Here is a 57,671-nt window from a genome sequence, read left to right on the forward strand (position 1 = left end):
GCAGCGGGAATGGACTTACCCAAGGCCGGCCTGCGCACCCCAGGCACAGTACCGAGAATACTGCGCCCCAGCGCCAGCAGCGCCCCCGTATTGCCCGAAGTCACCATAGCCTGGCACTCACCATCGGACACCGACTGCAGAGCGCGCGCCATGGAGGATTCGCGCATGCGACGCAAGGCGTGAACGGGATTACATTGCTGAGTAACAACCTGCTCGCAGTGGACCACGCTCATGCGCTCGCGGATTGCGGGAGGCTCTTTGACCAGAAGGGATTGTAGCTGGGAGCGCGGGCCGAAAATTTTCAGCTCGACTTGAGGGTATCGGACAAGAAATCTGGAGCAGGCCGGAACGACAGAGCGGGGACCTAAGTCCCCGCCCATCGCATCCACGGCCAATCGTAATTGGCTGGACAAAGCTTACTCTTCTTCGGAAGAGTCGCCGCCAACTTCCACGACCTTGCGACCACGGTAGAAACCGTCTTTGGTCACATGGTGACGGTGGTGCTTCTCACCGGTGGTCGGATCTACGGACAGAGTCGGTCCGCTCAGGGCATCGTGAGAACGACGCATGCCACGACGAGAACGGGTTTTCTTGTTCTGCTGAACAGCCATTTGGTGCTCCTAAACATAACTAACAGTTAACACCGGAACCGGGGCGCCTACCGGCGAGCCCAAACCCTTCAAACAGCCTCAAGACTTGTTTGACGAACCCTTCAACTGTTCCAGTACTTTAAAGGGGTTTTCCTGTTGCTCATCCGCTTCGGCTTCCGCTTCCCCGTGGTGGAACTTGTCCCGCGAGACGCATTCTTCCTGGTGAAACGCTACCATCGGCAGATTGAGCAAAATCTCATCCTCCAACACCTGATACAGATCCAGCTCATCGCCATCCTGTATCACCGGGTCCAGAGATTTGGGCAGATTCTTGCCCTGCTCTTCAGACCACACAAAGCCCCAGCTGAACTCCGCTTCGATGTGCTCGGTCACCGGCTTGAGGCAACGCTGGCATAGCAGCTCGACCTCCAGCTGCAGCTGGCCATCGGCCATCTGGTTGCGCTGAAGGTCGCGACCAAACGCGAGTTCGGCCTGAACCTCACCGACTACCGATTCAACTGATGATGCCAGCCGCGGCAGAGAATCCAACGGCACGGTACCGCTCAGTTGCTGCTCGCGCTGCACCAGCTTTCTTGCATCTATGCGGCGCGGGAGCGCAGTTTTCACGGGGGGTGTCGACATAAGCGCGCAATTCTATGGACTCACCTGAGCCTTGTCAAAACAATTCCACCGGCGCAACATCGTCCCGGAAAACCGGGGTGCCACACCCCCTCCCCGAAACCGGAAGCGAGCCCGATCTACCCGATGCGCAACCTGATTCTAGCCTCCAGCTCCAGCTACCGCCGCGCCCTCCTGGAGCGCCTGACAGTCCCCTTCGAATGCGCCGCACCTCATATAAATGAAGAAGCATTGCCCGGAGAGGATGCGGAAGCCCTGGCCCGGCGGCTGGCGACAGAGAAAGCCGCGGCACTGCGCAAGCAGTTTCCCGACAGCCTGATCATTGGCTCCGACCAGGTCGCGGAGTGCGACGGCAGGCTGCTGGGCAAACCCGGCAGCGCCGCAAAGGCGAGGGAACAACTGCAATTCTGCGCCGGCAAAGCTGTGCACTTCCACACCGGGCTCAGCATTTATGACACCAAAACCGGCTTCCAGGTCACTGAATGCGAGCGATACTCGGTCTACTTTCGCGCGCTCTCGAACCGGGAAATCGCCCGCTATATCGAGCTCGACAATCCGCTGGACTGTGCAGGTTCGTTTAAAGCGGAGGGCCTTGGGATTGCTCTATTCGAAAAAATGGAAGGATCCGACCCAAATATCCTGATTGGGCTCCCACTAATTCGACTTATTTCCATGCTGGCCCAATTCGACATCAGCCCACTCGACCCGTCGCAATCCTGAACCAGCAGGCAGAACACCACACCACTGACGCCTTTCACACCCTCGCATCCGTCATGCAACGAGAGGCGGCCACTCCAGCAACTCGGAGAAGTGATCGATAATCTTGTGTGGGCGACAGGCGTGCAGTCGCTCTCGACTGTGCACACCGTAACTGACGCCGATACTCGCCATCTGCGCTGCGGCCGCCATATTGAGATCGTACTCCGTATCCCCCACCATCACAGACTCCGCCAGCGGACAACCGGTCTCCGCCAGGATTTCGGTCAACATGCGCGGATCGGGTTTGGATGCGGTCTCGTCTGCGCAGCGACTGACCGCGAACAGATGGCGAAGGCCGTGCTCCTCAAACTCGCGCTCGAGCCCGCGGCGACTCTTGCCCGTCGCTACCGCAAGCTGATGCCCCGCCCCGAGCAGCTTGTCCAGCGTACCCAGCACACCATCAAACAGCGGCAACGGCTCCGCGCGGGCGGCGAGCCACTCCTCGGAGTAGAAATCCCGCAGGTGTTGGCGCTGCTCGCTGTTTGCCTCGGGAAACAGGGTCGCCACGGCTTCCGGCAGTCCGAGCCCAATGATGTTGCCAATCGCCTCGGGGGCAAGCACCGGCAACCCCACCCGCTCGGATGCGCGCTGCATGCACGCGATGATGCGCGACTCCGAATTACAAACCGTGCCGTCCCAGTCCAGTATCACCAGCATCTATATCACTCCCGACTATAAACAGACCCAGGGACCAACTCGCGCGCGGACTAAAGCGCACGCAGGCGCTGCAGCACCGACTCAAGCTCCCCCGGCAGCGGTGCCTTGACCGCTACGGCGCGGCCATCCGGCAGCGTACAGCGCACCTCTGCCGAATGCAGAAACAGGCGCTTCAACCCCTTCTCCTTAAAACTGGCATTCACGTCATCCGGGGTGTACTTGCTGTCGCCGGCCAGGGGGCAGCCCACAAATTGCGCGTGCACCCGAATCTGGTGCGTGCGCCCGGTGATCGGCTCCGCCGCTACCAGGGTCGCCCCGGGGAAGCGCTCCACTACCTGGAAGCGCGTACGCGAAGGCTTGCCCTCACCATCCACGGTGACAATGCGTTCTCCGCTTTTCAGGGTATTCTTGCGCAGCGGGGCCTCCACCAGCTTCTGCGCCCGCGGCCACTTGCCACTGGCCAGCGCGAGGTAGGACTTGCCCATACGCCCCGCCCGCAACTCTGACTGCACATGCAGCAGCACCGAGCGCTTGCGCGCCACCAATATCGCGCCACTGGTATCGCGGTCAAGGCGATGCACCAGCTCGATAAAGGGACTCTTGGGATACATCTGTCGCAGCGCCTCGATCAGCCCAAGGCGCACACCGCTGCCGCCGTGCACCGCCAATCCGGCGGGCTTGTTGACCACCATCAGGCCGCCTTCATCAAACAGTATGGCATCCTCGAGCACACGGCGGAGCTGCTCGCCGGCGACCGGCAAGTCCGGAGCCTCGGAGACCCGAATCGGCGGCACGCGCACCTGATCGCCGCCGCGCAGGCGGTATTCGGCCTTCACCCGCCCCTTGTTGACCCGCACCTCACCCTTGCGCAGGATCCGGTAAATACGCGAACGGGGCACGCCTTTGAGCCGGGCCTGCAGAAAATTGTCGATTCTCTGACCAGCCAGTTCTTCAGGCACGGTAAGGAACTGCACCCCGGAGCTGGTCCCACCGCCGGATTCAGCAGCGGGAGCGACCTGGGGAGAGCGCGACTTGGACGATTTATTGGGGGGGTTACTTCGCATGGGGCGCATGATAGCGACACCGACAGAGCAATTGAAGCGCATTTCGTTGCTGCGGACTATTCGCACGTGATATATTCGGCCGGCCTGTATTGGGGCTGGTTTTCGGCGGTGCACGGTTTTTCTGCTATATAAAAAACCTCAGGTGCCGTTCTCGAGAAAATACCGCCAATCGGCAGGTGCGCGGAATGGCCGCGTCATCCACAAAACTCTGTCGGCGAGACCAGATCAGAGGCATTGCACGCTGAGGGCAAATCCCCGCGGCAGCCCAAAAGATCCCTCTCGCCGACCTAACCCCGCAAGGCGGGAATTTTGCGAAGGTAAGACGGGCTGAAGCCCGCAGCGCTTGAAACAGACTCGAATAGTTACACCCCACTCTGCGAATTTGCCGCCAGCGACCGCACTGGCCCCGGGAAACAAGCGCCAAAGGCGCCCCGGTAACAAGACACACACTGGCCCAGCCACGAGCCGGCCCCAGAGTGATGAGAGGTGTAACCCATGCCACCCAGAAATCCCGGTGGCAGTCAGGTCCACAGCCGGCAAGCCGGCAATGTAAAGACCCGACAGGAAAAGAATGCCGCAACCAGAATTCGGCATTTGGAGTTACAGCAGCGGTACATGCCGGCAGTGCCAGCCATCCAGTGGCTGAATATTCTGCGGCAAGACCCCTGCGCCACCGATGACTACCAAGTCTCGGTCGCAATTACGACAAGCCTGCGAGCTTCAGCGACGCCCTACCCTTCGCGCAACGCAAGGAAAAGACGATCGCATGAAGAGAATGCTCATCAATGCAACCCAGCCGGAAGAGCTGCGTGTTGCGCTGGTCGATGGCCAATGGCTGTACGACCTCGATATCGAAAATCGCACACGCGAGCAGAAAAAAGCCAATATCTACAAGGGCAAGATCACCCGCGTAGAACCCTCCCTCGAAGCCGCATTCGTTGACTATGGTGCCGAGCGCCACGGCTTCCTGCCCCTGAAAGAAATTTCCCGGGAATACTTCCTCAAGCAGCCCAAAGAGCTCGAAGGTCGCATCAAGATCAAGGATGTGGTCAAGGAAGGTATGGAAGTCATCGTGCAGGTCGATAAAGAAGAGCGCGGCAACAAAGGCGCCGCTCTCACCACCTTTATCAGCCTCGCCGGTCGCTACCTGGTGCTGATGCCAAACAACCCCCGCGCCGGCGGCATCTCCCGTCGCATCGAAGGCGACGAGCGCAGCCAGCTGCGCGATGCGCTGTCTGGGGTAGAAGTGCCCTCCGGCATGGGCATCATCGTGCGCACCGCCGGCGTTGGCCGCAGCGGTGAAGAACTGCAGTGGGACCTCAACTACCTGCTGCAGCTGTGGACCGCGATCAAGAAAGAAGCCGACGACTCAAAAGCGCCCCACTTCCTGTTCCAGGAAAGCAACGTCATCATCCGCGCTATCCGCGACTACATGCGCGACGACATTGGTGAAGTCATCGTCGACGACCAGGGCGCCTACCAGCTGGCGGCAGAGTTTGCCCGCCAGGTGATGCCGAACTACGCCAACAAGGTGAAGTACTACGAAGACGCCATCCCGCTCTTCAACCGTTACCAGATCGAAAGCCAGATCGAAACCGCATTCGAGCGCGAAGTGAAGCTGCCTTCCGGCGGCTCCATCGTCATCGACGTAACCGAGGCCCTGATTTCCATCGATATCAACTCCTCCCGCGCCACCAAGGGTGGTGACATCGAGGAGACTGCCCGCAACATCAACCTGGAAGCGGCCGACGAGATCGCCCGCCAGCTGCGCCTGCGCGACATGGGCGGCCTGGTGGTCATCGACTTTATCGACATGCAGAACAAGTCCAACCAGCGCGAAGTGGAAAAGCGCATGGAAAAGGCACTTGGCATGGACCGCGCCCGGGTACAGGTCGGCCGCATTTCCCGCTTCGGCCTGCTGGAAATGTCCCGTCAGCGCCTGCGTCCGTCACTCGGCGAAACCACATTCCGCGTATGCCCGCGCTGTAGCGGCCAGGGCACCATTCGCGGCACCAAATCCCTGGCGCTGTCCATCCTGCGCTTGGTGGAAGAGGAAGCCAAGAAAGAGCGCAGCGCCGAAATCCGGGCAATCACCCCGGTCAACGTGGCCACATACCTGCTGAATGAAAAGCGCAAGGCAATTTCCAATATCGAGTCCCGCAACAACACCCGTGTGGTGATTGTGCCCAACGCCGACCTGGAAACGCCGCACTTTGAAGTTCAGCGCCTGCGTGACGACGATTCCGCCACCCTGGAAACTTCCTACAAGATTTCCGGCAGCATTATCGATGAGACCGCAGCAGACAAAGAAGAAGAGCCATTGCGCGCGCCTTCCCAGCCTGCGGTCCAGCAAATCGCACACACCGCACCGGCCCCGACCCCGGTGGCCAAGCCCAAACAGGCCAGCAAGACTGCGGAAAAACCCAAACCGGGCCTGTTCAGCAAACTGATCAGCGCCATCGCCGCCCTGTTCGGCGGTGAAGACGAGAAGTCCGGCAAGAAACACAAGAAAACCAAGGGCCGCGGCAAGGACTACCAGCAGCGCAATCGCAGCCAGCGTGGCGGCCGTGGTCGCGGTCGCAACAACCGCAACCGCCGCGATGACCAGCGTCAGGAGCGCAAGGAAGGCAAACGTTCCGAGAAGCGCCAGGAAGAAACTGCAGCCGCAGACACCTCCGAGCGCCGCCAGGACAGCCAGCGCGACCAGCAGCGCGAAGGCCAGCGTCGCAGCCGTCGCCGTCGCGGCGGTGACCGCCGCGAGCGCCAGCAGGCGACCGCGCAGGAAGTCGAGACCAATAACACCGCGGTAGCGGAAACCCGGGAAGAATCCGAGAGCGAACAGCAGCGTCCCGCTCGCCGCCCCAGCAATGTGCGTGGCCGCCCGCAGCCTCGTCGTCGCGGCCGCCGCGGCGGTAGCGAAGCCGAGAGCGAATCCGGTGCCGATCGCGAACAGACCCGCGAAATGAACCGCGAGGTCTCGGAAGCGATTGACGAGCAGGAACGGGAATCCAAGCGCCGCGCGGAAAAACCTGCCGCAGCGCCTCAGCGCAAGCAGGAAACCGCCGAGGAAGCCAAACCGGCTCAGCCGTCAACTGAAAAGGCCGCCGCTGAAAAAGCCCCGGCCAAGCCGGTTGCCGCTGAACAGGCAGAGGCTCCAACGGAGGATCCCTGGGCGAAAGCAAGCGTAGCTTCCGACACCGCGCAAGCGGCGGAAAAGCCGGCAGCCGATAAGGCCTCGGCCGAAGAAGCCGAGAAGCCCGAGGAAGCGGTGCAAAAAGCTGCAGCGCCCGCCCAGCAACCGGCACAAGCGCAAGCGGAACCCGCGCCCGCTGCGGAAGCCAAAGTGGCTGCCGCAAGCGAGGAGCCCAAGCCACAGGCAGAAGCAGAGGCAGCAGCGGAACAGCCTGCGGAAGAGGCACCTCAGAAAGCTGCTCAAGAGGAAAGCGCTGAGGTCGAAGTGGCTGCGGAAGCGGAGCCGCAAGCTCCGGCTGCCGAAGCCCAGGCTGCTCCGGTAGCGGAAAAAGCGGAAGTAGCCACGGCCGAAGAGGCCGCAGCAGAAACCGCCGAGCCCGCAGCGAAGGCAGTGGTAGCCAGCGAACCTGGCCAACCGACCCGCGCCAGTAACGACCCGCGTATCAACCCGCGCCCGCTGGAAAGCCTGGAGATCGTCACCGAGCGGCGCTCGCTTGGTGAATTGCGCCCGCTGGACACCGCCCAGCCCGCAGCCATCGAGCACTCTCCGCGCGCCCTGCAGCGCCCGGCCAACGACCCGCGCGTAGCCCGCGGCGACAAGGCCGAAGCCGCGGAAAACGACGCCGACTCAGCCGCCGCCGGCTGATAACGCGCGGGCTATGTTCACTGGGTTAGCTGTTTAAAAATGCAGCTAACCCATTGAACTAGCTAAAAAATTTTTCCGTGCCCTTGTACCGGGCAAACAGCCCGGTATAATGCGCCGGACAAATTGGTGGGGTGGCTGAGTGGTCGAAAGCGGCGGTCTTGAAAACCGTTGACTGTAACAGGTCCCAGGGTTCGAATCCCTGCCCCACCGCCATTATTTGAAAGCTAGAGTTCATGCGGCCTGCAGAGGACTCGGAATCAAAAATGTTACCCAGCTTGTTACCCTGTTAGCAAGCAAAAAAAGGGGCGACTCGAAGTCTGACAAAACGTCATTCTCCGGGCCGCCCCTTTTTCATTTGTGCTTACCGCAACCGGAAGCCGTAGTCCTTCGCGTAGCGCTGGATCATCTGCGCAAACGCCCGGCCATTGCCTCGAGCCAGACCCACAGCCGCACGGCGTACCTCTGCCGCTCCTGTGGCGTTACTGGTCGCCGCCTCCAGAACCTTGTCGATGTCGTAGCCTGGTAAGTGGTGAGACATAAGTCCTTCCAGTTCATCCATTCCACGGTCTACGGCATCGTTCAGCATCTCCACTGTATCGCGGGTGCTGCAGCCCGCCTTCAGGGAGAGCGCCTCGATTGCTTCCGGGTCATCTTCCCAGCAGCGCTCGAGAGCCTCGGCCCCGACCAGAGTCTCAGCCAGTTGTAACTGCCCGTGCAACTGCTGGCTTTCCTGACGCTCCTCTGCGTCGTCTTCTGTCTCCTCTCCATCATTGGAGTAGAAGCCCTCTCCATCGACCAGACCCGCTGTCTTAGCGTCTCCAAGCCTCATGGTGGTGCCTGCAATCTCGATGATGGTGTCGTCATCCATACTGGATTGGAGACGTCCATAGGAGTCATACAGCGCGCCTGTGGGGGTGGCGTATTGCTCCTGCTTGCGCTTCTCTGCGTACTGGCGGTCAATCTCGGCGTGGGACGCTGCGAGGCTCTGGGTAGCGGCCCATTGCTGCGCCTCGGCTTCTGAGGAGAACTCCGGGTCCTTATCGAAGTAAGAGTCGAGCTGCGCCTGCATTTCTGCCAGTTCGTCGTGCATGCTCATAGGGGTGTGATTGCTCATGAATTATTTACCTGTGTGGTGTGTGCGTGGTGATAAGTGGTGTGGGGTCTATTCGCTTAGGTCAGCTCCCAGCCGGTCCATTAGCCTCGCCTGGAATTCCAGTTCCTTGCAGTAAGCTTTCAGGGCTTCGTGGATAACGTGCTTCCCTGTGTCTCTCTCGCCTGGGAAGCGGTTGCGATATGCCTTGGTCGTGCGCTTCAGTAGCTTCGTGCTCACGTCGAAGGAGGCTGTGTGCTTTCGCACATTCTTATCCTGTAGGGAATACGGAACGGGAGAAACAATCTCAGACAGCCTCGGGCCGCCTGTCGCTGGCTTTGCGTTCTTCCAGGCGTCTGACTTCGCGCTGCCCTGGCGTCGACTCTGCGCCTTCTGAGAGCGGCTCACAGGGCCACTCCGATTAGACAGAGGAGGAGAAAAAGACCATTAATAACGGCCTCGATTTGTTCGGGGGTTGTGGTGTGCATGGTGTGTACCTGGTTGTGTGTCGGGTGGGCCTTGGTTTACCGGATGATTCCGGCGTGCTGTGCGTCGGTGACAAGACGCTCGAAGACGATGGAGCGGGAGACAGCCGGGCGGTTTCGCTCGCTGGCTATTTCTTTTCCGTATCGGTCGAAGGCATCCAGGACTGAGCCAGTGACACGGATGTGTACTTCTCGGGTGTTGCTCCGGGTCTGACGCTGGGGTTTGTGGTTCATGGTTGGGGGTGCTCAATTGCATTGGGAGTAGTAAACGAAACAAAAGCCCCGGGTTGGGGCTAAATGCATGACGGTCCAGAACAAGAAGCGAGCGCTTCCGATTCGCCGGTAACAGGCTAGGTAATTTCCTGTTACCTATAGGTCGGGTAATGGGATCAATAAGAGAAATTTTTAAAGATGATTTACGCGCCAACCGCCAGCGGCTATCATCCCGCGCCTACCCGCAACGGGCAGACAGAAAAACACTTTAAAAAGAGAGCGAAAATGAATAAACAAATTGATGTGACAACCCTTTTCAAGGACGCAATTAGCAGCGAGTGCGAATTGTCAGACTTCACCGAACTTGCTCCAGGCGCGGCGTCACGCTGGGTCCTCTCAGCGTCTCAACCCGCAAACGCCGTCGAGCGCTGTGACGCTTTCGGTCAGACCTTCTGGGGTCTTTCCGCTTATCCTGAATTGATACAGGTAGACGCGGTGTGACGCTGCGTCTACTTACAGACTACCGGGGGTTTCTCTCTTTTCCCTCGGTAGTCTCTACGTCACAACTGTCTCCACTTCGCTTCGCTCTCTTCTCTTCCTCTTCTTCAATCAACCAACGAACGTTTTTAAGCGGTCGGCCCAGTGCCTTCGCGATCTGTCCGGGTGTCAGGCCTGCGGACAGGCCGCGCTGTACCCATTCACTGAAGTGGTAGCGCTGCGCTTGGTGATAAGGGGTGTCTGTCTCTAGCCTGCTGTCATTGCTGGGGGTGGCCATGGGGTCGGTCCTCGGGTGTACATGTGCTAAGGGTCGGGTGTACAGCCTGTACATGTACGGTGTGTACGGCGGGTATGTACGGGGGTATGTACGGGGAGTGGGTGTCGGGTGACGATGCGTTTTGCTATTTCTGATAGGTCGGGGTTACGTTCCTCGGCGTTCATGCACTTCACTGCGAAGTAGTCGAGGGACTTCGCGAACTCGTCGGTGATTTGAGACATGGTCTTCTGGACAGTCTTGCTCTTGTCCTTCTTCACCGCCTTCGCCATGTTCCGCGCAATGGTGTCCCAGCCTTTCTGGTCGTGCTCCTGCAGCGCTTCCAGTTTCGCGTCGAAGTCTTCCGGCAGACCCTCATCCATATCGTCGTCAATGACGGGGAGATCTTGGAGCCAGGGCGGGGTTTCGTCTTTAGAGGTCGTAGTTTCGACGTCGGGAGCTTTGGGTGGACTTTGGGTGCCTTGGGACTGGCGGTTTTCCGCAACTTGCGCTTTTCCGCCGCTACTCACCACCGAGTTCACAGTGTCCTTGCCGACGCCTATCTCTCTTGCGATCTCACGGTTTGACATACCGCTCTCCGAAAGCACCGCAATGCGAATGTTGCGACGCTCCTTCAGATACTCACGCAGTTCCTTGGTCGCCAGCTCCAGCGTCCGCTTGGGGATCTGCGTGAATGCGTGTAGACGGTCGATGTTCAGCGCATACCCATCACAAAAGTACTCGCGACTATTCTCCATGTCACAGAGCAGGAACCCGACGTACTGCGTCGTGTCCTCGCGGTTCAGGGTTTTCTTGCCGTGGACGTTGGCCGCATAGGCGAACAGCTTGGCCTGCTCTTCAGTCATGTCCCGGTGAATCCGAGCCATCGTGGTACGACGCCCCAGCGCCTTGTAAGCCGTGGTGCGGTGGTAGCCGTCGGCCAGGATCCACTCCTCTTCTCCGGTTTCAGCGTTGGGGAGCCGCTACGCTAGCCCGCTTCACGTTCACCAGACGCAGACCCCGAACCTCTCCGGCGTCCAGGTAGAACTGTTCATACTGGCGCAGCGTCTCCTCAGGTTGGCCGGGGAAGTGCGCCAGCATCTCGAAGGAGAAGGACTTCTCACCGTGCTCATCGAAGGCCGCTTGTAGCGCTGGATTGTGGTGAGACCCGCTGCGCAACTTGTTGAAGTTGTCGATCCGGCGGCGTGACGGGGCCATTGTGGTTGAGCCGATATAAGCGAGACCAGCGATCTCGCACTTCATCAGGTAGACGTAGCGGTCAACTTCGTTACCAAACCGCTTGGCGGTCTGTCTTGCGGCTGCGGCCTTACCTTTGGGGGTCGAGTAGTAGCGCTTGGTCTGCTCTGAGACACACTGCTTACACATGACGGCGCTGACGTAGTGCTGTGAGTTGGCACCGTGTCGGCGGCAGGTGGCGGCGAAGAACTTGCGTCCGGATTGGCGGGCTTCGGCGGCGAGTTGGGTTTTGGTTTTCATGGGGTGACCTTAGGTTGGTGTGTTGGATTATTCCTAAAGGTCGGGTTAATTATTTTATGAGAGTTTGTTTACAGCAGGGGCCGACACACAGACGCGTGGCCAGGCCTGTGGCACGTCATAACCCCAAAATAAAAGGCCGACCCAGCGCCACCAAACGATGACACCGGGTCGGCCTTAAGCACACACAACCCATAACAGTAGGGAGGAAGACACCAGAGCGCCGGGTGGACGCCTGGTTGACCTCCTGAGACTGAGCGAAAGGCTGTAGTCCTTCGCTGGCTCTCATCTCTTCCTATCAATCCCTACCAATACAGCGGTGGTCACTGCTCTGTGTCTGCCCCTGTCGGGGTTCATCACAGAGTCTTACGTCTAGCTGTACTGGGTATGGTTATTACCTGTAAGGGATAGGAGGAAGGGAGGAGCACAGGCCTACACCCCTGTATCACCACTACCGTGGTACACACAGGGTCACCCTGTCTTACCACTAGGTGTATACCTTGGGACGGACGGGGGGCCTCCTATAGGTCGGGTTAATTATGTCCTACTGAAAAGCAGAAAACGGGAATGAAAGACTACACCCGGAGAGACCCTCAGGCGCCCTCTCTCCGGCGCTGAAACCAACCCAATCAAACGGCAGCGGGTTGACGCTGAGAGGGCCTCAGGTGGGCATACAGGAGGCCTCAGACACTCTTTGCCAACCTCTGTACACTCGACAGCGCTATGCCCAACTTCTTCGCGGTGGCGCGGTAAGACAGCTTATCCACCTCCAGGCACTGCCGGACAGCCTCGGGGTCGATCTTGGCTGGTCGCCCGGTGTATCGACCCTCAGCCTTCGCCTTCTGGATCCCGGCCATCTGCCGCTCTTTGCGCAAATTGGTCTCGAACTCAGCGAAGACGCCAAGCATCTGCAGGAAGGCGCGGCCCGACGCTGTGCCTGTGTCGATGCTCTGGTCGTGGATCTTCAGGCTAGCGCTGCGCTCCCGGATGTGATCGACAATCGCCAGTAGGTCAGCGGTATTCCTTGCCAGCCTGTCCAGCTTCCACACGACCAAGGTGTCTCCCTTGTGCAGCATGTCCAGCAGGAGACGCAGCACAGGACGCTCCATTGTGGTCGCGCTTGCCTTCTCTTCCCTCAGCACTCCGTCCGGGTAGGCAGCGGTCAGCGCTTCTACTTGGCTGGCTGTGTTCTGGTCATTGGTAGAGACGCGGGCGTAGAGGAATGTGGTCATTGCTGTGTACTCATTAGGGTTATAGACAGTAAGCGAACAGTACCGCAATCCACTTATAAATACAATAATCGGTACACCTTTTTGCTGTACCCGTGTGGATATACCCATAGCGGTACACACTGGGTCGACCTCTGGTACAAGGGGTTGGCCTTGTATCTGTAGTGATAAGTGAGGGCCTGGAGCTGGCGCGGCGTTGGCGAGTGGTGGACGCGGCGTGGACTGAGGGAAGGCGTTGAGTTGACCGGGGGCCTACCCACCCCCCCACGGGGGAAACTGGGGCGGTGATATTATTTAAATACGTGCAGAAATTTTTGGCTCATTTTCGATGTGGGCACCGCGTCGGCCTCGGTCTCTCCCTGTTTCATGCTGGGTTCATCTTCTCGGTGGGAAGATTGCAGCGGCTGTGCGTTAAGACTGTGATGCCGGTATGATTGCCGAGTCTTAGCTAAGACGATTTCAACAAAAATGATACAGGGGGATCTGTAATGAAGAAGTACTTCTTAGGGGTGATGTTTGCGTGCTTGGGCGCTAGTGGCGCGTACGCCCAGTCGTTCGGCAATGTTTTAGCTAACAACCCCACCAATCATTTTGAGCTTCTAGTTAACAACTTGAACATGCTCATGCTCGTAAAGGCGGAAGAGCTGAGGGAGAAGAGCGAAGAGTCCGACGATGAATTGAAAACAAAGTTTATGAAAGTCTCAGCGACCAATGACCATAAGCTCGTTTTTACTTCGATCTACGAGGCTCCTGTGGCGCTGGTGTCGCGGGCCAAGTGTAACGAACAGCTAGAAGAAGATTTCGCCAACATGCTAGGCGAAGATTCGCCTGTCCCGACTCTTTTGCAGATGGTGTCTTACTTTAAGATGACGGACGCTCAGGCCAGTCAAATGCTCCGCGACTCTTTCCTGAATATCAACATCCACGCAGCAGAGAATCCAGAGCTGTCAGTTTCTTGCGGTAAGTAAGGTTTCTTGTCGGGGCGCTACCACGCGCCCCCTAGCTCCTCCCTCAGTCCATAACCCACAGCCGACTCAGCGTCTACCCTCAGCTGCTCCAGGCTCGGCCCCTTGCTGTACAAACCATACGACAGCGACAGATTTCGGGTGTGCCCCAAGATCCACACAGCGCGGCTCTCAGGCACCTCGGCTTGCTCCAGATTGGTCGCCATGTGTACGCGGAAACTGTGGAAGCCTTTGTGTCTGCCGCCAGTGATACCCAGCTCTGTCTTCAGACGTCCGAAGCTCTTACCGTACTTGTCGCCCAGCTTGCCGTCTGCCCTCTTGCTCTCGAGTACCGGGAAAAGGAGTAAGTGGTCGTCGCTGTCGCGCCAGCGTAGAACCTCTGCCGCCAGTGAGCTGTGTATGGGGATCCGGCGCCCCGCGTTGAGAGTCTTGCCCTTGTAGACGTCGACCCCCTCCGCAATAGCGATGTAGACGATGCTGCCCTCTTCCCTGATCTGGGCTCGCTGCAGGGAACAAAGCTCCTCCAGGCGGCACCCGGTCGCGTACGCCAAGCGAGGGAGGAGGAACTTGTGGTAATCCTTCGACTTCTCTCGGTACTTCTCGGTAGCGTCGAAGATTGCTCGAAGCTCTTGCTTCGTGAACTGCTGGAAACTCTGGCTGTCTTTGCGCTCGACTCGGTGCCCGTCGAAGGGGTTGCGCTTGCTCTCGTCGATGTGGCCGTAGTCCTGCGCCGCTTTGAAAATGGCCGACATGAACGTGAGACGGTTGCTGATGGTCTTCCCCTTGGCCGTCGCTGCGCTGGCCTGGATGTACTGCTTCACATCTGGCCGCTTGATGGACTCTAGGGTGACATCTGCCTTCCGCGTGTGCTCCAGGTAGGTCTCGACAGCCCGCGAAGCGTGAGACAGGGTCTTGTCAGACACCCGCCCTTCCCTGTCCTTCTTGTAGACTCCCAGCGCCTCCTTGAGCGTGCACTTGGCCAGCTCTGAGACGTGGCCCTTGTATTCAGCTCGCAGCGCTTCCTTGAATGCCTTTTCATCGGGAGAGGTCGGCTCCTTCTCCAGGCTTTCCAGGTATGCGGCTTCCAGGTCGGCGGGGTCGGCTTTCGCGACAGCGCGGGCATGTACCTTAAACCGCGAGCGCTCGTCACTGCCCGCCCGGACCTCGTCAACAATGCGAAGGCACTCCGCGAGCATCTGCTGGCGTCGGCGCTGGGCTGTGCGGAGACTGTGAGTCTCCAGGCTGCGCTTGACGTACTTCTTCCCATCGAAGGCGTCGATACAGTCGGACGGGACTCGCCAGAAGAACTGCCAGAGGCCGCTGCTGTTCTGGGTCAGGTACTTGGTGTCGGACATCGGAGGAACCTCTTGTTACCTTACATGTTACCCTCCGAGGCCTCTGAAACCCAGTATTCACGGGGCTTTGCGGGTTGTAGCCGGTTTGGCTCTTCGTCCCTGCCCCACCGCCATATAAAAGAGCCCGGCTTTATGCCGGGCTTTTTTGTATGGCGCTGGGGTAGATTTGGATGAGAACCCCGTTCGAGCCGGAGCTGGCAAAGCCGGCGGAGACCAGCGAGCGCAGCGAAGCTCATCCCTGCCCCACCGCCATACAAAAGAGCCCGGCTTTATGCCGGGCTTTTTTGTATGGTGCTGGGGTAGTTTTGGATGAGAACCCCCGTTCGAGCCACAGCACTCACAGCCCGCGAAAACCATCTCAGCTACTTGGCACGCTCAAGCTTGAAGTTCGAAAAAGCCTATCTAGACACCCGCACAAAATCTGCTATCCCTACAAATACTGTGACTATTAGCGGTTAATACTTCTGCGTCGAAATACCCAAGGGGAATGTCAACGTCGATAAATAAGTAGCCAGCCGTTTTCCACGGAACTGTATCCGCCGCGAACAAGCCCCCAGTTCACTTGAACTGCGGCGATCGCTAAATGACCTATGCAGGATTCCTCGTCCGCTGCAAAAGGAAATTTATTCAAACACAAGGAAAATCACCATGAAGTCCGCAGCTCTCAAAAGCACTATCTTAGCGGTGCTTCTGGCTACAGGCCCCAGCCTGCATCTTTCTGCAGAGAGCCCCGATCAGAAGGTGGAAACGAAGACTGTAGAAGGCTTCAAAGGCGTAATCGCCAAGCGGTACCAGGATTCCACGCCGGCATGGCCGGAGGAAGAGCGCCCTCCCGCGAGCGCCCCCAACGTGCTTCTCATCCTGCTGGACGATGCAGGTTACGGGCATCTCGGCAGCTATGGCGGACTGACCGAGACCCCAAATATTGATCGTCTCGCCGCCAATGGCCTGCGCTACAACAACTTTCATACCACCGCACTGTGCTCATCTTCCCGCGCCTCTATTCTCACCGGGCGCAATCATCATTCCATCGGACTCGGATCCCATGCCCTCACCGCCATGCCATTCCCTGGATATGCGGGCCGTGTGCCGCTGTCGGCCCAGGAGGTAGCGCGTATTGCCCAGGAAGGTGGCTGGACGACTTATGCGCTCGGCAAGTGGGACCACACACCAACATTTCAGGTACATCAGGTCGGGCCATTCGATTATTGGCCGACCAATGACGGTTTCGATCACACCTACACCTTCATGGCGGCCGATGCCAATAACTTCACCCCGGTCATGTTCTCGGGGCACACACCCGTAGAACCCGCGCGCGGTAACCCGGATTACCACCTGTCAACTGATATGGCAGACAAGGCCATTCACTACATCACCGGCCAGAAGTCTATTGATCCCGAGCGACCGTTTTTCATGTTCTGGGCGCCGGGCGCCGTACACGCTCCACACCACGCGCCTCAGGGGTTTCTCGACAAGTACAAGGGCAAGTTCAATATGGGCTGGGACAAGGCCCGCGAGATGATTCACGCGCGGCAGCTGGAGATGGGCCTTATCCCACCCGGCACGAAACTGACAGAGCGACCCAAGGAGATCCCCGCCTGGAACAGTCTCAGCAACGACGAGAAAAAAGTGTACGCTCGGCAGATGGAGGCTTTCGCCGCACAGCTCGATCATGTCGATATGGAAATCGGCCGGATGATTTCCACGCTAGAACGCGTCGGCGAACTGGATAACACCTTGATCATTGTAAGCTCGGACAACGGCTCCAGCGCAGAGGGCGGCCTGTCCGGTACGCACAACGAGATGCTGCTCACCAACAATTTGCAGACGAAGCTAGAAGAGAATCTCGAACGCTACGGTGAATGGGGCTCGGAATCCACCAACAATCATTTTCACGCCGGCTGGGCCATGGCAGGCAATACCCCGTTCAAATATTTCAAGCAGGTGGTTCACCGCGGCGGAGTACAGGACCCACTCATCATTCACTGGCCAGCGGGGATCAAGGCAAAAGGTCAGATCCGCGACCAGTACCATCACATTATCGATATTGTTCCGACGATCATGGAGGTGCTGAGACTGGAACCACTCGAGGAAATCGACGGCATCAAGCAGATGCCCTTCGACGGAATCAGTATGGTCTATTCGTTCAACGATGCAGAAGCGCCAGACCGGCGCACCCGCCAGTACTATGAACTATTTGGCAATCGCGCCATATACCTGGATGGGTGGAAGGCAGTGACAATTCATGGCGGACGCATGCCTTGGATTATCGCAGGTACTTTTCCCTTCGAGGAGGATGTCTGGGAACTCTACCATGTGGCAGAGGACTTTTCGGAGTCCAATAACCTAGCCAAAGTACACCCGAAAAAACTGGAAGAGCTCAAAGCGGCCTGGGAGGAAGAAGCCTGGAAATACAATGTTTTCCCGCTCTACGATGATATCGCCACAAGACTCTCCAACGTCGTCAAACAATTCGCTCCGGTTCGCCCCGAGTACATCTACTATCCGCCGGGCGCGGTCCGGATCGCCGAGCCCTACTCGCCACCGATCAAGAACAGGAGCCATACAATAACGGCCTACGCAAACATTCCCAAAGGGGGTGCCAACGGCGTGCTCGTGTGCTCTGGCGGCCTATATGGCGGTTACGCCTTTTATGTCAAAGATGATCGCCTCGCCTACGAGTACAATACCTTCAACGAGGATCGCTTCCAGGTAAAGTCAGACAAGACGTTACCTGCCGGAGACGTGGAACTGAGGGCAGACTACACAGCAACCAGCCCGACCACTGGAACCGTCACCCTGTACATCAATGGGGAAAAGGCCGGGGAAGGTAGTATCGACCGCACTATGCCGGTAACGTTTTCACTGTCAGAAACGTTCGACGTGGGTAGCGATACCGGTACCCCTGTGTCGAAGGACTACAACCGGGATGAGAGTACTTTCAGCGGGCTCCTGGATCGGGTAGTCATTTCACTGACGCCCACCGACAAAAAGCAGGTCGAGGCACACGAATAATTGGCACACCGAAATTTCAAAGGGGGAAATGGTCTGCCAACCGGCAACGCCGGAAAAGTCTGACAATTCAACGGTACCTGCCTCGCTTCCCCGTCTCTACAACCAAACAGCAGTCGAGTTACAGTCCACTACAATTAAACTATTCCAATAAACAACAGACAGGTATACCACCCCGTCACATTTTTGCCCCGTACATGGAAGCACCCTCGTCAGCCAATGCCAGTCCGGACGCCCTGACCTCTGCGTTCGTAGATGCCGAAAGTATCCTGTCTTTCGCGATCGCGCTCGGCCTCGGACTGCTGATCGGATTGCAAAGAGAAAGAACCACCGACCGGATTGGCGGGATCCGCACCTTTCCGCTGATCGCACTTCTGGGCGCGCTCACCGCGAAGCTGAGCCAGAACCCGAATATGGGGTGGCTACTACTGGTGGGACTGCTGGCGGTAATCGCGCTGATATTGCTCGGCAACCTGGAACGCCTGCGGGGAGAGAGTGATCAGCGAGGTATCACGACAGAAGTCAGCGCCTTACTGGTTTTTCTGCTCGGCGCATTTCTGGTATTGGGCGACAAGACGATCGCTGTCATGGTGGGCGGCACCATTGCAGTACTGCTGCAATTCAAGCCGGGCATGCACAAGTTCGCGAAAAAGCTGTCGGAACGGGATTTGCGCTCGGTCATGCAGTTTGCGGTTTTGTCGCTGATCATTCTGCCAATCCTTCCCAACCGCACCTTCGGCCCCTACGATGTACTGAATCCCTTTGCCATCTGGCTCCTCGTCGTACTGATCGTCGGCATCGGCCTTGGCGGCTATGCCGCCTACAAACTGGTTGGTGGCCGCGCCGGCATTTTGTTGAGCGGCCTTATCGGCGGGCTGATCTCGTCTACCGCTACCACTGTGACCTATGCGCGCCAGGCCCACGACCAACAGAAAGGCCTCAGGCCCGCGGCACTGGTAATACTGATCGCATCCACCAGCATGTTTATCCGCATGTTTGTGGAAATTGGCGTAGTGGCACCGCGCAAGCTCCCGGATTTCCTGCCGCCGCTGCTGCTGCTGTTTGGTGTCAGCCTGATAATCTGCGCCCTCACCTACTTTCGGATCCCGCAGCGCACAGACTCGATGCCGGAACCGGGCAACCCTGCGGAACTCAAACCCGCGCTTATATTTGGCGCGCTCTACGCGGTCGTGTTAGTGGCGATCGCCGCAGCCAAAGAGTACTTCGGCAACCGGGGCATTTACGTTGTGGCATTGATTTCCGGGTTTACCGACGTGGACGCAATTACGCTTTCTTCCGCAAACCTTGCCGCCCAGGGAGCCATGGAGGTCAACGCCGCGTGGCGCGCGATGGTGATTGCGAGCCTGGCCAACCTCACTTTCAAGGCGGGTATTGCCGGCGCCCTGGGCGGCCCGGCACTGCTTCGCAGTGTGCTGAAGTTGTTCGCCGTTCCTTTTGCGGCCGGGATTGCGGTGCTCTGGCTGTGGCCTTAATAAAAAACTGAATAATCTACCGATACGAAACTTCCATGCGCTATATGCACTGTTTATACGTGACACGGCGCCCATCCCTTTGGCTAGTCTTATTAGGTGCTTCGTAGACTCAACAACTCGAATTTCAGGTATCCCGCCATTACGGGACCGAGCCCAGCGGAAATATATGGCGTGAAATTTTCCCCACTCTGGCTGATCGTCATCAGTACCACCACCGTAGCCATAGTGCTTGCGGTCCTGCATCACTTCAATCTGGACGACGAGATCCTCAACCTGCTGCACTGGCTCGACACCCTGGGCTGGCAAGCCGGACTCTGGTTTATCCTGATCATCGCCGCGGCGATCATTTTTCTGGTCCCGGGGGTGATCTTTACCATGGGCGCGGGCTTTGTATTCGGTGTATTGAAAGGTACGCTCTATGTGGTAGCCGGCACCGTGCTCGGGGCCACCCTGGCCTTCCTGATTTCCCGCTACCTGTTCAGCAAGCGCGCGTCTGCCTGGGTGATGTCCAAGATCAAACCGGCAAACCTGGGCGAGATAGTGCGCGATGAAGGCTGGCGCATGATCATGCTGACGCGGCTGGTGCCGCTGTTTCCGTTCAAGTTGTCCAATTACTTTTTCGGGCTCACCCCGCTGCGCCTGCGGGACTTCGTTCTCGGCAACCTGCTGGGGATCATTCCGATTACGGTGCACAACGTCTACGTGGGCTCTATTGCGGCGGATATCGCCAGTATCGGCAGCGATAGAGATACCCGCACCCCGATAGAGTGGGCCCTGTACGGGCTGGGATTCCTGCTGGCAATTTTTGCCATCATCGGCCTTACCCGGATGGCCCGCCGGGCACTCAACCAGAAAATCGACGAAGGAGAACTCTGATGCCCTGGATGAAATGGCTTCCGTGGCGGTTCTTCGTACGCAAATTCGCCACATCACACGGTTTTCTCGATCCCCTCACCCTGATGGCACGGCTGCAGCGCTTTGCCGAGCCATCCGAGGTCAGTGAACCCATTGAGTTATTGCGCGCGGGCGCAATTTTTCACGCGCGGGCACTGATCAACAGCAAGGTGATCCAGCACAACCTGGATTGGGTCTGGCCCTACTGGATCGAACGCCAGTTTGATCCCGCCGACGTCTCGTTTATCCCGCGGGCGTTTTCCATTACCCACTGCAACCTCAGCCATCGCAACTGGACCGCTGTCGGCGTCCCCGACAGCGAAGAAATGCCCATTGTCGATCCCCGCGGTTTGTTGATTCCACACTACGACGGATGGTCCATCGACAGCTGGATCATCGGCGACGACGGCAGCGCCCTCTATCCCTCGAAACGGGATGATGTCGACCAACAGCTGGCACTCGACGACAGCACGGGTGTGGCAATTGTCACCACATCCTCCACGGAATCTGCGCAACTGGACAGCCGGGTATGGGCCGAATTGAGTGAACGCAGCAACAACTGCCATATGCGCCTGCGCGCCCAGCACCATAGCGGTGGCTGGCTGGTGGTCTCCCTGCGCCCCTGCAACCCGGAAGGGGTCGCCTTTGTGAACAAAGTTACCCTCGGCGACAATCGCGACCAGTGGCTGGTGGACGGCACGGACAACGTATTTTTTGACCGCCCGGTAGACCGGCACCACGCGTCCGATTACCGCCGCGGGGATATTTCCCTGTACCTGCGTGACGACAGCAACGAGACCCATGCGGAGTGCGAGGTGGGAATGGCCACTGCCGCGGCGCTGTTTCGCATTGAGCCCGGTGAGAGCGTCGACACCCTGATCACCATTCCACAACACTGCAAGCTCACCAGCCGCAACGCGCGCACCAGCTGGAAAGAAAACCTGCAACAGCACTGCGCCATGAGCGTACCCGACCGGCAGATGCAGTTCCTGTACGACGCTGCGGTGCGCTCGCTGATCCTGCATTCGCCCCACGACGTGTACCCGGGCCCCTATACCTACAAGCGCTTCTGGTTTCGCGATGCCGCCTTCATGATCCAGTCGCTGCTGCACGCGGGACTGCTGGACCGCGCGGAACGCGCACTGGAGCGCTTTCCATCGCGCCAGAAGCGCAATGGCTACTTCCACTCCCAGGACGGCGAGTGGGACTCCAATGGCGAGGCGCTTTGGATCATCGACCAGTACTGCCGCATAACCAACAGCAAACTGAAGCCGGAGTGGCTGGACCCGGTACTCCGGGGCGCACAGTGGGTGGACGACAAGCGCCTGCCGAAAGACGGCAGCCTGACCGGCGGCCTGCTGCCCGCGGGGTTCAGCGCGGAACACCTGGGGCCCAATGACTGCTATTTCTGGGACGATTTCTGGGGCATCGCCGGTCAGCTGGCCTCCGTAGCCATTTGTCGTCGCGAAGGTCACCACGGCGACGCCGACAGGTTCCAGACCCATGCCGACGACTTCATGCTCACGGTCGACGAAGCACTGAAAAAAACCGAACAGCGCCTGGGGCGCCCCGCAATGCCCGCTTCGCCCAAGCGGCGGCTGGACGCCGGTGCCATCGGCTCTATCGCCGCGGGCTATCCACTGCGGCTGTACGCGGAAGACGATCCCCGGCTGCTCGACCTGGTGGAATTCCTGCTGGAAAACTGTTTCGTTTCCGGAGGATTTTTCCAGGACATGATTCACTCGGGAATCAACGCCTACCTCACCATCCATGTAGCCCAGGTACTGCTGCGGGCCGGCGATCCGCGCTGCATCGAGCTGATGCGCAATGTGGCGAAACTGGCATCACCCACCGGACAGTGGCCGGAGGCGATTCACCCGCATTCCTTTGGTGGTTGTATGGGTGACGGCCAGCACGCGTGGGCTGCGGCCGAATGGGTAACGATGCAGCGCAATTGTTTCGTGCGCGAGGAAGGTGAGCGGTTGATTCTGGCTTCAGGATTGCCCCCGGAGTGGCTCGCGGATGCGAACGCAAACAAGCCCATCCGCTTCGGCCCCGCACCCACCTATTTCGGCAAGATTTCCCTGGAAATCACCCCGGGAGAGCGCCCGCGTGTTTCTTTCTCGGGCAAATGGCACCACAAGGCACCCACCATTGAAATTCGCGCATTCGGCTTCAAGTCAGTTACAGTGCCAGAAGGCGTGGAAATGATGGAGTTGTCCCCTCTGTGAATATTGTGATGCTGAGCAACACCTACCTGCCTCACGTGGGCGGTGTTGCGCGCTCGGTGGATGCCTTCACCCGGGAATACCGGCGCCGGGGACACCAGGTGTTGGTTGTGGCACCGGAATTTTCCGAGAAGATTCCCTCTGAAGAGGGGGTGGTACGAATCCCCGCCATTCAGAACTTCAACGGCAGCGACTTTTCCGTAGCCCTGCCACTATCCGGTGAACTGAGTGAACGGCTGGACGATTTCGAGCCGGATATAGTGCACTCCCATCATCCGTTCCTGCTTGGCATGACCGCACTGCGGGTGGCGCGCAGCCGCGAGCTGCCCCTGATATTTACCCATCACACCCTCTACGAACGCTACACCCACTATGTCCCCGCAGATTCAGAAGCGCTGAAGCGCTTTGTGATCGAGTTGGCCACGCGCTATGCAAATCTCGCCAGCCTGGTATTCGCCCCCAGCGAAAGCATCGCCAGCCTGTTGCGCCAGCGCGGCGTCAAAACACCGGTTGCCGTCGTGCCCACCGGCGTGCAGCTGGAAAACTACCGCAATGGCAACGGCGCCGCGACCCGAAGCCGGTACGGCATTCCTGCGTCCGCCTATGTGATCGGACACCTCGGTCGCCTGGCGGCAGAAAAGAACCTCGAATTCCTTTCCGCCGTGGTGCTGGAATTTATCCAGCGCAATGAGCACACCCATTTCCTGGTGGTGGGCACCGGGCCGATGCAGTCGAAAATCCGGAATCTGTTCGATGCGCACGGCCTGGGGGACCGCCTGCATATGACCGGAACCTTGCAGGGGGAAGCACAACGGGATGCCTACAGCGCCATGAATGTATTCGCCTTCGCTTCCACCAGTGAGACTCAGGGCATGGTATTGACCGAGGCCATGGCCGCCGGTGTGCCGGTGGTCGCACTGGATGCTACCGGCAGTCGCGAAGTGGTTGAGGATCGCATCAACGGCCGCCTGGTGCTCAAACATTCCGAGCGGGAAATGATCAGCGCCTTACAGTGGATGCTCGAGCAGCCACCGGAAACACAGGCCAGCCTGCAGCGGGAAGCCCTGCAGACCGCAGACAACTATTCCATGGAGAACTGTGCGGAATCGGCCCTGACCCACTACCAGTCTCTGGTGCACCAGCACTGGCCGCTGGACGACTCCCTCTATGCTCAGTGGCTGCGCCTGCGCAACATGATCGGCGCGCAGTGGGAAATCATCGAGGGGGTCACCGGTGCCGCCAGCGCCGCCCTGGATCAGTCCCACCCACCCCAGGACAACAGCCACTATTGACCACCAGGCATAAGCATCAGAAACGGAACTAGCAGCCCATGTTGACGCGCATAGAAAGCTCCCTCCGGCGCTGGCGGCGACGAATCAGTCGCAGCGAGTGGCTGGCGCGCATGCTGAAGCTGCAGATCAACGAGCGCGAACCCGACGCCCCCGCCCTGGTACTGATCCAGATTGACGGCCTCGCCCGCCCCCAGCTCGACAAGGCGCTTGCCGAAGGCAAGATGCCCTTCCTGAAAAAACTGATGAAAAAGGAGCACTATCACCTGGACCACATGTACTCCGGCGTGCCCGCCACCACCCCGGCGGTGCAGGCGGAAATATTCTATGGGGTAAAAGCCGCTGTGCCCGCGTTCGGCTTTATGTCCCAGGAATCCCAGGAAATGGTGCGCATGTATGAATCCAACGCGGCGACCCAGGTGGAGAAGCACCTGGAAGAAATTGGCCAGGAACCCCTGCTGCAACAGGGCAGTTGCTATGTCAGCGTGTACCGTGCCGGGGCGGAACACGACGAGGCCCACTTCTGCCCGGCATCCCAGGGCTGGGGTCCCACCCTCAAGAATGCGGGACCGCTCGCCCTCATCGTATTGATGCTTACCAACCTGTGGAGCCTGGTGCGCACCGCAGGGTTGCTACTGCTGGAATTTATGCTCTCCGTGGTGGATTTTTTCCGCGGGCTCACCAGCGGTCAGGACTTTATTCGCGAACTTTTGTTTATTCCCACACGCATCGCCATCACCATTCTGATGCGGGAACTGTCCACGGTTGGCGTGAAGATAGATATCGCGCGCGGCCTGCCGGTTATCTATATCAACCTGCTGGGTTACGACGAGCAGGCGCACCGGCGCGGTCCCAGCTCCGCCTTTGCCCACTGGACCCTCAAAGGCATAGACGATGCCATTGCCCGTATCTGGCGCGCAGCGCACCGCTCTTCCCGGCGCCATTACGACGTGTGGATCTATTCCGACCACGGTCAGGAAGACAGCATTCCCTACGAGATACTGCATGGCCGCCCCCTGGCGGACGCGATTACGGCTGCGCTCAACGAACTCCCGAAGAGCCCCCACGGCTATCGCACCAGTGGCGAGAGAGGCATACAGCTGCAGCGTATACGGGTATTTGGCGGCCAGTGGATTCAGAAGCTGTTTCCCGTCGAGGATCCGGAAAAACTGCGTGAAGGTGAGTTGCCCATGGCGCTCTCCGCAATGGGCCCGCTGGCGCTGCTCTACAACGTGGACTGCAACGGCGCCACCAAGGCGGAAATCGCGCGACTGATCGTAGAGAAGACCCGGGTGCCGATGATCCTCTATCAGGACCACAGTGACGGCACCGGCCCCAGCAAAATCCGCGGCTGGTGGGCCGACGGCGCCTTCGAACTGCCCCGCGACGGCCGCAAAGTGCTCGGCGAGGACCACCCGTTTGTGGATGACGCGGTGGAGGATCTGGCCAACCTGTGCCGCCACCCGGATGCCGGGGATTTCGTCATCAGCGGCTGGTGTGCGGGCAGCGAAAGTCTCAGCTTCGCCATAGAGAATGGCAGCCACGGCGGCGCTGCGCCCAACGAAACCCATGCGTTTGCGCTGATGCCCGGCGACATCCACTTTGAGGAAAACGGCAGAGAGTACTGGCGACCGAAGGATATCAGGGAGGCGGCGCTGAAATTCCTCAAGGCGCAGCCGGCACAAAAACTGAAATCCCCCCCCGCGATTTATGTACCGCCCGCGCAACCGGCAGGCCCAGCAGCTCAGCAAGGGACACCAGAGCAACCCAAAGCGGAACCGGTTGCCACATCCTCTGTACTGCGCAGCGCCCGTTACCACCCCAGCAACAACCTGCGAATCATGACCTACAACGTGCATATTTGCCGGGGTATGGATGGCAAACTGTCGCCGGAGCGCATTGCCCGGGTCATCGCCCGCTATTCGCCAGACGTGGTCGCTCTGCAGGAAGTGGATGTGCGGCGCCAGCGCACCGGTGGTATCGACCAAGCGAAGCAGATCGCGCGCCTGCTGGCCATGGACTGCCACTTCCAGCCCGCCATGCATATGGAAGACGAACGCTACGGAGATTGCATCCTCACCCAGCTACCCCTGCGCTTGATAAAGAAAGGCATTCTCCCCGGGCCGCACATGCAACCGCGCTTTTTCGGGCCGGCAGAACCCCGCGGGGCGCTCTGGGTGGAAGTGGAGTTCGGTGGAGTGCCGGTGCAGATATTCAATTGCCACCTCGGGCTGTCCAAGGGCGAACGCATGCGCCAGGTAGAGGCACTGTTGAGCGAGGAGTGGATGGGCAGTGAAGACTGCGGGCGGCCGCGGGTACTGGTGGGTGACTTCAATGCGCTGCCAGGGTCACCGGAGATAAAGCGCCTCGGCAGCGTACTGGCGGATGCACAGCTGAAACTGCCCGGTCACAAGCCCCTGGGCACCTTTTTCAGCCGGCTGCCCAAGGCACGTATCGACTATGTGTTTGTCGACCAGGAAGTCGAGGTAACCGATATCCATGTGCCGCGCAACGAACTCACGCGGCTGGCATCGGATCATCTGCCCCTTATCGTCGACCTGAAGCTACCCGGGGCCGACTCCTGATTGCGTGTTATTCGGCAACGGGTTCTGCCAGCAGCGCCCTTACCTGGCGCTCACGGGAATCGCGCATGCCGGCGGCCCTGCCCTCCTCAATGGCGATTTCCAGGGGAACACCGGACTGTGCGCGGTAAATAGCCCATGCAGTGCCCACGCGGTTACCGGAACCACAGTGCACCAGTACCGGCGCCGCAGAGTTGTCCGCCAGCACTGCGCTCAGGCCCGCAATCACCTGTTCCGAAGGCACCCCCTTGTCCACCGGCAGGTTCAGGTAGCGCATACCGGCAGCTTCCACCGCGGCCTTCTCCTGCGCGACACCCTCTTCCGGGGTACGCAGGTCAACGATGGTCTTGAAACCCAGCTTTGCAATGGTATCGATACGCGCGAGATCTATACTGCCACCAGTGGCAATCAGCGGGCGCAGGCGATTGTAATTGGTGATTTCCGTCCCCACTTTATCCCCGAAGGGGACCTGGCTTGCTTCCTCTGCCGCTGCGAGCAGCGGAGCGGCAAGGCCCAGGGTGAAAAAACAATGGGCGACCAGCACTTTGAGCAATTTCATTTTACGTCCTCCAGTTGGCGCGCTATTTTGCCCCAGAATTCACCCTATCGTCGAACCTAACGCCTACTTGATGGTCGAAACCACTGGCGATATGATTCGGACAGTTTGCAACATCACTAGCAGGAGACGCTAATGCAGCCCCAAGTTTATACACAGTCCCAAGCGCTGGAACGCTCGGACGCCGCCAAGGTACTGCGCAACACCTATGCGCTGTTGGCCATGACTGTTCTGTTCAGCGCAGTCACTGCTGGATTTTCAATGGCCATCGAGATGAGCCGTGGCGTGAGCCTGATGTGTTCACTGGGCGCCCTCGCGCTGGTCTGGTTCGTGTTGCCGCGCACCGCCAACTCCGCGTCCGGTATCGGTGTGGTATTCGCCTTTACCGGCCTGTTGGGCGCCTCCATCGGGCCAATGCTGAACCACTACCTGAGCCTGTCTGGCGGCAGCCAGATCGTAATGCAGGCCCTGGGCACCACCGCGCTGATCTTCTTCGCACTGTCTGCCTATGTGCTGACTACCCGCAAAGACTTCAGCTTTATGAGCGGCTTCCTGTTCGTGGGTCTGATTGCGGTACTCGTGTGTGCCATTGGCATGATGATTGCCGGCTTCTTCGGCGTGCACATGCCGCTGGCCAGCGTAGCCCTGAGCGGCGTGATCGCCCTGTTGTTCTCCGGCTTCATCCTGTACGACACCAGCCGTATCGTGCACGGTGGTGAAACCAACTACATCATGGCAACCACCTCCCTGTACCTGAACATTCTGAACCTGTTCACCAGCCTGCTGCACATCATCGGCTTCGCTTCCGACGACTGATCAGCCCGCGGAAACGGTTTACACAGTGCCCCGCCTCGCGGGGCATTTTTATTTGCAGGCCAGCTGAACCCATGAAATTCACCCTCGTCGTTTACGGTGCCCCCCACGCCTCGGAAGGCGCCGCCAGCGCCCTGCGCTTCGCCCGCGCGCTGCTCGAAGCCGGCCACAGCCTGTACCGAGTATTTTTTTATGGCGACGGCGTCCACAACGGCAGTGCACTGGCGGCACCTCCCCAGGACGAGCAGGACCTGCTCGGCCAGTGGCAACGGCTGCAGCAGGCCCACAACCTCGATCTGGTGGTGTGTATTGCCGCCGCCCAGCGCCGGGGGCTGTTGAGCGAGAGCGAGGCCTCCCGACTGGAGAAGTCCGCCGCCAACCTGGCCACGGGTTTTACACTGGCCGGTCTCGGGCAACTGGCGGAAGCGGCGGCGGTGTGTGAGCGCGTCGTGACCTTTGGAGGTTGAGCATGAGTAAAAGCATTCTCGCCCTCTGTCGCCAGGCCCCCTATGGCAATGCTCTCGCCCGCGAAGGGCTGGAGGCAGTGCTCGCGGCGGCAGCCATGGACCAGACACCCGCAGTGCTGTTCTGTGGCGACGGCGTGTTCCAGCTGGTACAGCAGAGCCCCGAGGGCATTGGCGAAAAGAACCTGCGGCGCAATATCCAGGCCCTGCCCATGTTCGGCGTGGAGACCCTGCATATCTGCCGAGCGAGCCTGCAACAACGGGGCATAGACCCGGTCGCGATAGAGCTGCCCGGCGCGGAGATTCAGCTGGTGGAAAATACCACGGCATTTATCGATGGCTTTGATCACGTCCTGAGCTTCTGAACCGCAGGCACCAACCCAAATGACTCTACATATCGTCAGTAAATCCCCCTACTCTTCCAGTGCACTGGCAGACTGCCTGCGCACCTGTGGCAATGGCGATGCCATTGTCCTGATCGAGGATGGGGTGTACGCGGCACAAACGGGTAGCGAAAAGCTGCAGGACTTTGCGGGAAAAGCCGTTTTTTGCCTCAGGGCGGACGCGGAAGCCCGCGGCGTGGCGGTAACCGCAACCGTGGACGAGATCGACGAAGCGCGCTGGGTCGCACTGTGCACCGAATACCGTCCCATCGTCAGCTGGTTCAAGTGACGGACATAGCATGAAAAATCTGGAGATTGCGGGGCGCGAAATCCCGCTGGATAAAGAAGGCTTCCTGCGCAATCTGGCAGACTGGACGCCTGACGTCGCGACGGCGCTTGCCCGTAGCGAGGGCATCGAACTGACCGAAGCCCACTGGGAAGTGCTGCAACTGTTACAGTCGTTTTACCGCGAGTTCGAGCTGTCGCCGGCAATGCGACCACTGGTCAAATATGTGGGCCAGCACCTGGGTCCGGACAAGGGCAAAAGCATCTACCTGATGCAGCTGTTCCCGCCGAGTCCTGCCAAAGTCGGCAGCAAAATCGCCGGCCTGCCCAAGCCCACCAACTGCCTGTAATCAGCTGCCCGCCTGCACAATCACCCGCCGCTTGCCGCGGTGGTGGCGGTGTTCCCACAAAAAGATCCCCTGCCATGTGCCCAGCATCAGACGACCGTCTTCCATGGGGATACCCAGGCTGCAAGCGGTCAGCGACGCCTTGATATGCGCCGGCATATCGTCCGGGCCTTCCAGGGTATGGGTATACAAAGGGTCATTTTCCGGCACCAGCCGGTTCAGCCAGTTTTCCAGGTCCACCCGCGCACTGGAATCGGCGTTCTCCTGAATCAGCAGGCTGGCGGAGGTATGCTGGATAAACAGCGTACACAAGCCACTACCAAAGAGGTTTTGACCCGCCAGCCAGCGATGAACCTCATTGGTGAACTCGTGCAGTCCCTGCCCGTGCACTACTATCTCAAGCTGGCCCAGCGCCATATCTGGTACTCCTTATCGATCAATGAGCAACGTTTAACTCGGCATCGTATTCGCTATAATCCGCGCCCGCATCCACCGCCGACAAGGCATTCCCTGGGCAAACACTGGCTGTAACTATGGCACTGCACCGCGTAAATACCGACGACTACCAGCAACAACTGGATGAAAAAGTAGCCAGATTGCGCCAGGCCTACCAGCCGTTTACCGAGCGCACCCCCGAAGTCTTCACTTCACCGCCCAGCCACTACCGGCTGCGCGCCGAATTCAAGATGTGGCAGGAAAAAGGTCGCGTCGATTACGCCATGTACAAACAGGGCGAATACAAAAAGCCGTTTATCATCGAGGAGTTTACCGTCGGTTCCGAGCGGATCAACGAACTAATGCCGCCGCTGCTGGAAGCGATCAACGATAGCGAAATCCTGCGCAAACGCCTGTTCTCCAGCGAGTTCCTGACCACCCTGAGCGGTGATGCACTGATTACCCTGATCTACCACAAGCCGTTGGATGAAGTCTGGGAACAGGAGGCACGTGCCCTGCAGGATCACCTCGGCGTTCCGGTGCTCGGCCGCTCCCGCAAACAAAAGCTGGTACTCGACCGCGACTATGTGATCGAAAAGCTGGATATCAACGGCCGGGTCTACCAGTACAAACAGGTTGAAGGCAGTTTCACCCAGCCTAACGGCCATATCTGCCGCTCGATGGTCCAGTGGGCCAAAAGCTGTTGCGAAGACGCGGACGGTGATCTGCTGGAGCTGTACTGCGGCAATGGCAACTTCACCATTCCGCTGGCGGAACATTTTGACAAGGTGCTGGCGACGGAAATTTCCAAGGTGTCGGTGAATGCGGCACAGGAAAATATCGCCGCAAACGGCGTGGAGAACCTGGCCATCGTGCGCTTATCCAGTGAAGAGTTTACCCTGGCGATCGACAAGGTGCGTCCGTTCCGGCGACTGAAGGATATTGACCTGGACAGCTACGATTTTTCCACGGTGCTGGTGGATCCGCCGCGGGCCGGTCTGGATACCGACACCTGCGCGATGGTCGCGCGCTTTCCGCGCATCGTGTACATCTCGTGCAATCCGCAGACGCAATTGGAGAATCTGGAAGAACTGACCAGGACCCACCGGGTGGAGCGGTTTGCGATCTTTGACCAGTTTCCCTATACGGATCACACCGAGTCGGGCGTTCTTCTGGTGCGCAAATAACGATTCGACGCAGTCCGGTGGCGGTACCGCTGCCGGGTACATATTTGCGAGACACGCCGTGAACCCATCCATGGGGGCTCTTCGAAAACGTCCCTGTTTTCGAAGGTTTCGCAAATATGTACCCACCACCGGCACCTCAACGAATCGCCGACAATTTACTTATCAGCGCCGTTAAATAAATCCTTTAGAAATTGCGACCCAGAATCCGCTTGGCCGCATCCAGCGCAAAATCCCGGTACTCATCTTCCACCCGCGCCATCTCTTTCTCGAACGCAAACTTTTCCTTGCGTGTCAGCTGCTTCCAGTCCTCGAGAATCGGAATATGACTGGTCTTGTCGGCGATGGTGTAAAAGGCCACAAACTCTTCCTTCACCGAGGCCCCAACCTGCAGTGAGTCCAGTAGCACGCGGATGCGGATGGAGGCTTCGGTAAGGCCGACGCCCTCATCCAGCAGGGTTTTGGCAATGATCTGGATACTGGTATTCACCCGGTCCCGCTGCTCATTGGCAGCGAGTTCGATTTCGGCCAGTTTCTGCGCCTGCACCTTTCTGACCTTGCGCAGCTCGAGTACGTAGTAAGTGGCAATCGCGGAGAGTACGACGATTACCAGGGCTGCGATTACCAGAATCCACACAGGAACCTCGGTCATGGAGAATATACCTTCAACAGCGCCAGCCCGAGGCTGGCGGTAACAATGGAAAACAGGGTGCTGAGTGCGACGATGTTGGCGGCAAGCTGGCTGTTGCCCCCCAGAGCGCGCGCCATGATAAACGACGCAGCGGCGGTAGGCGATGCGGCCATCAGGAACAGGATGGCCATGGATTGTGGCGGCAACGCGAACAGCCAGCCGAATGCCAGCAGCACCACCGGCACCACGAGCAGCTTGAACCCCGACGCCACAAAGGCGCCGAAGGAGCTGCGCCGCAGCATGCTGAGATCCAGGCTGGCGCCGATACACAACAGCGCCAGCGGCAGCGTGATCGATGCGAGATAGTCACCGGTCTGCACTAGGATTTGCGGCAGTTTCAGTCCGACACCCTTGGCAATGAGGGCGAGCACGATGGCAACGATCAGCGGATTTCTGGCGATATCCTTCAGCAGTTTGGACCAGCTGAAAGTGGCTTTCTGGCTGTACACCGCAAACAGCGCCACCGCCGCCACGTTGTAGAAAATGGTGATCACGGCCATCAGCAGCGCCGCCTGGGCGAGCCCGGCGGGTCCGTAGGCATTTGCCGCCCAGGCCAGGCCGATGATTCCCAAGTTGCCGCGAAAGGCCCCCTGGATAAACGCGCTGCGGTCGCCCCATTCCAATGGCCGCGCCGCCAGCCAGGCGAGCGGAACCGTCACGACAGTGCCGATCAGGCCGGCAGCGAGCAGCGGCCACTCGTCACCGAGACGGGCATCGGAGGCGAAGATATTGAAAAACAGCAGTGCCGGCAGCGTGACCAGAAATACCAGCCGGGAGGCGCCATCCACAAACGCGTCCGACAGCAGGCCCTTCCAGGCCAGCCCGTAACCGATCAGCAGTGTCAGGAAGATCGGCCCGGTGACCGAGATCGCAAAGGCGAAGGTATCCATCCCCCTTATTCCGCCTCGCTCTCGGCTTCCAGCAGGTCCTGGGTCTCGTCCTCTACCGCAGTTTTATCCGGCAGTGCCGCGCTCGAACTGGTCTCTGCCTTCTCGCGCATATCGGCGGCGATCTGTTTGCGGGTCTTGGCCCCCAGCTTGCGCAGGCTGTCGATTCGTTTTACCGCGTTGCCGCGGCCGGTGCTCAGGCGCTTGCAGGTTTCCTGGTAGGCCTCGTCCGCCTGGCGGATGCGATTACCCAATACATCCAGGGATTCCAGTACCAGTACAAACTGGTCGTGCAGCTTGCCCGCTTCCGCGGCGATTTTTTCCGCGTTCTTGTTCTGTTTTTCGTAGCGCCAGATATTTTCCACCGTGCGCAGGGTGGCCATCAGGCTGGTGGGACTGACCAGCACGATCTGTTTTTCATAAGCGAAGCGGAACAGGTCCGGATCCGCCTGCATGGCCAGCATATAGGCCGCCTCAATGGGCACGAAGATGAAGACGAAATCCAGCGTGCGCACGCCCTCCAGGGATTCGTAGGCCTTCTTGTTCAGGCCGGTGATATGCGCCCGTAGGGAGTTTACGTGTTGCTTGAGCGCCTGGGACCGATCCTCGTCGGTCTCGGCGGAGCTGTAGCGCTCGTAGTCCACCAGCGACACCTTGGAGTCGATGATCAGGTCCTTGCCTTCCGGCAGGCGCACGATAACGTCCGGCTGGCGGCGTCGCCCTTCCTCGTTGCTGTCTTTGAGGGTCACCTGGGTTTCGTATTCGCGCCCTTTCTGCAGGCCGGACTCTTCCAACAGACGCTCCAGCACCACCTCGCCCCAATTGCCCTGGATCTTGCGGTCGCCCTTCAGCGCGGAGGTAAGGTTGAGGGCCTCGTCGCTGATTCGCTGGGTCTGTTCCCGCAGCGCCTTGATCTGCCCCAGCAGGCTGTTGCGCTCGGCGTTTTCGCGGTCGTAGACATGCTCTACCCGCTTGCGAAAATCCCCCAGCTGGCGCTCCAGTGGGTCCAGGCTCTTGCGCAGGCTGTCTTCGCTGCGGCGCACGAAGGCCTGCTGTTTTTCCTCGAAGATCCGGTTGGCCAGATTTTCGAATTGCTGGGTCATGGCCGCGCGGGTCTGTTCCAGCTGCTGGCGCTGCTCCGCCAGCGCCGCCTCGTTTTTCTCCACCAGCACCTGGTAGCGGGCCAACTGCTGTGACTTGTTGTCCAGCTCCGTGCGCAGCTGCTGGATATCGACGCCCTGCTGGGCCTCGCGCTCGCGGCAGTTCTGCAGCTGGGCCTCGGCCAGCTGGCAGTCGGACTTCAGTGACTGCACCGCCCGTGCAAGTCGCGACCGCGCCCACCACACCGACAGTCCCAGCACCACCAGTACAACCACCGCTACCAGTATTGTCTGCTCAAGTGTGACCTGAAGGGGAAACGCGATCATAGAAATCTCTTAAACTGATATGAGAAGCCAGTCAGCCTGCGAGAGGCGGTTGGCGCAAGTAATTTGACCTGCCGGTCCCCTCCCCCTTTGGGGTATCCTTGTTCCGTTCAGAACGGGGTTCTTACCGGGTTACGGAGGCTCGCCAGAGCTACCGGGGTAACGGAGTTAGAGAGGAATACAGGTTTCAATATGCCCAATGGAAGCGGCCATTCTAACAAGGCCCCCAGCGCATTGATATTCGATTCCGGCGTCGGCGCCATCAGTATCGCCCGGGAAATCCGCCGGCAGATTCCCGGCCTCACCCTGCATTTCGGTATCGACAACGGCTTCTACCCCTATGGCACCAAGAGCGAAGAAGCGCTGCGCCCGCGCATCATCAAAGTTGCCAGCGCAATGATGGCCACCAGTGGAGCGGATATTCTGGTGGTCGGCTGCAACACCGCCAGCACCCTGGCGCTGCCCGGGCTGCGGGATGCCCTCAAACAACCGGTAGTGGGCGTGGTCCCCGCAATCAAACCGGCCGCGATCCAGAGCCGCAGTGGCACCATTGCCCTGATCGCGACCGAGGGCACGGTAAACCGGCACTACACCCGCCAACTGATTGAAGAGTTTGCCACCGGGGCCGAGGTCATCAACGTGCCGGCGCCGGAACTGGTGCGCCTGGCGGAAGCCAAGTTGCGCGGTGAGACCATCAGTGCAGAGGCACTGCAACCGGTGATAGCGCGGATTTTCGAGGTCCCGGGTGGCGACAAGGTAGACACCGCGGTGCTCGCCTGCACCCACTTCCCGCTGCTGCGGGAAGAGCTTGCGGCGGCGGCGCCGCGCGCGATCGACTGGCTCGATTCCGGCGATGCCATCGCCCGCCGCGTGCAGTGGTGGCTGCAGCAACTCGAGTTGCCGGCAGAGCGCGCCGAGCCCGGCCTGCTGCTCACCAGCGCGGAAGACACAAGTGGAAAAATTATTGCGGCGTTCGGCGAGTTCCCCCTGACCTACCGACTGCAGCCCTTCCCCGTTAGAATCTGATCAAGACCAAGATCGCGAGCCGGGCCCGGGAATAGATTTCCTTGGTCCGATCCCAAACCAATACAACAACAAGCACCCTCTTATGCTGCAACCGGCATTTGCCTTACAAGATATTCTCCAGCAGCTGCCCGCGGGCGGCCTGCTGCTGACTCCCACGAACCGCCTGCGCAATCGCTGCCAGCAGGTTTACGGTGCGGCACAGACGGCAAAAAACTGGGCCCCGCCCGCGGTAGAATCGCTGCAAGGCTGGCTCGACAAACTCTGGTTCGAATTGCAACAACAACGCTGGCAGCCGGCACTGAAAATGGTGCTGAACCGAGAACAGCGACAGTTGATCTGGCAGCAGTGCGTGGAGGACAGTCTCGATCGCGGCCTGCTGAATACCCAGCAACTGGCAGCGAATTGCGACAGCGCCCTGGCCCAGCTGATCCAGTGGCGTATCATTTCCGAGCTGGAAGACGCCGATGCGGTTTTCGCTGCGCATCTGGAAAAGTTTGCGCTCAGTAAAGACGACTACCCGCTGTTCGCAATCCTGCCGAAATTTCACCGGCAACTCGCCGAGCGCAACGCCATCACTACCGATCAGCGCGACCTGCTGATTGCGCGTGCGTTTGTTGAAGGCATTCTGAAACCGTTGCCCATGCTGGCACTGGCAGGCTTCACCCAGATTTCACCGCTGGCGGAACACATCGTGCACATTGCTGCCGCCAAGGTGGAGCAGTTCGGCACCCTGCAGCGACCAGGCAGCCTGCAGGTTGCGGCCTGCCACAACCTGGAAGATGAGTTGCACCAGGCCGCCCGCTGGGCCGCGGAAAAACTCGCACACAACCCCGACGCCAGCATCGGCATCGTGGTCAACAACCTCGGGCAGTGCCGTGCGCTGGTGGAACGGGTGTTTGCCCGGGTACTGGAGCCCCAGTGGCTGCAGCCGGACTCCCCCGCCTACACGCTGCCGTTCAACTTTTCCGCCGGTACCCCGTTGGCAAAAACCCCCATCGGCAATGCGTCGCTGCTGCTGCTGGAAACCCTGCGCGACCGCTTTGACTACGGCCAGCTGCGCAATCTGCTGTTCAACCCTTACTGGGGCAGTACCAACACCGCGGAGGAACAGCACCTGCGCAGTGCGCTCCTGCGTCGGCTGCAAAAGCTGGAATTGCGCGAGGTGGCCGGCAATACCCTGCGGCACTGGGCGGAACGGCTCGCTAGCGAAATCGCACCGGAAAGTGCCCTGCCCGCACAATTGAACCAGCTGGGTGACTGGGCCAGGCGCTGGCAGCGGGCACCGGCGGAAATCTGGGCGCTGCGTTTTTCCGAACTGCTGACCTTTGTCGGCTGGCCCGGTACGCGCAATCCCAACAGTCAGGAATACCAGCAACTGATGCTGTGGGAATCCGCGCTGGAAGACTTTGCCGGGCTCACCGGATTTGGTGGCAACCTGTCGCTCAACCAGGCACTGAACATCCTGCGCCAGATTGCCAATCGCCTGCCGTTCCAGGCAGAGACCCGCGACGGCCCGCTGCAGATCCTCGGGGTACTGGAGGCCGGCGGTCTCGCCTTCGATCACCTGCGCCTGGTCAGCTTTGGCCAGCAACAGTGGCCGCCACCACCGGCACCCAACCCGATGCTGCCGGTGCAGTGGCAGAAGGAGCGGAAAATGCCGCGGGCATCCGCCGAACGCGAACTGGAGCTGGCCCAGGGACTCACCGCCGACTTGCTGAATGCCTCTGAAGACAAGGTGGTGAGTTACGCCTGCGAGCAGGACGGCGTCGGGCAATCCCTGAGCGCCCTGTTCCCGACCGGCGACGAGTGCACAGCACTCTCCCATGACGCACTCACCGAACACCTGCAACAGCTGGAACAGGCTGCTGCACTGGAGTCCGTCATCGACGATCACATGCCGCCGCTCAAAAGTGAAGAGTGCAAACAGGTCCGCGGCGGTGCCGGCGTGCTCAAGGCCCAGGCGCTGTGTCCACTGAATGCGCAACTGGTTTATCGATTGGGGGCGGAGCAGTTCCAGCCACCGGGTATTGGCCTCAGCGCCGCCGAGCGCGGCAACCTGATTCACGAAATGCTCGCGGCGTTCTGGCAACGCTGCGGCGATGCTGCCGCGCTCGCACACATGAGTGATGAACAACGCAGCGAAACCAGTGTGGCTGCGGTGTGCGATGCCATCGACAAACTGAAATCCAAACACCCGGAACTGCCGCCGGCATTCTGGAACCTGGAACAGCAGCGCCTGCAGGACATTTTGCAACAGTGGCTGCCACTGGAATCCGCACGCCCGGCATTTAGCGTGCGCGGCATCGAAGCGGAACAGTTTGTGGAACTGGACGGTATGACGTTTCGCCTGCGCCTCGACCGCCTGGATGAACTCGCCAACGGCGAGCAACTGGTGATCGACTACAAGACCGGCAGCACCTCCGTCAGCGACTGGTTGCAGCCCCGTGTGCGCGAACCCCAGTTGCCCCTGTATGCGCTGTTCCAGCCACAAGCCCGCGCTATTGCCTTTGGCGTGGTGCGCAATGGCGAGTGCAAGTACCAGGGCTGCGGCGAAGTCAGCGAACCGATCAAGGGCATCAAAACCGTAGCGGACAGCCAGCGCGATAAAGAAGCGGAAATCCAGCAGTGGCCACAATTACTGGATCACTGGCAACAGGCGCTGCGGCAATTGGCCGGCGAATACCGCAACGGCCACGCAGCGCTGGATTTCGACCGCCCCGCCGACAACACCAATCAGAAATCCCTGTGGCCCCTGAACCGCTGGCCGGAAAGAAGCCAGAAGTAAGGAGGCAAAAATATGCAACAGGAAATGCACCCAGAAACAATTCAGCCGACCGACAACATGGCAGCAAGCAGTCAAGCAGGCAATCAGCCCATCGATGCCAGAGAACGCGCCCAGGCGCTGGATATCAGCCAGAGTTTTGCGGTATCCGCCCCCGCGGGGTCGGGCAAAACCGGCCTGCTCACCCAGCGCCTGCTGAAGCTGCTGAGCGTGTGCGAACAGCCGGAAGAAGTGCTCGCGATTACCTTTACCCGCAAGGCCGCGGGGGAAATGCGCGAGCGCTTGCTCGATGCATTACTGGAAGCGAGGGACACCGCCGAGCCGGAAAACCCCCACGCCAAAACCACCTGGCAACTGGCGAAACAATTGCTCGCCCGGGATGCAGAGCTGAACTGGAACCTGCTGCAAAGCCCGCAGCGGCTGCGCATCCAGACCATCGACGGTCTCTGCCGCAATATCGCCAGCCAACTGCCCATCGACAGCGGCCTCGGCGCCCCCGGGGAACCGCTGGAACAACCGGCGATTGCTTACGAAATGGCAATCGTCAACCTGCTGAAGCGCCTGGAAAATGCCGCGCCCGACAGCGAACTGGCCACCCTGCTGTTGCATCTCGACAACAACCTGCCGGAAGTCACCAACTTGCTGCAGACGCTGCTGGAGAAGCGCGAACAGTGGCTGGAGCCGCTGATGTCGGTACACGATGACGCGGCGGAAGACTATTTCCACTTCGTGATCGACGAACTGATCGCAGAAACCCTGGGAGATTTCAAAACCGCCCTGGGCAGTTTTTCCGGCGAGCTGGTGATGCTGGCGGACTACGCCGGCAGCAACCTGCAGCAAGACAAGCCGGATCACAATATCAGCCAGTGCGCGGGCCTGGCCGGTTTGCCGGACTGTAACAGCGAATCCCTGCCCCAGTGGCTGGCACTGGCAGACCTGCTGACCACCACTACCGGCACCTTCCGCAAATCCCGCGGCATCACCAAGGCCATCGGCTTTCCCGCCGCCGACAAGAAGTCACCGGATCCGGAAAAAGCCAGGGACTTCAAAGACCGCATGATTGCCCTGCTCGGCGAAATCGGCGAGCATCCACAACTGCTGGAAGCCATCACCGAAGTGCGCAAACTGCCCGCCGGTATGGTCGACAGCCAGTGGCAGATTTTGCGCGCGCTGTCGAAGGTGCTGCCCTTGCTGGTGGCGGAACTGAAGCTGGTATTCCAGCAACTGGGCGCAACCGACTTTACCGAGGTGGCGCAGGCGGCGCTGGTAGCGCTCGGCAATCCCGAGCAGCCCACCGACCTGGCACTCAAGCTCGATGTACAGATCCGCCATATTCTGGTGGACGAATTCCAGGATACCTCGCAACTGCAGTTGGAGCTGCTGCAACGGTTGACTGCCGGCTGGGAGGCCAATGACGGCCGCAGCCTGTTTATCGTTGGCGACGGTATGCAGTCCTGCTATGGCTTCCGCAATGCCAACGTGGGCATTTTTCTCGATGCCCGCGCCCACGGCATCGGCGAACTCAGGCTGACGCCGCTGAACCTGCAGGTGAATTTCCGTTCCAGCAATGCGGTGGTGGACTGGGTAAACCGGACTTTCGCCGCCGCCTTCCCACCCAAGGACAATATCAGCCGCGGCGCGGTGCGCTACCTGACCTCCACGGCATTCAAACCCCAGAGCTGGCCGGATGCGCCGGTGAGTTTTTACGGCTGCATCGATGACGAGCAGCGCACCCGGGAAGCGGCACAGGTGGCCAAGCTGATCCAGGAGCTGCAGCAACGCTCTCCAGACGGCAGCATCGCGGTACTGGTACGCAACAAAAAACACCTGGAACAAGTACTGCCCGCCCTAACCCACGCCGGCATCCCGTTCCAGGCCCAGGATCTGGCGCCACTGGCCAGCCGAATGGTGGTGCTGGACCTGTTGAGCCTGACCCGCGCGCTGGCAGACCCCAGTGACCGCCTCAGCTGGCTGGCACTCCTGCGCGCGCCCTGGTGCGGACTGGCACTGCCGGACCTTCACGCCGTTGCCACTTCAGGACTCGCAGACCAGAGCCCGCGGGACCCGAAAATTCCACCGTTGCTGAATGTATTGGCACCCGAAGCCATAGAGGGGATCGCGGGCGTCAGTGACGATGGCCGCGTGCGATTACAAAGCACTGCTCCAATAATACGGTCGGCATGGGAAAGCCGCGGGCGCAAACCCCTGCGGGTCTGGATCGAGGGTGTGTGGATCGCCCTGGGTGGCCCCGCAGCGGTTGCCGACAAACGGGAACTCAGCAACGTCGAGGATTTTTTCCAGCTACTGGAAAAATTCGACCAGGGTGGCGCCATCGGCGACTGGCAACAATTCGAGCAGGCGCTGGACAGACTGTTCGCACGCCCGGCGCAGGAAGCGCGGGTGCAGATCATGACCATCCACAAATCCAAAGGGCTTGAATTCGACCACGTGCTGATCCCGGGGCTGGATCGCACTGGCGGCGCCGGCGGCAGCGACCAGCTGTTGCGCTGGTGCAGCTGGCTCAACCGCGACGCCCACAATCGCTTTCTGCTGGCCCCGAAAAGCCCGCGCAGCGGCAAGGACCCGCTGTACGAGTACATCAAGTACGACAACAGCGAGCGCGAACGCCTCGAAGGCACCCGCCTGCTCTATGTGGGCTGTACCCGCGCCATCCACTCCCTGCACCTGTTGGGTTGCGTCAAACCGTCCGAAAAAGAAGACGAGGGATTCAAAAAGCCCGCTGCCGCCTCGCTGCTTGCCAGCATCTGGCCGGCACTGGATCCATTTGAGCCCTGGTGTCACTGGCTGGAGCCGGAGGAAGCGCAAGCGCGGGAAAGCGCACCGGAGAACAACGATTTTCTGCTGCGGCTACCGCAGCAATGGTCGCAACCGCAGTTTCCGCAAGCACAGCACCTCGCGCGCTATCGCATGAAGGATTACCAGCCCGGTGAAAGCGACGAACCCAACCTGCCGGAACTGGGCCAGGTGCACCTGCGCTGGTTCCGCCACGCGGGCACCGTGGCCCACGAATCCCTCGCCACCCTCTCGCAGGACCCAAGCTGGCGCGAACGGGAACCGGCAGAGAATGCCGACGAACTGCGGCCGCTGTGGCAGCTGCGCCTCACGCAGCTGGGACTGAACGGCAATCGCCTGGCGGACGCCGTGGAAAAGGTCGAACAGGCGATACTGCGCACCCTGCACTGCCCGCACGGTTGCTGGCTGCTGGATAGTGGTCATCGTGAAGCGGCCTCGGAACTGGAACTCCACAGTGGCGGCCGGCAGCTGCGTCGCTCCATTGTCGACCGCACCTTTATCGATAGCGACGGCTGCCGCTGGATCATTGACTACAAAACCGCGGAGCCGTCCGAGGGGGAAAATCCGGATACCTTTATCCGGGCCCAGCTCGAGCGCTATCGCAACCAGCTGGATGGATACCGTACCCTGTTTTACCAGCGGGGCGAGAGCCAGGTTCGCTGCGCGCTGTATTTCCCGCTGCTGCAGCAACTGGCGGAACTGCCGGCACTGTAGGCCACGAGCGTGTATAACGGCCCCATTCCGGGGCCGTTATTTCTGCACGCCGTTTTCGAGAGATTCATCCCCCATAAAGTGCCAGAGGGAGCGGCCACGAAATAGATATCCTAAGAACTCACCGCCAGCCCTGACAGAAAGCCATTCTCAGCGTGAAAGCCAAAACCCAAATTGGTTACAAATGAAACACTGGCCCTGCTCCGGACCACTGGTTAGCATAAGTGCCCCGCTCGGCGCCGCTTCAGGCGCCACAGGGCAAAGATGACGAAACCAACATCCACAAAAAAAGCACAATACACGACGAAACAAGTAGTGACGTAAACATGACCATGCAGCAGTTCGACGACCTGAATGTCGTCTCCCAGGAAGTACTGATCACGCCGGAAGCGCTGAAATCGGAACTGCCCGTCAGCGACGCCGCGGAAGCATCCGTAGCCGCCGGCCGCGCCGCCGTGCGCGACATCCTCGACCGCAAAGACCACCGCCTGATGGTGGTTATCGGCCCCTGTTCCGTACACGACGTCGATGCCGCCATCGACTATGCCAAGCGCCTCAAGGCGCTCGCGGACCAGGTCTCCGACACCCTGCTGATCGTCATGCGCGTGTATTTTGAAAAGCCCCGCACCACCGTGGGCTGGAAGGGGCTAATCAACGACCCGCACCTGGATGACTCGTTCAAGATCGAAGAAGGACTGCATATCGGCCGCAAACTGCTGCTGGATATCTCCGAGCTGGGCCTGCCCACCTCCACCGAAGCGCTGGACCCGATTTCTCCGCAGTACCTGCAGGACCTGATCTCCTGGTCCGCCATCGGCGCGCGCACCACCGAATCCCAGACCCACCGGGAAATGGCCAGCGGCCTCTCCTCCGCCGTGGGCTTCAAGAATGGCACCGACGGTAGCCTGGAAGTGGCCATCAACGCCCTGCAGTCCACCGCCAACCCGCACCGCTTCCTCGGTATCAACAAGGAAGGCCAGGTCGCCATCATCCACACCGCCGGCAACAAGTACGGCCACGTGGTACTGCGCGGCGGCAACGACAAGCCCAACTACGACTCCGTCAGCGTCGCCGTGTGCGAGAAAGAACTGGAAGCCGCCGGCCTGGTGCCCAACATCATGGTCGACTGCAGCCACGCCAACTCCAACAAAAACCACGAGCTGCAACCGCTGGTAGTGGACAACGTCACCCACCAGATCCTGGACGGCAACAAGTCCATCATCGGCATCATGGTGGAAAGTAACCTGAAGGCCGGCAACCAGAAGATCAACAAAGATCGCAGCCAGATGGAATACGGCGTATCCGTAACCGACAAGTGCATCAACTGGAAAACCACCGAATCCCTGTTGCTGAACATGGCCGAGCAACTGCGCGGCCCGCTCAAGGCTCGCCAGGGATAAGTCAGGCGACGGCTAACCCCTGACCTGCCCCCAAAGAAGCCGGCATTGCCGGCTTTTTTGTAATTAAAATTCACCACCGTACAGCGCCGCCTGCAGACGAGAACAACGAGGTACCTCCATGAAAGATAACAGCGCAACCTTCACTCGAGCCGAAGAAAGCGGCAACGTATGGCTCTCCCAAGACAACGCGCACGACGCCGACCTGACCGATCACGGCATAATCCCCACCGTACTCGACTCCGAGGTGGAGGTCGGCAAGGCCATGCTGAACGAGCTGTTCGAAACCGCCAGAGCAAAAGACGGCGATATCAATATCGCCCTGCTTGGCGGCCGCGGCGCCCAGGCCCTGCACCGCCTGCTGGGCGAACTGGCCAGAACCTCAGAGCAGGACGAACTCCTCGGCCGCCTGAACGTATTCACCCAGGACGCCCTCGCCCCCATGAGCATGAGCAACGGCTTCAGCTTCGTGCGGGACTTCGAGCGCATCCTCGGCCCCGACTTCTTCAGGAAAGTAAAAAGCTTCACGCCGATGCAGACAGACACCGACGATCTGGAAGCCGGGCTGATCGCCTACCTGAACAAGCTCGAGTCCCTCGGCGGTCTGGATATCTTCTTCATCGGCCACGGCCCGGAAGAAAACCAGGCCTCCCACCTCGCCTACATCAAGCCCTTCTCCGGTGCCAAGAGCAATCACCTGGCTGGCGTAATCCCGATTTCCAGCAGTATCCTTGAACACCATATCAGCAAGTTCAAAGCCGGTGGCAGTGCGGTAAGTGAACAGGACGAAGCCGAATGCCGCTCCGCCCAGTACATCCTCACCCTGGGCCCGGCAGCTATTTTGCAGGCAAAGAAAGTCGTGCAATCCGTAGTCGATGCGGATACCGCCCCAGCCAAGGTGCAGACCTATACGAACGTGCTGAATACGCGGTTAAGCGAAGACAGAGAGGAAGCGCTACAGCAATTGAATGCTAATCCGGGGCTGTGGATCAGGTTGCACTCAAACACCAAATCTTTTGTGCTGCCGAATTTGGAAGTTTAAATGATCGCGGAGCAAAATCCGGAATAGCTGAAAACGCCTGTTGACTATCGGGTTTTCATGCCGAAACCCACCGAGTTTTAAAGGGCCGGCGCCGTCGGTCCTTTAATTTTTTGAATATAAAAAGCATGTTCAGGTAAACATTCCCGGCACGCCGAAATCCCAGTGGCATTGCCAGCGGCATTTTAGAACTACATATCTCGCATCCGGTTCACGCTCTGTACCATCTGCTTTATCCCCTGCTCTTCCAGCGACTTCAGCTCTTCCATCAGTTCCCGAGTCTCTTCGATATCCGCCCGGCCGTACAAATAGCGGTAGAGTTCGATCACCTGCTCGTGCTGATCGGTAATAACGCGCATAATTTCATCCGGCTCGAGGTCCTGGAACGGCGCATGGCACTGTTCACTGTGTAGTATCGGATGCTTGTCCATGTAGTCGTAACACCAGGTATTGAGCGCGCGGGTTTCGGCGGTTTTCACGAACCCGTCGACGGTCTGGGACATTTCCTGCTCGTGCTTTGTCAGATATTCGAGCAGCATCTGGGAGCGGGTGTTCTCGCTCTTGCCGAAGCAGTGTTGCAGGCAGGCGGATAAATTCTTGTGGAATTCGCGGGTCCATACCAGCACATCCCTCAGGGTTTCGACTTGCACGTTCGGCCTCCACAGGTAAAGGAAAGCGGTGCGACAATACCGCGAAGTAAATTCGCCCACCGCCCGGTTGTTCTCAAAGGTTAGCAAGTACGCCCGCAGGTCTGGCCGTGGTGCTCGGAATTTCGGGCATGTGTTTCCACATAAGTTCCTGTGTAGAATCAACGGCCAGCAACGGGCGGTAATCAGAATCGGGGAATCCCTGCGTTGAATACCTGCCTGTTTTCGGCAGTGAATTGTGATTTACCGGGGGTAAGAATGAAACAGTGGGTGTTGGCAGCCGTGATGCTGTGTGCCGGTTGTGGGACGACGACCGAACATAATGCACAAAATGCGGCAGTCGTCGGTCGCAGCTGGATCAACCCCGACGCCGGCTATCCGCAGAGCCACGCTTCCACCCTGGTGCAGACCGATAGCGGCGCGCTGCTGGCGGCGTGGTTTGGCGGTACCCACGAGCGCCACCAGGATGTTGCGATTTACGTGGCGCGCTGGGCAGATGGTACATGGCAACCGGCACTGAAGGTGGCCACAGGCAGCGACAGTGCCGGCAACCCGATGCCCACCTGGAACCCGGTGTTGTTCCAGTCCCCCGGTCAGCCGCTCACGCTGTTTTACAAGGTGGGCCCCAACCCGCGCGAGTGGTGGGGCATGATGATGCAATCGGCGGACGACGGCGCAACCTGGAGCCATCCCGCCCGGCTGCCGGATGGGATGATTGGCCCGGTGAAAAACAAGCCAATCACCACCGGCATGGGCGCCTGGCTGGCACCGTCGAGCACCGAAGACAACGGGCAGTGGCGCCTGCACTTTGAGCAGTCGAAAGACCAGGGGCAAAACTGGACGAAAACCGCGGAGGTGGACCCGGGCCCGGGGCTGGATGCGATTCAACCGAGCATTCTCACCTATCCCGACGGGCGTTTGCAGGCGCTGGCGCGCACCAAGCAGGGGGTGATGGCGAGCACCTGGTCTTACGACCGGGGCCGCAACTGGACGCCGCTGGCCGCAATTGATTTACCCAACCCGAATTCCGGCACCGACGCGGTAACCCTAGCTAGCGGCCTGCAACTGCTGGTGTACAACCACTCGGCCCATGCACCCAACACGCCCGGCAAAGGCCCGCGCTACCCGCTGAATATCGCCCTGTCCCGGGATGGCGAGCACTGGTATCCGGCGCTGCCCCTGGAGGCGGAGCCGATCAAGGAGGGCTACGGGTATCCGGCAGTGATCCAGACCGACAACGGCCTGGTGCATATCTCCTATACAGTCGGGCGCAAACGTATTCGCCACGTGGTGGTCGATCCCAGCAGGCTGGCAATACAACTGCCATAGCGCCCTGCCCGCTCTGGGGTTCAGCGGTTCTTGCCCAGATTGCGCAGGAAACCGTCAATGATGTCCACCGTCTGGCTGAGATAGGGATCAAACAGCCAGTAGGTGTGGATCACTTCGGGAAATGCGTGGTACTGGTAGGGAATACCGAAGCCCTTGAGGGTCTCCTCCACCTGCTTGTGGCCCATGGTGAATCGCGGCTGGCCGCTGCTGATGACCAGTGTTGCCGGCGAGGTTTTCGAGAGATGTGAGGTAGGTGCGGCCTGCCGCCACAGCTCCGGCGATTGCTCCATGTCGCTGCCGAGCCACGCCTGCAGCGGTGATTGGGGGTTCGGGCGCTCGTGATCGAGGTTGAGCACGCCGTCGAGGTCGATCAGGGCATTGACGCGCACATCGCTCTTGCCGAACACTTGCGAAGGTCCAGCGTAGGCCAGCAGTGACGCCATATGCCCACCGGACGACCCGCCCAGCACGGCGATCTTGCCGGGATCTATAGCGTATTCACCGGCATTCTGTTTCAGCCACTGCAGTACGTCGTTTACGTCTTGCATCGCCGCCGGATACGGTGCCTCCAGCGACAGGCGGAATTCCGGCACAACCAGGGTGTAACCGCGCTGGGCGAGCTGGTTCGCCATGGCATACAGGTGTGAACGCTGACCGGAACGCCAGCCGCCGCCGTGGATCATCACGATGATCTGCTCGTTATTCTTTTCCGGGGCGGGCTTGAATAGATCCAGGTGCAGCTCGCGCTTGTCGATGGCCTTGTAGCGGCGATCGAAAAATACCTGTTGGCCGGCAGCGAAAGTCAGTGCGGGCCATTCCAGCGAAGGATCTTGTTTTTTGTAGCGGTAAAAACGCTCTGAGGGCGTGTAGGAATCGTCTACCGGAATGCTGGTGACAGCGAGGCAGTGCTGTGCGGCAATCAATAAAAACAGCGCGATCGACGCGCGAAATACAGTTGTCATCAGAAAGACCTTAACTTCTCGGGGTATTGCATCTGGTAGTGCGACACCTTCCACACATCCGAGCAGTAAACCACCTCTTCGCCCTACTCTACAACTTTCGCCTGGATACTGTGCCACTATTCGGTCTCCCCCTTCCCCGCAAGCGGAAAAAAGCATGAAACCTTTCGGCAGCTGCCACTGCGGCAATATCACCCTCGAGGTCGCCACACTCCCGACGGAAGTGACCAGCTGTAACTGTTCGCTGTGCCGGAGATATGCGGGGCTGTGGGCCTACTACGAGCCCGCTGACGTCGTGGTGCACTACCAGAACCCGGTGAAGAGCTTTTATATCTGGGGAGACCGGGATATTGAACACCATCGTTGCCACCATTGTGGCTGTGTGACGCACTACATCACTACGGACAAGTGCCCGGTCAAGCGCATCGCGGTGAATGCGCGCATGGCGGACCCGGCGCTACTGGAGAAGATGAAAATCCGGCTGGTGGATGGCGCATCCTTCTAGGCTGGTTCACAATTCGAACCAGCCAGAATGTGGAGAAGTCCGATGTCCGAAACGCAACTCACCCAGATCGTCTGCCCCTCCTGCACTACGCCGAACCGGGTCCCCCGGCAACGGCTGGGCGATCGCCCTCTGTGCGGCAAGTGCCGCGAACCGTTGATTGGCGGACACCCGATCAATGCCATCGATGTCAGTTTCCGCCGCTTTATCGACAAAAGCGACCTGCCGGTAGTGGTCGACTTCTGGGCCACCTGGTGCGGTCCGTGCCAGCAGTTCGCACCGGCATTCAGTCAGGTGGCGGGTGAAATGGCGACACAGGCAGTGTTCGTGAAGCTGGATACCGAAGCCAACCAGCAGACCGCCAGCGGCTTCCAGATTCGCTCCATCCCCACCCTGATGGTGTTTCACCGCGGCCGAGAAATCGCGCGCCTGTCTGGCGCGCTGCCCAGGCCACAGTTCGTGCAGTGGCTCAATCAGCAATTGCCGTGACTCGTCTCCGATTCAGACAAACCTGACCGGGGCACTTGAGCCCCCCTATTTCCAGAATCGGCGCCGTTTTTTTCACCTCACCTGAGAGAGTCGCCACGGCGGCACCAGTTCTCTACTAGGATTCTGGATATTTTCCTTGACCAGAATCCAAATGAGCAAAATCCATTCAGCATATCGCTTACCAGCGGCCCCGCTTTTGTTGGCCCTTGCAGCAGCTTTCCCTTTGGCGATGGCGACCCATGACGCCCAAGGCAACAGTCTGTTCGTTGTAGACTCACCAGACCTTATCGCGAAAACAGCTGATTCGGTGTACAGGGAACGCGATGATATCCGGAACAATGAGCTGGTTGCTACGCCATCCATGGTTTCCGTTCGCTGTGAGCCACAGCAGGAAGTCCGGCTTCCGGTTTACAGCGATACCCAGTGTCCGGCCCCCCTGGTAATCAGCAGTCCGTGTATCGCCTACGTCCACTTTCCATTGCGATCGACATTTAAGAGCGATGTCACAGTCCTGCATGATGGGCAATGTGAAGTGCACTTCAGCTACGATTTTGTGACCGCGCAGCAGCTCGAGAATGGAGATATTCTGGTAAATGGGGGGAACGGAGGAGCCGGCGGCAGTCAAACGGGTGACTGTGCCACCTTGAAGCCATATCTCGAAATTGAGGAAGCTATCGCACTGCATCAAAACGCGCTAATGCGTGAATCCGCGGCCATTACTCAGCCATAAAAGGGGCGCCAGCATGTCCAGAATTTCCACTTTCCCGCTGGCTGTAATTCTTACAGCCATTTCTATCTGTGCGAACGCAGACACCCGAACCGCTCCCCAATCAAGTGCAAAAACACTGCAGAAAGCAGGGGTAGCATCCGGTTCGCAGGAAAGCAGTTTTGCGGTGGATATACCGAGATTGATCGAGGTTTCCGTCGCCAAAGTGCTCGAAGATCACGAAGACGTCCAGTTGGACGACCTCATAATTGAGCAAGACGGTATCTATTTTCACTGTAACCCGGCAGCCTACTGGCGCTTTGTCAACACTGTCACTCTGGAACTACCTGATCAATCGGGCCCCGCTTCTCTCTGTGAAGCCAGATTAGTTTTCATTCTCAAAGATACCCTGAAAAAAAATAGCCAAGTTGCCGACAGCGCATCGGGTTACTGTTTCAACACCATAGACTTTGAATCAGTTAGAGCTATCGTCTATGGCAGTGGCGCAATCGAAACAGGTCGCGGCAAGGGCCACGACGGCGGAACCGTACTTTGTGACGAACATCGCGTATTTTTACCGGTCGATGAAGCCATTGCTCAATATACCAATCAGGAAAAACCCACTGAGGATTCATCAAGCCCCTGAAATACCCTCCACACTTGCTGCGCTCGCACTGTCTCGCAACAGGGATTTTCCCGCTGCATTACCGAACAGCATCCTGTGCCAGGTTCTCGCGTCTTATCGTTTCCCAGATTGCTTGATCAGTTCGGTAATCTGTTTCGCCAGATCGTTCGGCACCGGGAAATGCAAATTGTACTGGGCGATCTTCCACTGTCCCTCGTCCCTGACCAACACGCCGCTGCCCCGGCACTCACCGTAAGCTTCGTTATCCAGCAGTTCATCAAACCAGGCGACGTCACCGTGCACGGTGATGGTGCGATCTCTCGGCACATAGGTCCAGCCTTTGCCCTGACTGAAATAGGGTTTCACGTAACGCTTGAAGTCCTCGACACTCCAGCGTTCGCTGGCGTCGGTGCCGATGAACACGCCACCTCTACTGAAATGATCGAAGTAAGCGTCGAAGTCGGCCGAGGATGCAGCCTTGTGGAAACTGTCCAGCCGCGCGGCCACGGCAGTTTTCTGCTGCCAGGCTGGATACTCCGTCTCCAGAAATTTCGCCGGCCAGTAACCGTACCAGCTGTATCCTGTGCGCCGCTCCACATCGACTTCCGACAACTTTGAAACCCTTTTGCTATCGCGATTGGCGAGAAACGGTTCGCTGGTCTCCAGGTCGTAAAACCGCGCCCAGATGGGTTTGGCTGCGGCATCATCCACCACTACAAGATCGTAATTGGCGTTGTGGAAATCGAAGCGCTGGCTAGCGGCTTTCACCCGGTCGATACGGAAGCCCGAGAGGCTTGCGGATTCCAGCCAGGCTGCACCGCCATTCACCGCTTCGACCACGTTTTTTGAGGGGGTCGGGATGGACATCAGGTATTCCAGTACCGGCACCGTTTCCCAGGCAAGGATGCCGGGCAATTCGTACGCCCGCCCTTTCGCCGGCTGCAAGATTTCTTCATGGTACTGGCCGGCCCAGCCGGTGCGCTTGCCATCGATACGCACCTGCAAATCCAGCAGCAGCGCGTCCCCCTTTACGACGGCCCGCGCGGCCTGTCTGCGCAGTTTTTCGTCTAGATAGTCGAACGGGTAATCGCCTGCGGCTACCTTGCGCAGAAACGTCAGCACACCCGGCATGACTTCGTCGGCAATGGTGATATGACGGAAGTAAGCGAGATCGGTACGGTCCGGTGAATGGGCCCAGCCGCCATTGGGGTACTGACGGTCCAGTGTGTAACGCAGGCCTTTCAACGCCCCATCGCGATAGCGATGCTTACCGGTCTGGCGAAAGACCTCCGACAGATATTCGATCTGCGGGTAGATATTGCGGTTGTCGAAGCTGGCATCCGCCAGGGATTTTTGTTCCAGTGCTCGCGCGCGCTCACCGGCAGACGCTACCCGCAGCGGGTGCTGGTTGCTAGGCCAGCCGCCACTGTCGCGCTGGTAAAGCAGCAGGTTGTCGGCAATGGCCTCGATCTGATCCAGCTCGTAGTACGCCGCACCAGTCTCACCGGTGCGGTCGTTCCAGTGCTTGATGGCGTCGTGGAAACCGTCGACGGAGATGGGGCGATAAGCTGTACCTGCCCCCCCAGAATCAGCCAAACAGCCTGCCGCAAGCCCGAAGCTGAACACCATGCCCAGCAGACGGTAAGATACTTTGGAAAGGGAATTGATCACGCTAGATGTCTCTGCTTATATATCGCGTCTATTGTTTTATCGCTTTATCGATTTATCGTAAAAGGCCTAGTAGACGTAATAGGATGTGATAACCGGATCCAGATTGCCAGTATCGGCGATCGCGTTACTGGTCACCAGATAGTCAAATCTTACATAAAAGGTCGAAAAATGATGACCACCAGATGCAAAGTCGTAAATTACGCCTTGCTGATCACCGGCCTGATTCTGCTGCTCCCGCTACTGGCGATGGGGCTCAGCCAGGAGGTTAACTGGGGGCCTCTCGATTTCGTGGTCGCCGGTGCACTTTTATTCTCTGCCAACTTCGCGTTTTTCAAGGCAATGGCACAACCGCGGCCACTCGCATATCACACGGCGGCCGGACTTTTGTTGTTTGCCACCCTGCTTCTTGTGTGGGTGAACCTGGCGGTTGGCGTTATTGGCAGCGAAGACAACCCGGCCAATCTACTGTATCTCGGCGTGGTGATTATTGGCATAGTCGGAACAGCAAGGGGCCGGTTAACACCGCGCGGAATGGCGATTACCGCAATGGCCATGGCTGTCACACAGGTACTGGTCACCCTTGTCGCTATTGCCATGGAACTGGGAATGCCGGTCAGCACACCGGTTGAGCTGCTCTTGATCAACAGTCTGTATATATGCCTGTTTGTCGCAGCAGCCGGCCTGTTCTGGCATGCGGCACAGCGGGCCGACTACCCGTAATATTTCAGGTAATTGTCGGAAGGCAACACGCCGAAAGATTACCCGTTCTGTTACTGACACCAGGCAGGTCACGCTCAATCTATAAAAATGGAATCATGGAAGTCGAATTTAAAATCAACGTATCCGTTAGTACGGACCAGTTTATTGAATTGCTCGAACGCTCTACCCTGGGGGAGCGCCGCCCCATCCACGACCGCGAATGTATGGAAGGCATGATTGCCAATAGCAATCTGGTGGTCAGCGCCTGGGATGGAGATACCCTGGTGGGCATTGCCCGCTCCGTGACCGATTTTCACTATGCTTGCTACCTGTCCGACCTGGCCGTTGCCAGCTCCTACCAGCGACTCGGTATCGGCAAGGCACTGCAGGCAAAGACCCAGGCCGAACTCGGACCGCACTGCAAGTTGATTCTGCTCGCAGCGCCCGCGGCCAATGACTACTACGAGCATATTGGCTTTACCCAAAATCCGCGCTGCTGGGTGCTCGATCGCGATACATCGGTCAGCTAGTCAGGGGCGGACTAAATCACCATCCTCTTTCGAGCGTCGGCGAAATTGCGCCACTACCCGCCGATAGCAAACAGCACTGCCAACAGGCAGAAGAACCAGGCTACCAGCCACAGACTGCGTCGGTACCAGTTGCGCTTCGCCTCAGCCTTCAGGTAACCCCGTATATCCGCTTCATACACATCTTTGTTTACCCACTGCGGCTCTCGATTTGCCGCGACGGGCAATATCGACAGCACCAAGGCGACCGACACGGCTACGGCAAAGCCAATCACATTCCACCACAACCATGAGATCTCTGGCAGGAAGATCCAGCAGACACCGTTCCCCGCTATCCCGAGTAGCAAGCCGGCAATGGCATGGGGGCCGCGAACCCGATGGGTAAGGAATCCGAGCGCAAACACCGCGAGGATCGGACCGTTGGCCAGCGAGCCAATCTTGTTGATGGCTTCCAGCACCGTGGTGGCAATGTTATCGACGTAAAACGCCATGACCAGTGTGATGACACCCCACACGGTGGTCAGCACCCGGGAAAGGATCAGTTCCTTGTGTGCGGTCCAGCTACCGCGGTGAAAACGCCGCACGAAGTCTTCCATGGTGGTGGCGCTGAGGGAGTTGAGTACCGAATCCAGCGAGGACATGGCTGCGGCAAACAGCGCAACCAGGCTGAGTCCAACCAAGCCGGCTGGCAGTGCGTTGATCATGTAGAGTGGCACCGCCAGATTGTATTCCGGCCCGCCCCCGGAATCCGGCAGCGCGACGATAAATTCCGGGTGCCGCGTGGCATAGGCCGCAATACCCACACCCACCAGACAGTAAAGCAACACCAGCGGGAAACGCAGCAGGCCGTTGATCATCAGCGCACTGTTGGTGGCATCGATATCGCGGGTACTCAGCTGGCGCTGTACCTGGCTCTGGTCACAGCCGTAGTAAGAAACATACAGGAACAGACCGCCGAGCAGCATCGGCCAGAAGGCAAAAGTTTCACCGTCACCAAGCCCGTGATGGGAAAAATCCAGAGTAGTCTTGCGCTCGCTGGCGAACGCCTGCCACATTTCGCCGAAACCACCACTGGCATCTACCAGAAACACCAGCACAAGTACCAGCATTACTGCCAGGATCAGCAACTGGATGACATCGGAGTAGATCACGCCGCGTATGCCACCCATTACATCGTAGACAACGGTAAAAGCACCCAGCAACAACACCGAGGCCACAAATCCGAGCCCGGTAATCAGGTCTATCACCAGCGCTATGCTGTACACCGTTACCGCAGTGGCAAATGCCCGCACAAACAGGAACAGCCCGCTCAAGGTCAGGCGTGTAGGCAGGTCGAAGCGCTGTTCGAGATAGGCGTACACGGACACCAGCCGCAGGTGGCGAAACAGTGGCATCGCAAACAGGATCAGCACCACCATGGCCAGGGGCACTGCCAGTTCGTACTGCAGCCACAGCAGGCCCCCGCCTGCCGCAAAGGCAACAAATGCGGGGGCCCCGAGAATACTGTTGGTGGAACACTGGGTGGCCATGATCGACAAGCCGACCGGCCAGGGGCCTACTTCCCGCCCCGCCACATAGTAGTCTTCCCGACTCTCCTGCCGGCGCGCGAGCCACCACGCCATGGCCAGCAAGCCGACACAGTAGGCGGCGATAATCCACCAGTCAATCCATGTGATATCTTGATTCATACCGGCCAAATTATTCCGTTATTGATCTCGGCGGGAATTCGGAGCGGTGCGAGCTCTCCGCCCTATTCTGCAATTTCCGGCTGCAAAATCCAGACCTTCTCCAGCGCCGACACCTTGCCCTTGAGGCCCCCCGGTACATCCACAGCCTCTGTAAGTGTGAGCCGGTATTCGCTGCCGTAATGCTGCGTAACCTCATCATCGCTGACGCAGAAAGGCGGGCCCGGCATCACAGCCTGGTCGTAGTCAAAGGTGATCAACAGTTGCGGTGCGATCGCCGTCAGCGCCTGCAAATGCGCACTGTATTGACGGCGCATATCTTCCGGCAGCGCGACCAGGGCAGCGCGATCATAAATTGCATCTATCGGCCCCAGGGCTTCCGGTTGCAGCTGGAAAATATCCCCGACAAAAATATCTATACCGTCGCTGCTGTAGCGTGTCAGCTCACCCTGCGGGAGGATTTCCGGCTTTACTCCCAACGCCTCAAACAGCTGCACAACGGCCAATTCACTCAACTCGGCACCGGCAACCCGAAAGCCCCGGGAAAGTAACCAGGCAATATCCAGGGTTTTGCCACATAGCGGCAAAAACAGCCGGCTGCCGGTATTCAGGCACAGATGGTCAAAGTACCTGACCAGTAACGGATGTGCTTTCGTATTGTGAAAACCGATTTCGTTCTTCTGCCATTTTTCCAGCCAGAATGCTTTTTCCATACCGAACCTGCTTCCCCGTTAAAAAACCTTGGCGATGACTTCGTCTTCACGCTTGACGATTTTGTGCTGCTCTTCGCTCAGGCCGTGCTTCCAGTAACTGGAAATATACCCCAGCTTTGCGTCCACTTCGCGCTCTTTGCGAAAATACCGTCGCAGATGACGCATGGTAGTGAATTCACAGGCGCACCAGACAGACGGGTTGCCTTCGCCCCCCAGGGTCACCCGCAACATGTTTAGAGTGATCTGGTAGCTGCGGATGACTTCGAGTTGTATTGTGCGTGGTTGTGAGGTTTGTGGCCGTCGGGCTTGCGGTTCCGGGGCTTGCGATCCTGGCATTTCATCGACCTCCAGCGGTTTCAGTAGTGAGGTTTGCCACCATGCGCGCAGTGAGCTCCGCGAACTCTTGCAGCTCCTGGTTGGTCAGGCTGCGAGTCATGGCTTTCGCGGTTTCCTCCTCAGCCTCCAGCAGCTGGGTCATCACCGCGCTGCCCTTTCTGGTGGGAAATAGAAGCTGGCTGCGCCCATCTTGTGGGTTTGCTTGCTTCTCGATCAGGACGTCATTAATCAGTTCTTTCAGCACCCGGGTAATCTGCGCTTTGTCCCGCTGCATACGCTGGGCGATAGACTGGGCGGTGGACTGCGAATTCCGGCACACCGCAGTCACCGGTATAATCCCGGCCATGATGAAGTTACCCATCCAAGATGTACTGCCAGACCTGCTGGACGCATTAGCCGCGCATAACAACGTGGTTCTGCAGGCGCCGCCCGGTGCCGGTAAAACCACCAGCGTTCCCCTTGCCCTGCTCGACCGCCCCTGGCTCGAGGGACGCAGGATCATCATGCTGGAACCCCGCCGCCTCGCCGCCCGCAGCGCCGCTGCGCGGATGGCGGAGCTACTGGGAGAACCGGTAGGCAAGACCGTGGGTTACCAGGTCCGCGCGGAACGCAAGGCGAGCCGCGACACCCGCATTCTGGTGGTCACGGAAGGTATCCTCACCCGCCTGTTGCAGTCCGATCCAGAGCTGGCGGATACCGCACTGGTCATCTTCGACGAATTCCACGAGCGCAACCTGCAGGGGGACCTGGCACTGGCCCTGTGCCTGCAGTCCCAGGAGTACCTGCGGGAAGACCTCAAGCTACTGGTAATGTCCGCCACCCTCGACGCCACCGCGGTGGCCGGGCTGCTGGGAGACGCGCCGGTGATCACCAGCGAGGGGCGCAGCTTCCCGGTGCACGTGCACTACCTCCCGCACCAGCAGGTACCCGACGATAGCCGCCAGCTGCCCGCGCTGATGGCACGCAAGATCACCGAGTGGATGGACACACAGGATGGCAGCCTGCTGGCCTTCCTGCCGGGTGTGGGAGAGATCCGCCAGGTGGAAGAGCGCCTGCAGGAACTGCTTGCGGGGCGCAATGGCATTGTCGTCGCGCCCCTCTACGGTGACCTCAGCAAACAACAGCAGGATGCAGCCATTGCCCCTGCACCCGCCGGCCACCGCAAGATCGTCCTCGCCACCAACGTGGCGGAAACCAGCCTCACCATCGAGGGTATCCGCATGGTGGTGGATACAGGACTAATGCGCGAGTCGCGCTTTGATCCCAATACCGGGATGAACCGGCTGGTGACCGTCCCCATTTCACAGGCTTCAGCGACCCAGCGCGCCGGCCGTGCCGGTCGCCTGTGTGAAGGCCAGTGTTTGCGCCTGTGGAGCGAATCCCGACAGCAGCAGTTACCCGCCAAGAACGCACCGGAAATCCTGATCAGCGACCTGGCGCCGGTAGTGCTGGAACTGGCGCAATGGGGCGTGCACGAGCCCGATGAACTGGCGTGGCTCGACCCACTGCCACCGGGGCCGGTTGCCCAGGCGCAGGCACTACTGCAACAACTGGGCGCGCTCGACAAAACGCTGAAGATTAGCGAGCACGGCAAAGCCATGCTCGCCCTCGGCGCGCATCCGCGCCTGGCCCATATGATGTTGAAAAGCGCAGACTGGGGCCTGCGACAGGAAGCCTGCCTGCTGGCCGGACTGCTGTCGGAGCGGGATATTTTTCGCGGTGAACAGCGTTGGGACCGGGACATTCACAAGCGTATCGAAGTGCTTGCCGGCACACGCAAAAACAGCGGTAGCGATCGCGGTGCGATCCAGCGCATCCGCCAGCAGGCAAAAATCTGGCAGGCCCAGTTGCCCTCCTCCGGCAAGCACACCGCAATGGATGAGCTGGATCGGGTCGGGGTTTTACTGGGGCTCGCATACCCCGACCGCATTGGTAAAAACCGCCATGACCGGGACCGCCGTTTTTTACTCGCCAGCGGTCGCGGCGCGCACTTTTCTCACGAGGATCCGCTGGCAATTGCCGAATACATTGTGGTCGCAGAGCTCGACGGCCAGGGCCGCGATGCCCGTATTCAGCTGGCGGCACAGATTTCCGAAAGCGCCCTGCAACAGTACTTTGCCGACCTGGTGGAAACAAAGGATTGCGTGCGCTGGGATGCCCGCACCGGCCGCGCCATTGCCAGCCACCAGACCACCCTGGGGCGCATCCTGCTGGACGAAGCACCGGCAAAAAATATTTCCCCGGAGCTGCTGAGCCGCGCGCTGCTGGATGCGGTGCGCCAAAAAGGTCAGCAGGGTCTCAATGCGCTGCCCTGGACGAAAGAGGCCGAAAGCCTGCGCATGCGGGTGGAATTCTTGCGCACCTGTACAAATGAATTTTCCGATCGGCTAAGCGGGCTATCCCTTCCCGACTGGAGCGACAGCAATCTGCTGGAAACCCTGGAGCACTGGCTGCTTCCCCACCTTGCGGGTTACAGCAAGCTGGAACAGTTACAGCAACTGAACCTGCACGGCATCCTGCAAAGCCAGCTGGACTGGAATGACCAGCAGCGCATTGACGCGCTCGCACCGAGCCACATCCTGGTACCCAGCGGCTCGCGCATCGCCATCGATTACAGGGAAACACCTCCTGTACTGGCCGTGCGCCTGCAGGAGATGTTCGGCCTGGCGCAGACGCCGACCGTACTCGAGGGTCGCTACCCGCTGATGGTGCACCTGCTGTCACCGGCACAGCGGCCGGTGCAGGTAACCCGCGATCTCGCCAGTTTCTGGGCGAATACCTACAGCGCCGTGAAAAAAGAATTGCGCATCAAATACCAGAAGCATTTCTGGCCTGACGATCCTCTGACGGCGCAAGCTACCAGCAAAACCAAAAAACGGATGGGGCAATAATTCCTCGAAACAGGTACGCGTGAACCA

Annotated in this window: 51 protein-coding genes, 1 tRNA gene and 1 pseudogene; 31 read left to right on the forward strand and 22 right to left on the reverse strand. The window is 59.2% G+C overall.

Annotation, left to right across the window (positions count from 1 at the left end; translation table 11 throughout):
* The 3 genes and pseudogenes from QZ511_RS02010 to QZ511_RS02020 all read right to left on the reverse strand — a co-directional run.
* A pseudogene (locus tag QZ511_RS02010) lies at positions 1–389 on the reverse strand (phosphate acyltransferase); the annotation flags it as partial.
* A gap of 27 nt (positions 390–416) precedes the next feature.
* The gene (gene rpmF / locus QZ511_RS02015; RefSeq protein WP_295798199.1) at positions 417–611 is read right to left on the reverse strand and encodes a 50S ribosomal protein L32; all 195 of its coding nucleotides are present in this window, start codon (positions 609–611) and stop codon (positions 417–419) included.
* Between the two features lie 78 nt (positions 612–689).
* On the reverse strand, positions 690–1,175 hold the full coding sequence (locus tag QZ511_RS02020; RefSeq protein WP_295798204.1) for a YceD family protein: 486 nt from the start codon (positions 1,173–1,175) through the stop codon (positions 690–692).
* Between QZ511_RS02020 and QZ511_RS02025 the strand changes: the two genes are divergently transcribed.
* Positions 1,158–1,949, forward strand: a complete 792-nt coding sequence (locus QZ511_RS02025) for a Maf family protein (protein WP_366935615.1) — start codon at positions 1,158–1,160, stop codon at positions 1,947–1,949. The genes QZ511_RS02020 and QZ511_RS02025 overlap by 18 nt on opposite strands.
* A gap of 51 nt (positions 1,950–2,000) precedes the next feature.
* Here the strand turns inward: QZ511_RS02025 and QZ511_RS02030 are convergent, their stop codons facing one another.
* Positions 2,001–2,645 (reverse strand): HAD-IA family hydrolase, encoded by a 645-nt coding sequence (locus QZ511_RS02030; RefSeq protein ID WP_295798207.1) that lies wholly within the window; start codon positions 2,643–2,645, stop codon positions 2,001–2,003.
* A 50-nt stretch (positions 2,646–2,695) separates the two neighbouring features.
* Positions 2,696–3,709 (reverse strand): 23S rRNA pseudouridine(955/2504/2580) synthase RluC, encoded by a 1,014-nt coding sequence (rluC, locus tag QZ511_RS02035; RefSeq protein ID WP_295798211.1) that lies wholly within the window; start codon positions 3,707–3,709, stop codon positions 2,696–2,698.
* Positions 3,710–4,475: 766 nt separating this feature from the next.
* Between rluC and rne the strand changes: the two genes are divergently transcribed.
* Together rne and QZ511_RS02045 are read left to right on the forward strand one after the other, a co-directional pair.
* Positions 4,476–7,547, forward strand: coding sequence for a ribonuclease E (rne, locus tag QZ511_RS02040; protein WP_295798212.1), 3,072 nt, complete (start codon positions 4,476–4,478; stop codon positions 7,545–7,547).
* Positions 7,548–7,672: 125 nt separating this feature from the next.
* A tRNA-Ser gene (locus tag QZ511_RS02045) sits at positions 7,673–7,760 on the forward strand.
* 148 nt (positions 7,761–7,908) lie between these two features.
* On the opposite strand, the gene QZ511_RS02050 is transcribed toward QZ511_RS02045, so the two are convergent.
* Positions 7,909–8,661, reverse strand: coding sequence for a hypothetical protein (locus QZ511_RS02050; protein WP_295798215.1), 753 nt, complete (start codon positions 8,659–8,661; stop codon positions 7,909–7,911).
* 467 nt (positions 8,662–9,128) lie between these two features.
* Between QZ511_RS02050 and QZ511_RS02055 the strand changes: the two genes are divergently transcribed.
* On the forward strand, positions 9,129–9,290 hold the full coding sequence (locus QZ511_RS02055) for a hypothetical protein (RefSeq protein WP_295798217.1): 162 nt from the start codon (positions 9,129–9,131) through the stop codon (positions 9,288–9,290).
* Positions 9,291–9,533: 243 nt separating this feature from the next.
* On the forward strand, positions 9,534–9,836 hold the full coding sequence (locus QZ511_RS02060) for a hypothetical protein (RefSeq protein ID WP_295798219.1): 303 nt from the start codon (positions 9,534–9,536) through the stop codon (positions 9,834–9,836).
* Positions 9,837–10,136: 300 nt separating this feature from the next.
* On the opposite strand, the gene QZ511_RS02065 is transcribed toward QZ511_RS02060, so the two are convergent.
* The 3 genes from QZ511_RS02065 to QZ511_RS02075 all read right to left on the reverse strand — a co-directional run bounded on the left by QZ511_RS02065 (position 10,137) and on the right by QZ511_RS02075 (position 12,812).
* Positions 10,137–10,952, reverse strand: coding sequence for a helix-turn-helix domain-containing protein (locus tag QZ511_RS02065; RefSeq protein ID WP_295798221.1), 816 nt, complete (start codon positions 10,950–10,952; stop codon positions 10,137–10,139).
* Between the two features lie 100 nt (positions 10,953–11,052).
* Complete coding sequence (locus QZ511_RS02070; protein ID WP_295798224.1) at positions 11,053–11,583, reverse strand: GIY-YIG nuclease family protein; 531 nt, start codon at positions 11,581–11,583, stop codon at positions 11,053–11,055.
* A gap of 680 nt (positions 11,584–12,263) precedes the next feature.
* Positions 12,264–12,812: a recombinase family protein gene (locus QZ511_RS02075; RefSeq protein ID WP_295798226.1), complete on the reverse strand. Its 549-nt coding sequence runs from the start codon at positions 12,810–12,812 to the stop codon at positions 12,264–12,266.
* 485 nt (positions 12,813–13,297) lie between these two features.
* Here QZ511_RS02075 and QZ511_RS02080 point away from each other — a divergent pair, with 485 nt between their 5' ends.
* Positions 13,298–13,777, forward strand: coding sequence for a hypothetical protein (locus QZ511_RS02080; protein WP_295798228.1), 480 nt, complete (start codon positions 13,298–13,300; stop codon positions 13,775–13,777).
* A gap of 17 nt (positions 13,778–13,794) precedes the next feature.
* Here the strand turns inward: QZ511_RS02080 and QZ511_RS02085 are convergent, their stop codons facing one another.
* Positions 13,795–15,129, reverse strand: a complete 1,335-nt coding sequence (locus QZ511_RS02085; protein ID WP_295798230.1) for a site-specific integrase — start codon at positions 15,127–15,129, stop codon at positions 13,795–13,797.
* A gap of 648 nt (positions 15,130–15,777) precedes the next feature.
* Here QZ511_RS02085 and QZ511_RS02090 point away from each other — a divergent pair.
* The 6 genes from QZ511_RS02090 to QZ511_RS02115 all read left to right on the forward strand — a co-directional run bounded on the left by QZ511_RS02090 (position 15,778) and on the right by QZ511_RS02115 (position 26,630).
* Positions 15,778–18,144 (forward strand): arylsulfatase, encoded by a 2,367-nt coding sequence (locus QZ511_RS02090; RefSeq protein ID WP_295798232.1) that lies wholly within the window; start codon positions 15,778–15,780, stop codon positions 18,142–18,144.
* Positions 18,145–18,338: 194 nt separating this feature from the next.
* Complete coding sequence (locus QZ511_RS02095; RefSeq protein ID WP_295798234.1) at positions 18,339–19,634, forward strand: MgtC/SapB family protein; 1,296 nt, start codon at positions 18,339–18,341, stop codon at positions 19,632–19,634.
* Between the two features lie 171 nt (positions 19,635–19,805).
* Positions 19,806–20,510: a TVP38/TMEM64 family protein gene (locus QZ511_RS02100; RefSeq protein WP_295798236.1), complete on the forward strand. Its 705-nt coding sequence runs from the start codon at positions 19,806–19,808 to the stop codon at positions 20,508–20,510.
* Positions 20,510–22,759, forward strand: a complete 2,250-nt coding sequence (locus tag QZ511_RS02105) for a hypothetical protein (RefSeq protein WP_295798238.1) — start codon at positions 20,510–20,512, stop codon at positions 22,757–22,759. The genes QZ511_RS02100 and QZ511_RS02105 overlap by 1 nt, the downstream gene beginning before the upstream one ends.
* Positions 22,756–24,048 carry a glycosyltransferase gene (locus tag QZ511_RS02110; protein WP_295798243.1) on the forward strand — a complete coding sequence of 431 codons (1,293 nt, stop codon included), beginning with the start codon at positions 22,756–22,758 and terminating at the stop codon, positions 24,046–24,048. The genes QZ511_RS02105 and QZ511_RS02110 overlap by 4 nt, the downstream gene beginning before the upstream one ends.
* Before the next feature lie 38 nt (positions 24,049–24,086).
* Positions 24,087–26,630 (forward strand): endonuclease/exonuclease/phosphatase family protein, encoded by a 2,544-nt coding sequence (locus QZ511_RS02115; protein ID WP_295798246.1) that lies wholly within the window; start codon positions 24,087–24,089, stop codon positions 26,628–26,630.
* A 7-nt stretch (positions 26,631–26,637) separates the two neighbouring features.
* Here the strand turns inward: QZ511_RS02115 and QZ511_RS02120 are convergent, their stop codons facing one another.
* Positions 26,638–27,186, reverse strand: a complete 549-nt coding sequence (locus QZ511_RS02120) for a protein tyrosine phosphatase family protein (protein WP_295798250.1) — start codon at positions 27,184–27,186, stop codon at positions 26,638–26,640.
* A 132-nt stretch (positions 27,187–27,318) separates the two neighbouring features.
* Between QZ511_RS02120 and QZ511_RS02125 the strand changes: the two genes are divergently transcribed.
* From QZ511_RS02125 to QZ511_RS02145, 5 genes are all read left to right on the forward strand, one after another.
* Positions 27,319–27,999 (forward strand): Bax inhibitor-1/YccA family protein, encoded by a 681-nt coding sequence (locus QZ511_RS02125; protein ID WP_295798252.1) that lies wholly within the window; start codon positions 27,319–27,321, stop codon positions 27,997–27,999.
* 71 nt (positions 28,000–28,070) lie between these two features.
* On the forward strand, positions 28,071–28,463 hold the full coding sequence (gene tusD / locus QZ511_RS02130; RefSeq protein WP_295798256.1) for a sulfurtransferase complex subunit TusD: 393 nt from the start codon (positions 28,071–28,073) through the stop codon (positions 28,461–28,463).
* Positions 28,464–28,465: 2 nt separating this feature from the next.
* On the forward strand, positions 28,466–28,825 hold the full coding sequence (tusC, locus tag QZ511_RS02135; RefSeq protein ID WP_295798260.1) for a sulfurtransferase complex subunit TusC: 360 nt from the start codon (positions 28,466–28,468) through the stop codon (positions 28,823–28,825).
* A 19-nt stretch (positions 28,826–28,844) separates the two neighbouring features.
* A complete protein-coding gene (tusB, locus tag QZ511_RS02140) occupies positions 28,845–29,132 on the forward strand; it encodes a sulfurtransferase complex subunit TusB (RefSeq protein ID WP_295798262.1) in 288 nt (95 codons plus the stop codon).
* A 10-nt stretch (positions 29,133–29,142) separates the two neighbouring features.
* Positions 29,143–29,478 carry a TusE/DsrC/DsvC family sulfur relay protein gene (locus tag QZ511_RS02145; RefSeq protein WP_295798264.1) on the forward strand — a complete coding sequence of 112 codons (336 nt, stop codon included), beginning with the start codon at positions 29,143–29,145 and terminating at the stop codon, positions 29,476–29,478.
* Here the strand turns inward: QZ511_RS02145 and QZ511_RS02150 are convergent, their stop codons facing one another.
* On the reverse strand, positions 29,479–29,892 hold the full coding sequence (locus tag QZ511_RS02150; protein WP_295798267.1) for a secondary thiamine-phosphate synthase enzyme YjbQ: 414 nt from the start codon (positions 29,890–29,892) through the stop codon (positions 29,479–29,481).
* Between the two features lie 116 nt (positions 29,893–30,008).
* Between QZ511_RS02150 and trmA the strand changes: the two genes are divergently transcribed.
* Positions 30,009–31,097, forward strand: coding sequence for a tRNA (uridine(54)-C5)-methyltransferase TrmA (gene trmA, locus QZ511_RS02155; RefSeq protein WP_295798270.1), 1,089 nt, complete (start codon positions 30,009–30,011; stop codon positions 31,095–31,097).
* Between the two features lie 184 nt (positions 31,098–31,281).
* Here trmA and QZ511_RS02160 read toward each other — a convergent pair whose 3' ends face one another.
* From QZ511_RS02160 to rmuC, 3 genes are read right to left on the reverse strand one after another with little or no spacing between them, the layout of a single operon-like run.
* Positions 31,282–31,746 (reverse strand): DUF2489 domain-containing protein, encoded by a 465-nt coding sequence (locus tag QZ511_RS02160; protein ID WP_295798271.1) that lies wholly within the window; start codon positions 31,744–31,746, stop codon positions 31,282–31,284.
* Positions 31,743–32,675 carry an AEC family transporter gene (locus tag QZ511_RS02165; protein ID WP_295798273.1) on the reverse strand — a complete coding sequence of 311 codons (933 nt, stop codon included), beginning with the start codon at positions 32,673–32,675 and terminating at the stop codon, positions 31,743–31,745. The genes QZ511_RS02160 and QZ511_RS02165 overlap by 4 nt, the downstream gene beginning before the upstream one ends.
* Before the next feature lie 5 nt (positions 32,676–32,680).
* On the reverse strand, positions 32,681–34,099 hold the full coding sequence (gene rmuC, locus QZ511_RS02170) for a DNA recombination protein RmuC (protein WP_295798275.1): 1,419 nt from the start codon (positions 34,097–34,099) through the stop codon (positions 32,681–32,683).
* 189 nt (positions 34,100–34,288) lie between these two features.
* Between rmuC and murI the strand changes: the two genes are divergently transcribed.
* The 5 genes from murI (at position 34,289) to QZ511_RS02195 (ending at position 43,868) form a co-directional block, all read left to right on the forward strand.
* Complete coding sequence (murI, locus tag QZ511_RS02175; RefSeq protein WP_295798278.1) at positions 34,289–35,122, forward strand: glutamate racemase; 834 nt, start codon at positions 34,289–34,291, stop codon at positions 35,120–35,122.
* An 82-nt stretch (positions 35,123–35,204) separates the two neighbouring features.
* A complete protein-coding gene (locus tag QZ511_RS02180; RefSeq protein WP_295798282.1) occupies positions 35,205–37,907 on the forward strand; it encodes a PD-(D/E)XK nuclease family protein in 2,703 nt (900 codons plus the stop codon).
* A gap of 57 nt (positions 37,908–37,964) precedes the next feature.
* On the forward strand, positions 37,965–41,432 hold the full coding sequence (locus QZ511_RS02185) for an exodeoxyribonuclease V subunit beta (RefSeq protein ID WP_295798285.1): 3,468 nt from the start codon (positions 37,965–37,967) through the stop codon (positions 41,430–41,432).
* Between the two features lie 329 nt (positions 41,433–41,761).
* A complete protein-coding gene (locus tag QZ511_RS02190) occupies positions 41,762–42,829 on the forward strand; it encodes a 3-deoxy-7-phosphoheptulonate synthase (protein ID WP_295798379.1) in 1,068 nt (355 codons plus the stop codon).
* A gap of 118 nt (positions 42,830–42,947) precedes the next feature.
* Positions 42,948–43,868: a hypothetical protein gene (locus tag QZ511_RS02195; protein WP_295798288.1), complete on the forward strand. Its 921-nt coding sequence runs from the start codon at positions 42,948–42,950 to the stop codon at positions 43,866–43,868.
* Positions 43,869–44,056: 188 nt separating this feature from the next.
* Here QZ511_RS02195 and QZ511_RS02200 read toward each other — a convergent pair whose 3' ends face one another.
* Positions 44,057–44,515 carry an ATPase gene (locus tag QZ511_RS02200; protein ID WP_295798291.1) on the reverse strand — a complete coding sequence of 153 codons (459 nt, stop codon included), beginning with the start codon at positions 44,513–44,515 and terminating at the stop codon, positions 44,057–44,059.
* A gap of 255 nt (positions 44,516–44,770) precedes the next feature.
* Here QZ511_RS02200 and QZ511_RS02205 point away from each other — a divergent pair, with 255 nt between their 5' ends.
* Complete coding sequence (locus QZ511_RS02205; RefSeq protein ID WP_295798294.1) at positions 44,771–45,841, forward strand: exo-alpha-sialidase; 1,071 nt, start codon at positions 44,771–44,773, stop codon at positions 45,839–45,841.
* 20 nt (positions 45,842–45,861) lie between these two features.
* On the opposite strand, the gene QZ511_RS02210 is transcribed toward QZ511_RS02205, so the two are convergent.
* Positions 45,862–46,803, reverse strand: coding sequence for an alpha/beta hydrolase (locus QZ511_RS02210; RefSeq protein ID WP_295798302.1), 942 nt, complete (start codon positions 46,801–46,803; stop codon positions 45,862–45,864).
* Between the two features lie 154 nt (positions 46,804–46,957).
* On the opposite strand from QZ511_RS02210, the gene QZ511_RS02215 reads away from it, so the two are divergent.
* From QZ511_RS02215 to QZ511_RS02230, 4 genes are all read left to right on the forward strand, one after another.
* Positions 46,958–47,305: an aldehyde-activating protein gene (locus tag QZ511_RS02215; protein ID WP_295798303.1), complete on the forward strand. Its 348-nt coding sequence runs from the start codon at positions 46,958–46,960 to the stop codon at positions 47,303–47,305.
* Between the two features lie 42 nt (positions 47,306–47,347).
* On the forward strand, positions 47,348–47,791 hold the full coding sequence (trxC, locus tag QZ511_RS02220; protein WP_295798306.1) for a thioredoxin TrxC: 444 nt from the start codon (positions 47,348–47,350) through the stop codon (positions 47,789–47,791).
* 151 nt (positions 47,792–47,942) lie between these two features.
* Positions 47,943–48,521 (forward strand): hypothetical protein, encoded by a 579-nt coding sequence (locus QZ511_RS02225; protein ID WP_295798308.1) that lies wholly within the window; start codon positions 47,943–47,945, stop codon positions 48,519–48,521.
* 13 nt (positions 48,522–48,534) lie between these two features.
* Positions 48,535–49,143 carry a hypothetical protein gene (locus tag QZ511_RS02230; RefSeq protein ID WP_295798311.1) on the forward strand — a complete coding sequence of 203 codons (609 nt, stop codon included), beginning with the start codon at positions 48,535–48,537 and terminating at the stop codon, positions 49,141–49,143.
* 93 nt (positions 49,144–49,236) lie between these two features.
* On the opposite strand, the gene pelA is transcribed toward QZ511_RS02230, so the two are convergent.
* Positions 49,237–50,718 (reverse strand): pectate lyase, encoded by a 1,482-nt coding sequence (gene pelA / locus QZ511_RS02235; RefSeq protein WP_295798312.1) that lies wholly within the window; start codon positions 50,716–50,718, stop codon positions 49,237–49,239.
* 279 nt (positions 50,719–50,997) lie between these two features.
* Here pelA and QZ511_RS02240 point away from each other — a divergent pair, with 279 nt between their 5' ends.
* Together QZ511_RS02240 and QZ511_RS02245 are read left to right on the forward strand one after the other, a co-directional pair.
* Positions 50,998–51,513 carry a hypothetical protein gene (locus QZ511_RS02240; protein WP_295798315.1) on the forward strand — a complete coding sequence of 172 codons (516 nt, stop codon included), beginning with the start codon at positions 50,998–51,000 and terminating at the stop codon, positions 51,511–51,513.
* 95 nt (positions 51,514–51,608) lie between these two features.
* Positions 51,609–52,022, forward strand: a complete 414-nt coding sequence (locus tag QZ511_RS02245; RefSeq protein WP_295798317.1) for a GNAT family N-acetyltransferase — start codon at positions 51,609–51,611, stop codon at positions 52,020–52,022.
* A 53-nt stretch (positions 52,023–52,075) separates the two neighbouring features.
* Here QZ511_RS02245 and QZ511_RS02250 read toward each other — a convergent pair whose 3' ends face one another.
* The 4 genes from QZ511_RS02250 to QZ511_RS02265 all read right to left on the reverse strand — a co-directional run bounded on the left by QZ511_RS02250 (position 52,076) and on the right by QZ511_RS02265 (position 55,099).
* Positions 52,076–53,707 carry a sodium:solute symporter gene (locus QZ511_RS02250; RefSeq protein ID WP_295798319.1) on the reverse strand — a complete coding sequence of 544 codons (1,632 nt, stop codon included), beginning with the start codon at positions 53,705–53,707 and terminating at the stop codon, positions 52,076–52,078.
* Positions 53,708–53,769: 62 nt separating this feature from the next.
* Positions 53,770–54,417 carry a thiopurine S-methyltransferase gene (gene tmpT, locus QZ511_RS02255; protein WP_295798322.1) on the reverse strand — a complete coding sequence of 216 codons (648 nt, stop codon included), beginning with the start codon at positions 54,415–54,417 and terminating at the stop codon, positions 53,770–53,772.
* A gap of 18 nt (positions 54,418–54,435) precedes the next feature.
* A complete protein-coding gene (locus QZ511_RS02260) occupies positions 54,436–54,648 on the reverse strand; it encodes an SIP domain-containing protein (protein ID WP_295798323.1) in 213 nt (70 codons plus the stop codon).
* A gap of 106 nt (positions 54,649–54,754) precedes the next feature.
* On the reverse strand, positions 54,755–55,099 hold the full coding sequence (locus QZ511_RS02265) for a MarR family transcriptional regulator (RefSeq protein ID WP_295798325.1): 345 nt from the start codon (positions 55,097–55,099) through the stop codon (positions 54,755–54,757).
* Here QZ511_RS02265 and hrpB point away from each other — a divergent pair.
* Positions 55,098–57,644: an ATP-dependent helicase HrpB gene (gene hrpB, locus QZ511_RS02270; protein ID WP_295798326.1), complete on the forward strand. Its 2,547-nt coding sequence runs from the start codon at positions 55,098–55,100 to the stop codon at positions 57,642–57,644. The two genes, QZ511_RS02265 and hrpB, sit on opposite strands and share 2 nt — an antisense overlap.
* Positions 57,645–57,671 lie beyond the last annotated feature (27 nt).

The organism is uncultured Microbulbifer sp., from assembly GCF_913055755.1.
Classification (GTDB): Bacteria; Pseudomonadota; Gammaproteobacteria; order Pseudomonadales; family Cellvibrionaceae; genus Microbulbifer.

Coding starts and splice junctions, on each gene's coding strand:
- QZ511_RS02060 (WP_295798219.1), top strand. CDS start 9,534: ATGATTTACGCGCCAACCGCCAGCGGCTATCATCCCGCGCCTACCCGC.
- QZ511_RS02095 (WP_295798234.1), top strand. CDS start 18,339: ATGGAAGCACCCTCGTCAGCCAATGCCAGTCCGGACGCCCTGACCTCT.
- QZ511_RS02125 (WP_295798252.1), top strand. CDS start 27,319: ATGCAGCCCCAAGTTTATACACAGTCCCAAGCGCTGGAACGCTCGGAC.
- QZ511_RS02250 (WP_295798319.1), bottom strand. CDS start 53,707: ATGAATCAAGATATCACATGGATTGACTGGTGGATTATCGCCGCCTAC.
- trxC (WP_295798306.1), top strand. CDS start 47,348: ATGTCCGAAACGCAACTCACCCAGATCGTCTGCCCCTCCTGCACTACG.
- QZ511_RS02165 (WP_295798273.1), bottom strand. CDS start 32,675: ATGGATACCTTCGCCTTTGCGATCTCGGTCACCGGGCCGATCTTCCTG.
- rne (WP_295798212.1), top strand. CDS start 4,476: ATGAAGAGAATGCTCATCAATGCAACCCAGCCGGAAGAGCTGCGTGTT.
- hrpB (WP_295798326.1), top strand. CDS start 55,098: ATGATGAAGTTACCCATCCAAGATGTACTGCCAGACCTGCTGGACGCA.
- QZ511_RS02075 (WP_295798226.1), bottom strand. CDS start 12,812: ATGACCACATTCCTCTACGCCCGCGTCTCTACCAATGACCAGAACACA.
- QZ511_RS02065 (WP_295798221.1), bottom strand. CDS start 10,952: ATGACTGAAGAGCAGGCCAAGCTGTTCGCCTATGCGGCCAACGTCCAC.
- QZ511_RS02085 (WP_295798230.1), bottom strand. CDS start 15,129: ATGTCCGACACCAAGTACCTGACCCAGAACAGCAGCGGCCTCTGGCAG.
- QZ511_RS02215 (WP_295798303.1), top strand. CDS start 46,958: ATGAAACCTTTCGGCAGCTGCCACTGCGGCAATATCACCCTCGAGGTC.
- QZ511_RS02195 (WP_295798288.1), top strand. CDS start 42,948: ATGAAAGATAACAGCGCAACCTTCACTCGAGCCGAAGAAAGCGGCAAC.
- rpmF (WP_295798199.1), bottom strand. CDS start 611: ATGGCTGTTCAGCAGAACAAGAAAACCCGTTCTCGTCGTGGCATGCGT.
- QZ511_RS02180 (WP_295798282.1), top strand. CDS start 35,205: ATGCTGCAACCGGCATTTGCCTTACAAGATATTCTCCAGCAGCTGCCC.
- rluC (WP_295798211.1), bottom strand. CDS start 3,709: ATGCGAAGTAACCCCCCCAATAAATCGTCCAAGTCGCGCTCTCCCCAG.
- QZ511_RS02230 (WP_295798311.1), top strand. CDS start 48,535: ATGTCCAGAATTTCCACTTTCCCGCTGGCTGTAATTCTTACAGCCATT.
- QZ511_RS02210 (WP_295798302.1), bottom strand. CDS start 46,803: ATGACAACTGTATTTCGCGCGTCGATCGCGCTGTTTTTATTGATTGCC.
- QZ511_RS02070 (WP_295798224.1), bottom strand. CDS start 11,583: ATGAAAACCAAAACCCAACTCGCCGCCGAAGCCCGCCAATCCGGACGC.
- tusD (WP_295798256.1), top strand. CDS start 28,071: ATGAAATTCACCCTCGTCGTTTACGGTGCCCCCCACGCCTCGGAAGGC.
- QZ511_RS02050 (WP_295798215.1), bottom strand. CDS start 8,661: ATGAGCAATCACACCCCTATGAGCATGCACGACGAACTGGCAGAAATG.
- QZ511_RS02160 (WP_295798271.1), bottom strand. CDS start 31,746: ATGACCGAGGTTCCTGTGTGGATTCTGGTAATCGCAGCCCTGGTAATC.
- QZ511_RS02190 (WP_295798379.1), top strand. CDS start 41,762: ATGCAGCAGTTCGACGACCTGAATGTCGTCTCCCAGGAAGTACTGATC.
- QZ511_RS02205 (WP_295798294.1), top strand. CDS start 44,771: ATGAAACAGTGGGTGTTGGCAGCCGTGATGCTGTGTGCCGGTTGTGGG.
- QZ511_RS02225 (WP_295798308.1), top strand. CDS start 47,943: ATGAGCAAAATCCATTCAGCATATCGCTTACCAGCGGCCCCGCTTTTG.
- trmA (WP_295798270.1), top strand. CDS start 30,009: ATGGCACTGCACCGCGTAAATACCGACGACTACCAGCAACAACTGGAT.
- QZ511_RS02120 (WP_295798250.1), bottom strand. CDS start 27,186: ATGAAATTGCTCAAAGTGCTGGTCGCCCATTGTTTTTTCACCCTGGGC.
- tusB (WP_295798262.1), top strand. CDS start 28,845: ATGACTCTACATATCGTCAGTAAATCCCCCTACTCTTCCAGTGCACTG.
- rmuC (WP_295798275.1), bottom strand. CDS start 34,099: ATGATCGCGTTTCCCCTTCAGGTCACACTTGAGCAGACAATACTGGTA.
- QZ511_RS02080 (WP_295798228.1), top strand. CDS start 13,298: ATGAAGAAGTACTTCTTAGGGGTGATGTTTGCGTGCTTGGGCGCTAGT.
- QZ511_RS02145 (WP_295798264.1), top strand. CDS start 29,143: ATGAAAAATCTGGAGATTGCGGGGCGCGAAATCCCGCTGGATAAAGAA.
- QZ511_RS02105 (WP_295798238.1), top strand. CDS start 20,510: ATGCCCTGGATGAAATGGCTTCCGTGGCGGTTCTTCGTACGCAAATTC.
- QZ511_RS02260 (WP_295798323.1), bottom strand. CDS start 54,648: ATGTTGCGGGTGACCCTGGGGGGCGAAGGCAACCCGTCTGTCTGGTGC.
- QZ511_RS02150 (WP_295798267.1), bottom strand. CDS start 29,892: ATGGCGCTGGGCCAGCTTGAGATAGTAGTGCACGGGCAGGGACTGCAC.
- QZ511_RS02185 (WP_295798285.1), top strand. CDS start 37,965: ATGGCAGCAAGCAGTCAAGCAGGCAATCAGCCCATCGATGCCAGAGAA.
- murI (WP_295798278.1), top strand. CDS start 34,289: ATGCCCAATGGAAGCGGCCATTCTAACAAGGCCCCCAGCGCATTGATA.
- tmpT (WP_295798322.1), bottom strand. CDS start 54,417: ATGGAAAAAGCATTCTGGCTGGAAAAATGGCAGAAGAACGAAATCGGT.
- QZ511_RS02115 (WP_295798246.1), top strand. CDS start 24,087: ATGTTGACGCGCATAGAAAGCTCCCTCCGGCGCTGGCGGCGACGAATC.
- QZ511_RS02030 (WP_295798207.1), bottom strand. CDS start 2,645: ATGCTGGTGATACTGGACTGGGACGGCACGGTTTGTAATTCGGAGTCG.
- QZ511_RS02090 (WP_295798232.1), top strand. CDS start 15,778: ATGAAGTCCGCAGCTCTCAAAAGCACTATCTTAGCGGTGCTTCTGGCT.
- tusC (WP_295798260.1), top strand. CDS start 28,466: ATGAGTAAAAGCATTCTCGCCCTCTGTCGCCAGGCCCCCTATGGCAAT.
- QZ511_RS02265 (WP_295798325.1), bottom strand. CDS start 55,099: ATGGCCGGGATTATACCGGTGACTGCGGTGTGCCGGAATTCGCAGTCC.
- QZ511_RS02245 (WP_295798317.1), top strand. CDS start 51,609: ATGGAAGTCGAATTTAAAATCAACGTATCCGTTAGTACGGACCAGTTT.